This window comes from Clostridium sp. OM02-18AC, assembly GCF_003481825.1.
Lineage (GTDB): Bacteria > Bacillota > Clostridia > Lachnospirales > Lachnospiraceae > Brotaphodocola.
Genome location: NZ_QULW01000023.1, coordinates 1 through 57,671, shown reverse-complemented (window position 1 = coordinate 57,671; position 57,671 = coordinate 1). Strand labels below are relative to the sequence as shown.

46 protein-coding genes and 2 pseudogenes (1 of these 48 running past the window's edge) are annotated in these 57,671 nt (G+C 37.1%); 38 read left to right on the top strand and 10 right to left on the bottom strand.

The features are described 5' to 3' along the window. The 3 genes from DXB18_RS14380 to DXB18_RS14370 all read right to left on the bottom strand — a co-directional run. Window positions 1–233, bottom strand: partial view of a hypothetical protein gene (locus DXB18_RS14380; RefSeq protein ID WP_118708575.1) — the 5' end (the start) only. It extends 280 nt beyond the left edge of the window; only the first 233 of its 513 coding nucleotides appear in the window; the start codon lies at window positions 231–233; the stop codon falls past the left edge of the window. A gap of 301 nt (window positions 234–534) precedes the next feature. Then, on the bottom strand, window positions 535–1,728 hold the full coding sequence (locus DXB18_RS14375) for a cell wall-binding protein (RefSeq protein ID WP_118708573.1): 1,194 nt from the start codon (window positions 1,726–1,728) through the stop codon (window positions 535–537). Window positions 1,729–1,838: 110 nt separating this feature from the next. After that, on the bottom strand, window positions 1,839–3,614 hold the full coding sequence (locus DXB18_RS14370) for a sugar phosphate nucleotidyltransferase (RefSeq protein WP_118708571.1): 1,776 nt from the start codon (window positions 3,612–3,614) through the stop codon (window positions 1,839–1,841). Between the two features lie 398 nt (window positions 3,615–4,012). Here DXB18_RS14370 and DXB18_RS14365 point away from each other — a divergent pair, with 398 nt between their 5' ends. Beyond that, entirely contained in the window at window positions 4,013–5,764 is a 1,752-nt protein-coding gene (locus DXB18_RS14365; RefSeq protein ID WP_118708569.1) for a hypothetical protein, read from the top strand. A gap of 167 nt (window positions 5,765–5,931) precedes the next feature. Here DXB18_RS14365 and DXB18_RS14360 read toward each other — a convergent pair whose 3' ends face one another. Further along, window positions 5,932–7,716 (bottom strand): cell wall-binding protein, encoded by a 1,785-nt coding sequence (locus DXB18_RS14360; protein WP_182430601.1) that lies wholly within the window; start codon window positions 7,714–7,716, stop codon window positions 5,932–5,934. Between the two features lie 189 nt (window positions 7,717–7,905). After that, window positions 7,906–8,709: a tyrosine-type recombinase/integrase gene (locus DXB18_RS14355; RefSeq protein WP_118708567.1), complete on the bottom strand. Its 804-nt coding sequence runs from the start codon at window positions 8,707–8,709 to the stop codon at window positions 7,906–7,908. 181 nt (window positions 8,710–8,890) lie between these two features. On the opposite strand from DXB18_RS14355, the pseudogene DXB18_RS16885 reads away from it, so the two are divergent. After that, window positions 8,891–10,024 (top strand): annotated as a pseudogene (locus tag DXB18_RS16885) (AAA family ATPase). Continuing rightward, window positions 9,970–10,635, top strand: coding sequence for a PD-(D/E)XK nuclease domain-containing protein (locus tag DXB18_RS16880; protein WP_347560901.1), 666 nt, complete (start codon window positions 9,970–9,972; stop codon window positions 10,633–10,635). The pseudogene DXB18_RS16885 and the gene DXB18_RS16880 overlap by 55 nt, the downstream one beginning before the upstream one ends. Before the next feature lie 192 nt (window positions 10,636–10,827). Here DXB18_RS16880 and DXB18_RS14345 read toward each other — a convergent pair whose 3' ends face one another. Then, window positions 10,828–12,618 (bottom strand): hypothetical protein, encoded by a 1,791-nt coding sequence (locus tag DXB18_RS14345; protein WP_182430600.1) that lies wholly within the window; start codon window positions 12,616–12,618, stop codon window positions 10,828–10,830. A gap of 286 nt (window positions 12,619–12,904) precedes the next feature. Between DXB18_RS14345 and DXB18_RS14340 the strand changes: the two genes are divergently transcribed. The 24 genes from DXB18_RS14340 (at window position 12,905) to DXB18_RS14220 (ending at window position 39,051) form a co-directional block, all read left to right on the top strand. Beyond that, window positions 12,905–14,239, top strand: a complete 1,335-nt coding sequence (locus DXB18_RS14340) for an exopolysaccharide biosynthesis polyprenyl glycosylphosphotransferase (protein WP_118708565.1) — start codon at window positions 12,905–12,907, stop codon at window positions 14,237–14,239. A gap of 141 nt (window positions 14,240–14,380) precedes the next feature. Further along, window positions 14,381–15,808, top strand: a complete 1,428-nt coding sequence (locus tag DXB18_RS16375; protein WP_207665798.1) for an ABC transporter permease — start codon at window positions 14,381–14,383, stop codon at window positions 15,806–15,808. Window positions 15,809–15,819: 11 nt separating this feature from the next. After that, window positions 15,820–16,548 (top strand): ABC transporter ATP-binding protein, encoded by a 729-nt coding sequence (locus DXB18_RS14330; RefSeq protein ID WP_118708563.1) that lies wholly within the window; start codon window positions 15,820–15,822, stop codon window positions 16,546–16,548. Beyond that, on the top strand, window positions 16,545–17,531 hold the full coding sequence (locus DXB18_RS14325) for a glycosyltransferase family A protein (RefSeq protein ID WP_118708561.1): 987 nt from the start codon (window positions 16,545–16,547) through the stop codon (window positions 17,529–17,531). The genes DXB18_RS14330 and DXB18_RS14325 overlap by 4 nt, the downstream gene beginning before the upstream one ends. Then, entirely contained in the window at window positions 17,455–18,510 is a 1,056-nt protein-coding gene (locus DXB18_RS14320; protein WP_118708559.1) for a glycosyltransferase, read from the top strand. The genes DXB18_RS14325 and DXB18_RS14320 overlap by 77 nt, the downstream gene beginning before the upstream one ends. A 29-nt stretch (window positions 18,511–18,539) precedes the next feature. Beyond that, window positions 18,540–19,736 carry a glycosyltransferase gene (locus tag DXB18_RS14315; protein WP_207665797.1) on the top strand — a complete coding sequence of 399 codons (1,197 nt, stop codon included), beginning with the start codon at window positions 18,540–18,542 and terminating at the stop codon, window positions 19,734–19,736. Next, window positions 19,724–20,731: a glycosyltransferase gene (locus tag DXB18_RS14310; RefSeq protein WP_118708555.1), complete on the top strand. Its 1,008-nt coding sequence runs from the start codon at window positions 19,724–19,726 to the stop codon at window positions 20,729–20,731. Before DXB18_RS14315 ends, DXB18_RS14310 begins: the two co-directional genes overlap by 13 nt. Then, window positions 20,712–23,375, top strand: coding sequence for an acyltransferase family protein (locus DXB18_RS14305; RefSeq protein WP_118708553.1), 2,664 nt, complete (start codon window positions 20,712–20,714; stop codon window positions 23,373–23,375). The genes DXB18_RS14310 and DXB18_RS14305 overlap by 20 nt, the downstream gene beginning before the upstream one ends. 168 nt (window positions 23,376–23,543) lie before the next feature. Further along, window positions 23,544–24,596, top strand: a complete 1,053-nt coding sequence (locus DXB18_RS14300) for an acyltransferase family protein (protein WP_118708551.1) — start codon at window positions 23,544–23,546, stop codon at window positions 24,594–24,596. A gap of 105 nt (window positions 24,597–24,701) precedes the next feature. Then, entirely contained in the window at window positions 24,702–25,502 is an 801-nt protein-coding gene (locus tag DXB18_RS14295; RefSeq protein WP_118708549.1) for a glycosyltransferase family 2 protein, read from the top strand. Window positions 25,503–25,514: 12 nt separating this feature from the next. After that, a complete protein-coding gene (locus DXB18_RS14290) occupies window positions 25,515–26,399 on the top strand; it encodes a lysylphosphatidylglycerol synthase domain-containing protein (protein WP_118708547.1) in 885 nt (294 codons plus the stop codon). Then, window positions 26,377–27,834 (top strand): hypothetical protein, encoded by a 1,458-nt coding sequence (locus DXB18_RS14285; RefSeq protein ID WP_118708545.1) that lies wholly within the window; start codon window positions 26,377–26,379, stop codon window positions 27,832–27,834. Before DXB18_RS14290 ends, DXB18_RS14285 begins: the two co-directional genes overlap by 23 nt. Continuing rightward, window positions 27,827–28,246 (top strand): capsular biosynthesis protein, encoded by a 420-nt coding sequence (locus DXB18_RS14280; protein WP_118708543.1) that lies wholly within the window; start codon window positions 27,827–27,829, stop codon window positions 28,244–28,246. Before DXB18_RS14285 ends, DXB18_RS14280 begins: the two co-directional genes overlap by 8 nt. After that, window positions 28,247–28,984: a glycosyltransferase family 2 protein gene (locus DXB18_RS14275; protein WP_118708541.1), complete on the top strand. Its 738-nt coding sequence runs from the start codon at window positions 28,247–28,249 to the stop codon at window positions 28,982–28,984. It begins immediately after the preceding gene. A 442-nt stretch (window positions 28,985–29,426) separates the two neighbouring features. Further along, window positions 29,427–30,725: a cytidyltransferase gene (locus DXB18_RS14265; protein ID WP_118708537.1), complete on the top strand. Its 1,299-nt coding sequence runs from the start codon at window positions 29,427–29,429 to the stop codon at window positions 30,723–30,725. Window positions 30,726–30,735: 10 nt separating this feature from the next. Beyond that, the gene (kdsA, locus tag DXB18_RS14260; RefSeq protein ID WP_243103513.1) at window positions 30,736–31,512 is read left to right on the top strand and encodes a 3-deoxy-8-phosphooctulonate synthase; all 777 of its coding nucleotides are present in this window, start codon (window positions 30,736–30,738) and stop codon (window positions 31,510–31,512) included. Between the two features lie 24 nt (window positions 31,513–31,536). Then, window positions 31,537–32,499 carry a KpsF/GutQ family sugar-phosphate isomerase gene (locus DXB18_RS14255; protein WP_182430598.1) on the top strand — a complete coding sequence of 321 codons (963 nt, stop codon included), beginning with the start codon at window positions 31,537–31,539 and terminating at the stop codon, window positions 32,497–32,499. 42 nt (window positions 32,500–32,541) lie between these two features. Then, window positions 32,542–33,006, top strand: a complete 465-nt coding sequence (locus tag DXB18_RS14250) for a 3-deoxy-D-manno-octulosonate 8-phosphate phosphatase (RefSeq protein WP_182430597.1) — start codon at window positions 32,542–32,544, stop codon at window positions 33,004–33,006. A gap of 26 nt (window positions 33,007–33,032) precedes the next feature. Beyond that, window positions 33,033–34,139: a 6-hydroxymethylpterin diphosphokinase MptE-like protein gene (locus tag DXB18_RS14245; RefSeq protein WP_118708529.1), complete on the top strand. Its 1,107-nt coding sequence runs from the start codon at window positions 33,033–33,035 to the stop codon at window positions 34,137–34,139. A 326-nt stretch (window positions 34,140–34,465) separates the two neighbouring features. After that, window positions 34,466–34,735, top strand: coding sequence for a hypothetical protein (locus DXB18_RS14240; protein ID WP_118708527.1), 270 nt, complete (start codon window positions 34,466–34,468; stop codon window positions 34,733–34,735). Window positions 34,736–34,892: 157 nt separating this feature from the next. Continuing rightward, window positions 34,893–35,696, top strand: a complete 804-nt coding sequence (locus DXB18_RS14235; protein WP_207665794.1) for a glycosyltransferase — start codon at window positions 34,893–34,895, stop codon at window positions 35,694–35,696. Continuing rightward, complete coding sequence (locus tag DXB18_RS14230) at window positions 35,672–36,637, top strand: glycosyltransferase family 2 protein (RefSeq protein ID WP_243103510.1); 966 nt, start codon at window positions 35,672–35,674, stop codon at window positions 36,635–36,637. The genes DXB18_RS14235 and DXB18_RS14230 overlap by 25 nt, the downstream gene beginning before the upstream one ends. A 42-nt stretch (window positions 36,638–36,679) precedes the next feature. Then, window positions 36,680–37,906, top strand: coding sequence for a hypothetical protein (locus DXB18_RS14225; RefSeq protein ID WP_118708523.1), 1,227 nt, complete (start codon window positions 36,680–36,682; stop codon window positions 37,904–37,906). Then, window positions 37,903–39,051: a glycosyltransferase family 4 protein gene (locus DXB18_RS14220; RefSeq protein WP_182430596.1), complete on the top strand. Its 1,149-nt coding sequence runs from the start codon at window positions 37,903–37,905 to the stop codon at window positions 39,049–39,051. Before DXB18_RS14225 ends, DXB18_RS14220 begins: the two co-directional genes overlap by 4 nt. Before the next feature lie 81 nt (window positions 39,052–39,132). Here DXB18_RS14220 and DXB18_RS14215 read toward each other — a convergent pair whose 3' ends face one another. Continuing rightward, the gene (locus DXB18_RS14215; protein ID WP_118708519.1) at window positions 39,133–40,791 is read right to left on the bottom strand and encodes an O-antigen ligase family protein; all 1,659 of its coding nucleotides are present in this window, start codon (window positions 40,789–40,791) and stop codon (window positions 39,133–39,135) included. Window positions 40,792–41,142: 351 nt separating this feature from the next. Between DXB18_RS14215 and DXB18_RS14210 the strand changes: the two genes are divergently transcribed. The 9 genes from DXB18_RS14210 (at window position 41,143) to DXB18_RS14175 (ending at window position 53,376) form a co-directional block, all read left to right on the top strand. Further along, window positions 41,143–42,114 (top strand): hypothetical protein, encoded by a 972-nt coding sequence (locus DXB18_RS14210; RefSeq protein WP_118708517.1) that lies wholly within the window; start codon window positions 41,143–41,145, stop codon window positions 42,112–42,114. Window positions 42,115–42,296: 182 nt separating this feature from the next. Next, window positions 42,297–43,718 (top strand): metallophosphoesterase, encoded by a 1,422-nt coding sequence (locus DXB18_RS14205; protein ID WP_118708515.1) that lies wholly within the window; start codon window positions 42,297–42,299, stop codon window positions 43,716–43,718. A gap of 12 nt (window positions 43,719–43,730) precedes the next feature. After that, window positions 43,731–45,275: an NACHT domain-containing protein gene (locus DXB18_RS14200; RefSeq protein WP_118708513.1), complete on the top strand. Its 1,545-nt coding sequence runs from the start codon at window positions 43,731–43,733 to the stop codon at window positions 45,273–45,275. Window positions 45,276–45,439: 164 nt separating this feature from the next. Then, on the top strand, window positions 45,440–45,712 hold the full coding sequence (locus DXB18_RS14195; RefSeq protein WP_118708511.1) for a hypothetical protein: 273 nt from the start codon (window positions 45,440–45,442) through the stop codon (window positions 45,710–45,712). A gap of 125 nt (window positions 45,713–45,837) precedes the next feature. Beyond that, window positions 45,838–47,676 carry a glutamine--fructose-6-phosphate transaminase (isomerizing) gene (gene glmS / locus DXB18_RS14190; protein ID WP_118708509.1) on the top strand — a complete coding sequence of 613 codons (1,839 nt, stop codon included), beginning with the start codon at window positions 45,838–45,840 and terminating at the stop codon, window positions 47,674–47,676. Between the two features lie 9 nt (window positions 47,677–47,685). Beyond that, window positions 47,686–47,835, top strand: a complete 150-nt coding sequence (locus DXB18_RS16255; RefSeq protein WP_182430594.1) for a hypothetical protein — start codon at window positions 47,686–47,688, stop codon at window positions 47,833–47,835. Between the two features lie 356 nt (window positions 47,836–48,191). Then, complete coding sequence (locus DXB18_RS14185) at window positions 48,192–49,667, top strand: restriction endonuclease (RefSeq protein WP_118708507.1); 1,476 nt, start codon at window positions 48,192–48,194, stop codon at window positions 49,665–49,667. 324 nt (window positions 49,668–49,991) lie between these two features. Further along, window positions 49,992–52,091: an AAA family ATPase gene (locus tag DXB18_RS14180; RefSeq protein ID WP_118708505.1), complete on the top strand. Its 2,100-nt coding sequence runs from the start codon at window positions 49,992–49,994 to the stop codon at window positions 52,089–52,091. 61 nt (window positions 52,092–52,152) lie between these two features. Further along, window positions 52,153–53,376: a hypothetical protein gene (locus DXB18_RS14175; RefSeq protein ID WP_118708503.1), complete on the top strand. Its 1,224-nt coding sequence runs from the start codon at window positions 52,153–52,155 to the stop codon at window positions 53,374–53,376. A gap of 311 nt (window positions 53,377–53,687) precedes the next feature. On the opposite strand, the gene DXB18_RS14170 is transcribed toward DXB18_RS14175, so the two are convergent. Continuing rightward, window positions 53,688–54,527, bottom strand: coding sequence for an IS30 family transposase (locus tag DXB18_RS14170; RefSeq protein ID WP_118708501.1), 840 nt, complete (start codon window positions 54,525–54,527; stop codon window positions 53,688–53,690). A 90-nt stretch (window positions 54,528–54,617) separates the two neighbouring features. On the opposite strand from DXB18_RS14170, the gene DXB18_RS16625 reads away from it, so the two are divergent. Then, a complete protein-coding gene (locus tag DXB18_RS16625) occupies window positions 54,618–54,893 on the top strand; it encodes a hypothetical protein (protein WP_243103518.1) in 276 nt (91 codons plus the stop codon). A 19-nt stretch (window positions 54,894–54,912) separates the two neighbouring features. Here DXB18_RS16625 and DXB18_RS16620 read toward each other — a convergent pair. Next, window positions 54,913–55,001: pseudogene (locus DXB18_RS16620) on the bottom strand (hypothetical protein); the annotation flags it as partial. Window positions 55,002–55,416: 415 nt separating this feature from the next. Beyond that, on the bottom strand, window positions 55,417–55,695 hold the full coding sequence (locus DXB18_RS14160; protein WP_207665792.1) for an MjaI family restriction endonuclease: 279 nt from the start codon (window positions 55,693–55,695) through the stop codon (window positions 55,417–55,419). A gap of 472 nt (window positions 55,696–56,167) precedes the next feature. Between DXB18_RS14160 and DXB18_RS14150 the strand changes: the two genes are divergently transcribed. Continuing rightward, window positions 56,168–57,583: a hypothetical protein gene (locus tag DXB18_RS14150; RefSeq protein WP_118708497.1), complete on the top strand. Its 1,416-nt coding sequence runs from the start codon at window positions 56,168–56,170 to the stop codon at window positions 57,581–57,583. Window positions 57,584–57,671: the final 88 nt, after the last annotated feature.

Sequence of the window (57,671 nt, the reverse complement as noted above, 5' to 3'; positions counted from 1 at the left end):
TCATCAATCGTGAAGTCGATCGTGTCAGCCATTGGGTAATCATTTTCGTCTAGGTAAGTTTCGTTCACCTCATCGTGAAACTGATCCATATCCAACTGAATGTTGTTATAGATATTAAAGTCCGGTCCTTCTGTCTGTTCTTCCGGCTGTACAATGTTGCTCTTAGTGCATCCGCATAAAAGAATGGTGCAGCCTGCAGCTGCAAGAAATGCCTTTTTCCAAAATTTCATCATGGTTCTTTCCTCCTGTATTCTGCTTGTCAGTCGGCAACACAGAGGCTGATCGCAATCTGCTCCCCTATTGCTTTCTGACGGACGATTCTTTCTGATCCGCGCTCCGGCATTTGTGCCGAAAACAGATAACATTATATACGAAAGCCTTACGTTTGAACAGTGATTTTCGAAAAATGTAAAAATTTTTCACAGATTTCCCACAATCCGTGAAGCTTTCCTAGATGTCTATGCAAACAGTGATAAGTAAAGGGCGGGAAGAATGGAAATGATACTGTTTCCATTTTCCCCGCCCGCAAAAAAATTACGGTCTTGGTCCGGTTGTCAGTCCGACCTGCAGAACATAGTTGCCAGAGCTGGAATTGCTGTTGCTGCTACCCGGAGAGGTGTTATTGCTGGATGAATTTACCGTGCTTCCGTTAAAACTCGGATCATTCTTGCCGGTAGCCGGACCCGAGGCAACGTACTCATTGTTGCTGTTGTTATTGGAAGAAGAACTTCCCGGTGTGGAAGCAGCGTTGCTGACAGTAGGATTGGTGCTGCCTGGTGTAACACCGCCTGTTGCTGTGTTTGTAACAGAGCCCGGAGCAGAGCTGCCGGAAGAACTGTTGCCCGGGGTTGTATTGTTGGAAGGATTGCTTCCATTCAGTGCATTCCCATTACTCGTCATACATGCGCCGTTCGCAGCAAAACTATAGGAAACTCCGTCGATCTTTAACGTTGTGTTTGCTGCCATGCGACCTTTATCTGACGGATTTAAGTAATAGTAAGTTCCGTTAATCTGGATCCATCCGGTGAGCTTGTGACCGGAGTTATTAAAATAGTAATAAGAATTCTCAATCTGTTTCCATCCGGTTGACATGCGTCCATTTGCCGGATCCATGTAGTAGTCGTTGGTGCCGTCACTGAGCCATCCGATCAGCATTTTGCCGTCGGTGTGGAAATAGTAGTAAGCGCCGTCCACCTGCTGCCAGCCAGTAAGCATCTTTCCGTCATTGCCAAACATGTACCAGCTGTCCTTGATCGCCCGGGCACTGTTCACAGTGCATGTGCCGTTATCCGGGTCAAAGTAATACCAGCCATTGTCCATGTTCACCCATCCGGTCGCCATGGCGCCACTGTCGGATAGATAATAGTAGTTATTGTCGATGCTGACCCAGCCTGTGTGCATGGTGCCGTCGGTCAGCATGTAATAGTACTTGCCGTTATCCTTCACCCATCCGGTCGCCATAACACCATTGCCCTGGAAGTAGTACCATTTGTTATTGATCTTCAGCCAGCCAACGGTCATCTTGCCGGTAGATAAGTTCAGATAGTAGTAGCCATTGTCCGTGTTCAGCCAACCCTTGTGCAATTCCCCATTTGCATCATAATAGTAATAGGTACTGCCGCTCTGCTGCCAGCCAGTCGCGGCGTACGCAGTTACGCTGGAAAACAGGCTCATGGCACCGAGCATTCCGGCGAGTGCGGCTGCGGTTAATTTCTTTGTATGTTTCATACCGTTCCTCCTGTTTCGTACAATACAGGATTGCGCAGCGCAACACGCGGCGGCAATCCTCCGATAAATCGATTATAGCATAGGCATGATGGAAACTGGTAACATTTTTCTTACAATAAACAAACCTTTTTATAATACTGCTTTGCGTACCGGTACATGATCAGCGTATACTCGCCAAATTCCTCCCCAAGCGATGCTTTGTATACCGCCCACAGCGCCCACAAAAAGCCGCCGAGCGCAATGTAAGAGTAGATGATTTTCCGTTCCACAGCCTCCGGTTCCCGGTCAAAGTAGATCTCCATCAGCTTTTCTACAGCGTCCTCATCGTAATAAGAGTAGATGGCGCACATGCTGATGTCGATGAGCGGGTCGCACATACCGGAATATTCCCAGTCAATCAGCCGCACGGAACTGTCCGGCAAAAACAGAAAGTTATCTGCCACGCTGTCGATATGGGAAAGCACTTTCGGGCGGTTCAGTGCATCTAGTTGGTCCATCAATTCATTCATATGGCTGCGGACCACCGCGTAATCCTCAAACAAGGTGCCGCCATGAGCCGCGCAAAGCCCCTCATAAAAAGCAATCCGCTCCCTGATATTGAATTCATGGTCCACGGTCAGCTTCGATTCATGCAGTTTATGCAAGACCTTCATGCACGCAGCCACATCCTCCCAGCTGTCGGCACGGGAATTGCGGGCACCTTCATAGTATTCCGCAATTTTATATCCGGTTTCACCATTCATGTAGATGATGTGCTCCGAAATCTTCAGCGGCTGAATGGCGCGGTACACATCCGCCTCTTCCTTACGGTTGATGAGCAGTTCCGTACCAGGTCCCGGAATGCGGCAGATATAATGCCGTCCCTGCAGCTGAAAGAGGAAAGATTTATTCGTCATGCCGGATTTCAGGCAGCGGATATCGTGGATCTCCGATTCCGGCACCTCAAATACGCGGGAGACAAGCTCCAGTGCCGTGTTATCTGAATGATTCTGGTAACGTGGATCAAACTGACGCAGTTCCTCCAGGTTTTCAAACTCATAAATCTGATTTTCTGGCTGGCGGTTGATGTCCATCTCCAGTTCATCCAGATGCTCGATCAGCACATTCTCCCAGTAAAACTCTTCCGTGCCCGGAGTCTGGTAGTACTGTTCCAGCAGAGGCAAAAACTGTTCCGAAAACGTTTTGGAAAAGAACACCGGTCCGTACATGACCCAGGAATCGTGTCCGCCGACTTCCACGTGGGTGATGCGTCCTTTCTTATTATAAGAAAGACACCACTCCGAAGTGTTCCCTTCCATATAAGAAGAAGCATACCAGGCACCACACTCATACGCGTGGAACATATTGTCGCGCAGCCAGTTGTCGGAAGAGAGAATGTACATATTTTTTCCGGCAAGAACCTGGCGCGCCCGGTAGATCGTGGTCAGCGTATTCTTGGCAGCGTATTCCGGATTGTAGAGCAGCTTCACCTGGTATTTATCGATCAGGTATTCAAACTTCTCCTTTAAATATCCAACTGCAATGGTAATGTTCGTAATCCCCACTTCGTGCAGCTGTTTGATCTGCCGCTCAATCATTCGTTCCCCAAATACCTCCAGAAGTCCTTTTGGGGTCTCAAACGTCAGCGGTACAAAACGGGAACCAAATCCTGCGGCAATAATCAGCGCACCGTCTACCCTGAACTGTTTCAGAAATGCATCCCCTGCGCCGGTCAGCTCATAGGTACCGGCAACGCTCTTGCCCTGGGCAATCAGCCTTTGCTGCATCGCCTCTTTAATTAACGTGTTTACCGTACCAACAGAAAATCCTGTTTTTTGTGCCAGATCCCGCTGCGTAGAGCGCGGATCTTCCTTTATATAACGGCAGATTAAACCGATCCGATCCATGAAAAAATCCTCCATAATCCATAAAAACTGTTCAAAAATAATTTAAAATAGAAATATATGAACAATATAGCACAAAGCCAGACAGCCGTATACCCCACAAATAAAATTGTACTAATATTAATACATATTTCGCAAAAACTATAACTTCCGTAAGATTTTCGTAAGAAAACGCTTAGGGTTTCGTTATAGCATTTCAAAAAAAACTATATTATACTGTCATTGTGATGGAGAGATGGAAACTTCCAGAAGCAGTTACATAGAATTGCATTTATTCTTAAACGTGGAAAAAATGTAAAAAACTATTGATAATTTGCCTTATAGGAAGTATAATCGTCTCGTAATGCAATTTAGGAATTTCGTAGCAAATTCAAAAAAGTAAAAAGGAGAGTGCATTCATTATGAGAAAGCAGACTAAATTAGTTGCAGTTGCATCTGCAGCAGCTCTGTTAGCTATCGGTGGTGCTATGACTTCTTTCGCAGCTCAGGGTTGGGTTGAGGAAGATGGTACCTGGTACTACTACGACAAAGATGGCAATAGAGTAGAGGACGAGTGGAAGAAATCTGGAGACAACTGGTTCTGGCTGGATTCCGAAGAAGGTGGCGCAATGGCTACCGACAAACTGGTTGAGGATGATGACAACACCTACTACGTAGATGGCAACGGTGTTATGGTTACCAATACCTGGGTTAAGGTTGTTAACGAGGATCAGGATGATGATGATGATCCGGCTGAGTATCACTACTACTACATGCAGTCCAATGGTAAAGCATACAAAGGCGATGGCAGCAGCGTAAGCAAGAAAGTTATCGACGGTAAGAGATATGCTTTCGATGAGGATGGTAAGATGCTGTATGGTTGGGTAACCGAGACCGGTACCATGGCTAACGGCGAGGACGAGTGGTCTGGTTCTGATGTAACCTACTACTTTGGTTCCTGGGAAGATGGTTCCATGAAGACTGGCTGGCAGAAAATCAACGTTCATGATAACGAGGATGGCAAGGACGATGATTACGACTACTGGTTCAACTTCAAATCCAATGGTAAAAAACGTGCTCATGGAGATACCAGTGATACCTGGAAGAGCAACGGTAAATACTATCACTTCGATACTCGTGGTGTAATGGTTTACCAGTGGTATGAGACTGAAACCGCAACTGGTTCCAACTCTGCATCCGCTTCTAACTGGGCATACTTCAGCAGCCCAGAGGATGGTGCTCGTGTAACCAAGGGTTGGTTCAAGGTTGTAGCTCCTACCGAGGACAACAGCTTCTATGAGAGTGATACCACTTTCGCATCCAAGGATTCTGATGATGAGTCTGAGAGATGGTACTATTCCGATAGCAAGGATGAAGGCCTTGTAGTCGGCGAGATCAAGAAGATCAAAGGTAAATACTATGGCTTCTGGCCGGATGACGGCAAAAAGGGTGGTCGTATGTTAGTTGGTCTGTGCGCACTGGAGATGGATGGTTCTAAGATCGTTAGCGTTATCAATGATGATATGGATTCTGATGATCTGGATGACTTCATGGACACCTATGGCGTTCAGGCTCAGAAAGATACCAATGTATATCTGTACTACTTCGGCAATGCTGGTGATCAGGACAGCGATGGTGCTATGAAGACCGGTAATGTTTCCATCAACCTGGATGGTGATTCTTATCAGTTCTACTTCAAGAAGACCGGTAGCGCAGACAGCCGTGGTCGTGGCGTAAACGGTGTTGATGATGGCAAGTACATCTACAAGTATGGTCAGAAGGTTAAAGCTGATTCTGATGAGAAGTACATCTTAGTACATGCTTCTGGTAACATCAATGATAATGCTGTAACTGTTGTAGATTATGACAATGCTGACATCAAGACTATCAGTGGTGTTAAGGACTTCAGCTTAGCTGCTAAGAAAGATAGCGATGAGGATAACCTGAAGGGTTATGCTGGATTCGGTACTGCAGCAGAAGGTTGGTACCTTGTAAATACCAGTGGTAGAATCCAGACTGGCACCAAGTCCGGTACCAAGGATGGTTACGATATGTACTGGTTCATGTACAAAGATAACATCAAGTTCTACGCTGATGACAAGAATGTTGCTGATTACGATGAGTTAAAGAGCAACGGATGGCACACCTACTTTGATGCAAAGACTACTAAATAAATTTTAGTTTTCTGGTAATCAGACAAATAAAGGAAGTCAATGCAAGACTTTGAGCCTTGTGTTGGCTTCCTTTTTATGTTTAAAAGCGTGTTTCAAAAGAAAGGCGACCACACTTTTCTATGTGGTCGCCAGTCTTATAGATTGAATTGAAAGAAAACGAACTCTAATTATTTAGAAGCAGTTGTACCTTTCTTTACAAGACCCTTCCAATCGGTAATTACTTCACCCTTCTTGGAATCAGTATTTGCAGATCTCAGAGTCTTGTTGTCGGTGTATACCTTCGGGGTATAACCATCCAGATAGTAGTAGCAGTCGTTACCATCTTTCAGGGCAGTCTTGTTCTTCTGAACATTACCGCTAGTATTAACAAGGTATAAGTTAGCATCATTCAGCTGAGCGTAGTTAACATTCTCGTTATCCTTGTTCTCGTAGCTCTTATCCATAACTAAGATAGCGTCATCTTTGTCAACTTTCTCAACCTTAACACCAGAAGCGTTAACGTTGGTGCTACCAGCATTGTTCGGATTTACACGAACCAGCTGATACTTATCATCGCTGTCAGCTTTTACTCTGCAACCATTCATGTAGATGTACTTCTTATCATCGATACCAGTTACACCCTGACCCTTACCGCTCTTAGCAGTACCAGTCTTCTGGAAGTAGAAGTTGTAAGAATCACCATCAAGTTTAACAGTTACGTTACCAGTCTTCATAGAGCCATCAGTATCTGCATTGTTACCGAAGTAGTACAGGCAGATATTGGAGCCCCAGTTGCTCTGGTTGTAAGAAGCATTGCTATTGGTGTAGTTACCATCAAGGATATCATCCATAGCGTCAGAATCGATATCATCATCAACTACTGCTGCGATGGTTCCATCAGAGTTCATATCAAGGATGCAAAGACCAGTTAACATAGAACCAGCTTTACCCTGACCATCCTCCGGCCAGAAGCCGTAGTACTTGCCCTTAATGCTCTTAATCTCGCCTACATACAGAACGCCCTTATCACCAGCGTAGAACCATCTCTCGCTCTCGTCATCTGCCAGTTTCTTAGCAAACAGTTCGCTATCACTAAGGTTCTCTCTGAAAGTGTTGTCAGTGTCAGTACCAGCAGCAACTACTTTGAACCAACCCTTAGTCTGGCGAGCGCCATCCTCTGGGCTGTTGTAATAACGCCAGTTAGTAGCAGAAGCAGTGGTACCAGTAGAAATACTTGCAACCTCTGCCCACTGATAAATCATAACACCACGGCTATCGAAGCTGTAGTATTTACCATTGGACTTCCAGTTTTCTTTGCTTGCTCTCTTCTCACCGTTAGACTTGAAGTTGAACCAGTAATCATAGTCATCATCCTTACCGTCTTTGTCATCGTAAACGGTAACTTTCTGCCAGCCAGTCTTCATTGCGCCATCTTCCCAGCTGCCGCAATAGTACTTAGCGTTTTCCCAGCCATCATCACCAGTAGACAATTCGCCATCGTTGGTTACCCAACCATACAGCATAACACCGTCGTTATCGAAAGCATATTTTTTGCCATCGATTACACGGAATTTGGTATTGCTAGAATTGTCAGAAGCCTTGTAAGCTTTACCACTCTTCTGCATGTAGTAGTAATGATACTCAGCCGGATCATCATCGTCCTGATCCTCGTTAACAACTTTAACCCAGGTGTTGGTTACCATAGCACCGTTACCATCTACATAGTAGGTATCGTCGTCATCCTCAACGAGTTTGTCGGTAGCCATTGCACCGCCGTCCTCGCCGTCAAGCCAGAACCAGTTGTCTCCAGATTTTTTCCACTCGTTCTCTACTCTGCTGCCATCTTTGTCATAGTAGTACCAGGTACCATCTTCCTCAACCCAACCCTGAGCTGCGAAAGAAGTCATTGCACCACCCATAGCTAACAGAGCTGCTGCAGATGCAACTGCAACTAATTTAGTCTGCTTTCTCATAATGAATGCACTCTCCTTTTTACTTTTTTGAATTTGCTACGAAATTCCTAAATTGCATTACGAGACGATTATACTTCCTATAAGGCAAATTATTGGGAAGGGGAAAAGTGCGAAACAGTACTCTTGTAACGAATGAATAGGCACCGTATAATGAAGAGTAGGAACAGGAAAAACCGATTGGCAAAAAACTTACCAGTCAATAATCTGATTGATGATATTCTGCTGCTCTGTACTGGTCTTTCTCAAATAAATTCGGGTTGTCTCAATACTGGCATGCCCCATCAGGTCTGCTAGCATAGCTATGTCATTGTAGCGTTCCAGAAAGCTTTTCGCGAAACGGTGACGAAAAGAGTGAGGATAAATAACGGACGGATCCAGACCATAGCGTGCGCCAAAATGCTTCAGCTGCATGGCAATCCCCCTGGCGGTGATCAGCTCCCCATATTTATTCAAAAAGAGAAAACCACTTTCTTTTTTACTTTCTTCCATCCATTTCAACGTTTCTTTCTGCAATGCCGATGGAATATAAATACGGCGCAGCTTACCGCCTTTAGAATACAAATCCAAATATCCAATCCGAACATGTTCACATTTTATCTGTACCAGTTCACTGACCCGGGCACCGGTGGCAGCGAGAAATCTTACCACAAAATACCAATACATTTCATTATCTTTTTTCAAGCAATTCTTAAAATACAAATAATCCGCTTCACTAATCACATTTTCGAGGAATGGTTTTTGCTGTACTTTTACGGATGTCAATTTCCATTGCTTTTTCTCAATACTTTCCAGATAACAGTTGATAGCCCGGATCCGAAGATTGACTGTCTGCGGTTTGTAATGTTCAATTAGATAAACTTTGTAATCCCGCAGGTTCTGTTTGCTGAGCTTGTCATACTTTTCCTCGAACTGTTGAATCGCGTAGAGATACGAGGTAATCGTGTTTTTGGACAGATTCTGGTCAATCAGGTACGTTTTGAATTCTTCTTTCATGAAGTTCCTCCTTTGTGAAATAGTCGACAGGTTATTGCCTTTGAATGGAAAATCCAATCGATACAGGCAATATATCGTTCTATCATTATATCGGAACAACAGCGCGAAAAAGCCATCCAAATTCATATAAGACTGAAAGTGAAATTGGAAGATTCTTTTCCCGGGCAAGGCTTTATGCCTTATGAGAGAATTTGTTTCGTGTTATCATAATTCTATACGTAGTACGTATAGAAGGGAGTGTTGCATTTTCATGAAAAACCTCAATATCCCAGTCGGCATTTCTGATTTTGAAAAAATCCAGAAAAACGGTTATTACTATATTGATAAAAGCACTCTGATTTCCACATTACTGCAAACCGAAAGTACAGAAGTGACGTTAATCACACGTCCCAGAAGATTTGGAAAAACTTTAGCGATGAGTATGCTGGCAAGCTTCTTTGATATCCGAAAAGATAGCCGCCCATTTTTTGAAAAACTAGATATTGGACAATATACAGGAATTTGTGAAAAATGGTTAAATCAGTGGCCAACCATCTTTTTTACATTTAAAGATACTGATGGTTTGAATTTTCAGGATGCATACGGAATGCTGGAAACAATGTTTTCTTTTTTATTTCAACAGTATGATTTTTTATTAGACAGTGAACGGGTAACGGAATACGATAAGATTACCTTTCAAAAAATCGTAAGCCGCTCCGCTTCTCTTGCTGAGATTAAAACCAGCCTGCTGCTTCTCACCAAGGTACTCTGTACCCACTAAGGAAAACCAGTCATTTTATTGATGGATGAATACGATGTGCCGGTCGCAAAAGCCAGCACAAATGGCTATTATCAGGAAATGTTAAACGTGATCAAAGCCATTATGGGCACTGCTTTAAAAGACAATCCGTCCCTGAAGTTTGCAGTGATTACCGGTTGTTTAAAGATTACAAAAGAAAGCATTTTTACAGGAACAAACAACTTTGTTTCAGATAGTATTTCCTCAAATCGATTGAATGAATATTTTGGTTTTACAGAAGAAGATGTTCAGAAGCTGCTCCGTGATGCCGGATTAGAAAACCATTCATCTGAAATCAAACAATGGTATGACGGTTATCATTTTGGAGATTTGGATGTCTATTGTCCATGGGATGTTACGAATTATGTTCACGATCTCCTGATAAATCCGAGTGCAGTTCCAGAAAGCTATTGGAAAAATACAAGCGATAATGCGATTATCCGCTCGTTTATTGATTATGCTGGAAGCAATATTACAAAAAATTGGAAACCCTGCTTTCTGACCAGCCGATTACTCAAAAAATGGAAGAAAACTTGACTTATGATTATCTTCATGCATCTGAGGATAACTTATGGAGCGTTTTGTACCTGACTGGATATCTGACAAAAGCGCTGTTTGATCAGGCAGAAGTTGTGCTGCCAGAAAAGACGGAATCGCTGCTCATCATCCCCAATGCCGAAATTCGTGAGATTTTTGAAACAACCATCAAAAAGTGGTTTGATGAAATCGCTCGTTCCTGGGATCGGAAGACCTTATTCCATGCTATTTGGAGCGGAGATAGCGAAACCGCGACTTCGGAAATGAATAAATTACTGCGAAAGACCATCAGTTATCACGATTACAAAGAAGACTTTTACCATGCTTTCTTTGCCGGTATTTTTGCTGATGCCGCTTATTCTGTGGAATCAAACAAAGAACACGGCGAAGGTCGCAGCGATGTGATTGTATGCGCTCCAGAAAATGGACAAGTAGCAGTGTTTGAAGTAAAATATACAGATAACCCACAAAAACTTTCCGACGAGTGTGATGTGGCACTCAGACAAATCGATGAGCGTATGTACGCGAAAGAATTCGAGGATGCCTATGACCAGGTCTTGTGTTATGGAATTGCGTTTTTCAAAAAACGTTGCATGATCAAGAAAAAATAGTTAACAGGCAACACATGGCGTACCTACTTTGGCGCTAAGGAAAGCTAATTAATTTAGTTTTTAAAAATCAGATAAACCAAGAAAGCTACTACATAGATTATTCTGTGCAGTAGCTTTCTTGATTTATATCGCCCCACTAAAAATGGCGGGAAGCTAAGTTCCCGCCATAAAATAGTATTTTGCTATTTTTGATTAGTCAAGGTATGCAGCAATACCAGCAGAAGTGATGTCTTTGTTATTCCAGTTACTCTTCAGGTTACCGTAACCAGTGTTACCATTAACTTTACCATCATTCAGGTCTTTGCTGTCGGTGTACATAATGATGTTGTCTTTGTACATGTACCAGTACCAGTCATCACCATCTTTAACACCAGTCTTGGTGCCAGTCTGAATCTTACCACTGGTATTAACAAGATACCAGCCCTGGGATGCAGTGCCAAAGCCATACAGAACATTGGTCATACCCTTGTCGTCTGCGTTAGACTGACCCCTGCTCAGACCAAGAAGTGCTCTTACCTCAGAACCATCGTAATCATCTACAGTTACAGCACTGGTAGAATTGATATCGCCAGTAGCATGAACAAGGATGTACTTATCCTCAGTATCAGCTTTAATCTTCTTACCATACTTATAGATGTAGTCGCCCTTCTCAACACCAGTTACACCACGACCTCTGCTCTCAGAACCACCATTGTTGCGGAACTTGAACTGGAAAGTATCGCCAGACAGGTTAACAGTTACATTACCAGTCTTCATATTGCCATCAGCATCAGCAGCGTCAGCATCACCGAAGTAATACAGATAGGTATCTGCGCTGTAGTTACCAGCATCTACACCATCCATGAAGTTGTCAAGATCGTCAGAATCCATATCTTCTTCGATAACTTTAACGATCTTCTCGCCATCCATCTCAAGTACGCACAAACCTTTCAGCATTGCGCCACCCTTTTCTCCATCGTCCGGACGGAAGCCATAATATTTGCCTTTGATCTTCTTGATCTTACCAGCTACCAGACCCTCTTCACGACCATCGTTGTAGTACCAACGAGCGTCTTCATTTCTAACACCATCAACAGATGCGAAAGACTCGGTATCCAGCTCTTTGAAGGAAGTATCCTCGTTCGGACCTACTACCTTGAACCAACCTTTAACAACCTTAGCACCATCTTCTGGGCTATTGAAGTAAGACCAGTTAGATGCAGAATGCAGGTTGCTGGTGGTGTTCTCGGTCGGATACCACTGGTAAACCATTACACCACGCTCATCGAAGTGGTAGTACTTACCATTGTTCTTCCAGGTAGCGTCTTTATCTTCGACACCGTTGTTCAGCTGTACACGTTTCTTACCATTGGACTTGAAGTTGAACCAGTAATCATACTCGTCATCTTTGTCTTCGCTGGTATCGGTAACAGTAATCTTCTGCCAACCAGTCTTCATAGAACCATCTTCCCAGCTACCGAAGTAGTAGGTTGCGTCTGCCCAACCATCTTCATCGTTAACCATGGTGCCGTCTGCGTCTACCCAGCCGTACAGCATGATACCATCCTCATCGAATGCGTACTGCTTACCATCGATGGTCTTCTTGTTTACTTTATCGCCGCTTCCTTTGTAAGCTTTACCATTAGCCTGCATGTAGTAGTAATGGTACTCAGCCGGATCATCCTCTTCGTCCTGATCCTCGTTAACAACTTTAACCCAGGTGTTGGTTACCATAACGCCATTAGCGTCTACATAGTAGGTCTTGTCATCATCCTCGATTAATTTGTCGGTAGCCATTGCGCCACCTTCTTCGGAATCAAGCCAGAACCAGTTGTCTCCAGATTTTTTCCACTGATCTTCTACTCTATTGCCATCTTTGTCATAGAAGTACCAGGTACCATCTTCCTCAACCCAACCCTGAGCTGCGAAAGAAGTCATAGCACCACCGATAGCTAACAGAGCTGCTGCAGATGCAACTGCAACTAATTTAGTCTGCTTTCTCATAATGAATGCACTCTCCTTTTTACTTTTTTGAATTTGCTACGAAATTCCTAAATTGCATTACGAGACGATTATACTTCCTATAGGGCAAATTATTGACAGGATGGATTTGCGTATTGAGAGAGAAGAGTTATAATAAAATTTGGATTATAATGGAGAAATGGGCATGTAGAGTTTGCGTTTTCATGATTGGAATGTGTTGTAATATGCATGGTGACATTGCGTTTTTGTTGGTTGAATGATATACTATATTGGATTATACGAAATAAATAAATGAATAGAGGAACACATGAAAATAGATGAAAAATATAAAAGATTGATAAAATTGTTTTTTTCAATGATTATGGTTTTACTGATAACTGTATTGTATCATCAGTTTTGGGTACGATATTTTAATAAGGTTATTTTATATCCTTTTTATCGTCGAGGAATGTGGATGATGGCAGGAATTTATGCGGGATTGTTAGTATTTTTCATGAATACTTATGGTGGCTTCAAAATTGGGTATTTGAGAAAATGGAATTTAATTTATTCGCAAATTTTGTCGTTGGCATGTACGGATTTATTCACATATTTTCAATTATCTGTTTTGGATAAACGGATGTTTGATGTGAAAGTAGTGTTTGTGCTGTTTGGTGTTGAGATAATAGTCGTTGTTTGTTGGACGATGGTATTTCAGCTTTTTTATGCTAATGCATTTCCGCCGAGGCGTATGATTTTAATTTCAGGAGACAGATCGGATTATCATCTATTAGAAAAGATTAATGCAAGAGATGACAAGTACATTATATGTGAAACTATTAATTATCAAGAAAATAAGAATCAAATTATCAAAAAGATAAATGAATATGATTCAATTATAGTCGGAGATATTCCATCACATGAACGAAATAAAATAATTAAATATTGCTTTGATAAAGGAATACGCACGTATAGCGTACCTAAGATATCTGATATTTTATTAAAAAGTTCGGATGAATTAAACCTTTTTGATACGCCACTGTTGCTTTCTCGAAATATGGGATTAACAATAGAGCAGCAATTTATGAAACGTATAATCGATATTGTTGGTGCGATATTAGGAATGTTTATAACAATTCCAGTATTTGTTATTGTTTGGATATGTATAAAATTAACAGATGGTGGACCTGTATTATATACGCAGATTCGTCTCACTAAAGATGGCAGACCGTTTAGAATATATAAATTTCGAACAATGGTGCAAGATGCAGAAAAAATTGGCGGAGCACAATTGGCCACAGATGGAGATCCACGTATTTTGCCAATTGGACGGCTGTTAAGAGCTACTCGTTTAGATGAATTGCCGCAAGTATTCAATGTTATAAAAGGGGATATGTCTTTAGTTGGTCCTAGACCAGAACGTCCAGAATTAGTAAAAGAAATCATAAAAGAAATTCCAGAGTTTCCAAACCGAATGAAAGTAAAAGCTGGATTAACAGGTTACGCGCAAGTGTATGGAAAATACAATACAACAGCATATGATAAATTGAAATTTGATTTAATGTATATTAGAAAATATTCTATTTTATTAGATTTAAAGTTGATTATTATGACACCTAAAATTTTGTTAATGAAAGAAAGTACAGAAGGCGTGAAAAAATAAAGTTTATTGTGTCTGGAAAATGGATGTCTTTAAATAAAGTGAATATTTTGCAGTATGTTTACGAGAATGCATTAGAGAATGAAGAATGATCTATTAAGGATCCTTGTTTTAGTGGAGTTTAGTAGTTAATAGGAGATGACAATGGTTAGTCTTAGACAAAATTTTAAAAAAATATTATTAGTATATGGAGCATATTTTTTGATTGCTGCAATATTTTATTTAGTTGCAGGAGAACAGATTCAAATAAAACATTATGTTTCTCAAGAAGTTGTACCGGATAGTAATGTGGGTGAACTGACATCTGGATCATTAATAGAGCAGGAATTAGAATGTCCGTACCAGAACTTGGAACAGATATCTCTTGAATTTATGAATTATATGCGAGAAAATTCAGGAGAGATATTCTTACAATTGAAGGAAAAATCGAGTGGTAAAGTTATAAGTGAAACCGCAATTGATGTTCGAAATATAGAACAAGATATGAACTTTTTATGGACATTTAATCCTGCTATAAGCGTGAAAACGGATGATAAGTTGCTTCTGTCTATTACATCAAATTCAGAGCCAGGAAAAGCTGTTTCTGTGTATTATGACTCCAGAGAATCTTATAATGAGAATAATTTATATATCAATGGGAATGTTGCGCAAGGAACGTTGGCAGTTCAGACAAGTTTTTCATCTAGATATTTTTTCGGAAAATATTTCTGGCAGATTGTTGGCGCTATAGCAGTGTTGTCTTTGGGATATTATATATCATCGCTGGCATTAGCAACAAAAGGGCATTACACACTTGGAATGCAATTTTATACTGTATGGAATAAGTATGGTTTTTTGATAAGACAATTAGTTTCACGAGACTTTAAAACAAAATATAAACGTTCTGTATTAGGTTATTTATGGAGTTTTTTAAATCCACTTATGACTATGACAGTACAGTATGTTGTCTTCTCTCAATTATTCCGTTCAGATATTGCAAACTTCCCAGTTTACTTATTATCTGGAATTGTTTTATTTGGCTTTTTTACAGAAGGAGTTGGGCAAGGATTAAGTGCAATTCTTGCGAATGCATCTTTGATTACAAAAGTGTATGTTCCTAAGTATATCTATCCTGTGACTAAAGTTGTATCGAGTTCAATCAATTTATTTATATCATTAATACCGCTGTTGATTGTAGTACTTTTAACGGGGCAGAGAATTACAAAAGCAATAATATTACTTCCATTCCCACTATTGTGCCTATTGATCTTTTGCATTGGCATGAGCTTTATGCTTAGTACATCAGAAGTCTTTTTTCGTGATACACAGTACCTGTGGGGAGTGGCAACATTAGCGTGGACATATGCTACACCATTATTTTATCCGGAAAATATTATTCCTGAAAGAGTCCGTTTTATTCAAACGTACAATCCTATGTATCATTTTATTAAGTTTGTCCGAATTATTTTAATGGATGGTGTTTCTCCAACACCAGAAGAGTACTTATATTGTTTGGCGTTTGCTTTTGGCACATTATTGATTGGCGCATTGATATTTAAAAAATTTCAAAATAAATTTGTTCTTTATATATAAAGGAGTTTAACATGGTAAATGTGGAACATGTAACAATGCAGTTTAATATGGCTAACGATAAAATTATTAGCTTAAAGGAAACTGTTGTTGCACTTTTGCGAGGCAAGTTAAAGTATAAAAAATTTACTGCTTTAGATGATGTTAGTTTTCAAGTAAAAAAGGGAGAAGTAGTTGGGATTATCGGAAAAAATGGAGCCGGAAAAAGTACGCTGCTGAAAATTATTGCGGGAGTTTTACAACCAACTAAGGGAAAAGTGACAGTCGATGGCAGAATAGTTCCAATGCTTGAATTAGGTTCTGGGTTTGATATGGAATTAAATGGGGTCGAAAATATATATTTAAATGGTGCTATATTAGGTTATTCAAAAGAATTTTTGGATAGTAAATTCGATGAAATTGTTGAGTTTTCTGAATTGGGAGAATTTATTTATATGCCAATTCGTAATTATTCATCAGGTATGATGGCGCGTTTGGCTTTTTCAATAGCTACAGTTGTGAAACCAGAGATATTAATTGTGGATGAGATTTTATCAGTTGGCGATGCCGGATTTCAGGCGAAAAGCTTAAATCGTATGATGGAATTAATGAGTGGAGGAACAACAGTTTTATTTGTCACTCATACGCTAAAACAGGTAGAAGAATTGTGTAATCGTGCAGTATGGTTGGAAAATCATAAGGTAAAGATGGTTGGAGATGCAAAAGAAATATGTGAAGAATATAGAAAGATGTGGAATGCATGATGTGTTTTATTTCTAGATGTTATCGTGGATTAAAAAGAAGATATAAAAGATTAATTGCTCCTAAGTTAAGTATTTATGAAGAGAAAAAAAACGTAGAGGGAATAAGCTTTGCGAATCATAAAAAAGTATCAGCAATTATTCCAAACTTTAACTATGAAAAATATTTGGATGAGCGAATTGATTCTATTTTATTTCAAACATATCCAGTAAGCGAATTGATCATATTGGACGACTGTTCCACAGATCATAGTGTGCAATTGATTGAAGAACGCATAAGAGCAAATAGAACTGGAATACCAATGAAATTAATTAAAAACGATAAAAATTCAGGGAGTGTATTTGCACAGTGGCAGAAGGCATTTGCATCTGCTACGGGTGATTATGTTTGGATTGCTGAGGCGGATGATAGTTGTAGTGTACATTTCCTTGAACATATTATGGAGGGATTTAAAAATCCAGATGTGGTTATTTCTTATTGCGAGTCATTGACAATGGATGAAAGCAATCGGTTGCTTATGTCTGATTTGAGAGAGTGGATTGACATATATCACACAGGTAAATGGAATAAAAGCTATATCAATGATGGGACGAATGAAGTTTCAGATGTGATGTGTATTAATAATACATTGGCGAATGTTTCAAGTGCTGTATTTAAAAAGGGTGACTACCATAATATCTTGGAAGAAGCGAAAAAATATCGTCTTGCAGGAGACTGGTATACATATATGAATATTTTAAGATTGGGCAAGATTGCATATTGTAAGGAATCGTTAAATTACCATAGGATGCAAAATAAGGGTGTAACTCTAACAACAAATGCGAAGAAGGAGTTTGATGAGATTGTTTCATTACAATCATATGCTATGAAACATTTTGATATAACAGAAGAAGTAAAGGAAAAAATTTATGAGAGACGTGCAACAAAACGTAGACAGCTTGGCTTGCAAGGATATCATGCTGTCGATTATTATTCCAGTATATAACACTGAAAAGTATTTGAGTAAATGTTTAGATTCAGTTTTAAATGCTGTAAGCAAATTGAATTTCGGAGTGGAAATCCTGCTGATTAATGATGGATCGACGGATCAATCGGAAATTGTAATTGAAGAGTATCAAAATAGATATCCTGATTGTATTTACAGTTATAGTAAACCGAATGGTGGTTTATCCAGTGTAAAAAATTATGGCTTGGATCGGGCTAAGGGAAGATATGTTTCGTTTATTGATTCAGATGATTATATTGAATCAGAAATGTTTAGTGACATGATGAACCAGGCTTTAGCAGCATCGGCAGACGCGATTGTATGTGATATTAAATTAGTATATGATAATGGGGCGGAACGTATATGGTCTTGCACAAACGCAACAAAGGCTGAAGTATATGAAGCTGTAATTGATATGCCGATGATGGCAAGCTCATGTAATAAGATCATAAAAAGAAAATTGTTTTCAGAAATTAGATTTCCTGTTGGAATTAATAATGAAGATATAGCGGTGACGCCTATTGTTCTTGGTCGTGCAAAAAAAATTATTGCAATCAATAAGCCATATTATAATTATTATCAAAGAAGTGGTTCTATACAGAACAATACATTTAGTGAAAAACGTTTCGCACTTTTGAGAACGGCAAAAATTTGTATTGATATGGCAAAAGAACTTGGAAGCGAGAAGCAAAATATAATTAAAAATTCATTGTATGCGCATCAAATTTTAGCATTAGCACTTTACCCAATACGTGAACAATCTTTTTTTAAACGTAGGCATTTACTTGGTGTTTACATGAAAGAAATCAACAGTATGTTTCCTGATTTTTGGAAGAATTCTGCTGTGCGCACCTATGGAGTATACGATGGTGAAAAAGAAAAGGTATTTAAGCAATTATCTATAAAACTGTTACGGCGGAAGTGTTATTTTATGGTTTGTTGTTTCTGGACTGTTGTTAATATAGTTTTAAATAGATGATTGATAATAATACAAGGGAGAAAATGGGTATGGATTCTTTAGTAAGTATTGTGGTTCCTGTATATAATGCAGAACGATATATTTTTTCTTGTGTCCATGCATTGCAGGGACAAGATTACTCAAATATAGAAATTATTCTTGTAGATGATGGTTCAACAGATAACTCACCATCTATTTGCGATGCGTTAGCTGGGATAGACACGAGAATAAAAGTTGTACATAAAAAAAATGGTGGTGTAAGTTCCGCCCGTAATAGTGGAATCGATATCGCAACAGGTCACTATCTGATGTTCGCAGATAGTGATGATTTGTATGAAAAAGATATGGTTTCCAGAATGGTGTTTTTAGCGGAGCGTTGGAACACAGATTTCGTGATTTGTGGTTTTTGCGTGGCAGATTCTTTTGAGAAAGCACAGTTACCAAGGTTAAAAGAGGATACTTCGGAATATGTGCATGCGCTGTCTAAAAGAGAATTTTTAAAAAATTTGGGATATATGGTAGCGCGCAGACCAACGATGTTTGCACCATGGAATAAATTATTTGTGTTAGATATTGTTAAGAAATATGAGATTAGATTTAAACCAGAGGTGAACTATGGTGAGGATTTTTTATTTAATTTACAGTATGTTCAATATTGCAACGGTGTTATAGAAACGGATGAACCATTATATAATTATTTAATGCAAAATCCGGATTCCCTGGAGGCAAGATATAAATCAGACTTATTTGAAAATCAAACGATGTTATATATGGCTGCGAAGCAATTAATGATAGAAAATCAAATTTATGAAGGGGCAAATGTGTATAATTTGGATTGTTATTATACACATAGGATTCTGTACTGTATAAAAATGCAGAATCATAAAGAAAATATAAGGTCGATTCCTGAAAGGCGGCAGTATGTTGCTCATTTTTTTGATAAAGAAGATGCGGCAGCTGCTGTGTGCGGAGCGAATTTAACAGGAGATAGGGAACTAAAGTTATTAACAGAGTTAGTAAAAGCAAAGCAGTATGATAGAATTTATGATGCTATTGTAAATGAAGAAGATTATCAAGACGATGAACTAAGCCATATACGTTATAAAGTTATAGAATGTGGACCTGGAGGAATCAGATGGATTCCATATACATTTAAATCAGTAAAGAAATATGGTTTAATTATTACTGTAAAAAGAGTTGTAGGAAAAGTTGTACGGAAGTTTGGAGGTAGGAAATGCCTGCTATAAGTGTAATTGTACCGGTATATAAAGTAGAAAAATTTATTGATCGATGTGTGGAGTCAATTGTGAATCAGACATTGAAGGATATAGAAATTATATTAGTCGATGATGGGTCGCCAGATCAATCAGGGATGATGTGCGATGGATGGGCTGAAAAAGATGAACGTGTTGTTGTTATTCATAAAAAAAATGGAGGATTGTCTGATGCTCGTAACTATGGATTAGATGTGGCTACAGGTGATTATGTGACATTTATTGATAGTGACGATTGGATTGATTTAGACATGTTGGAAGTATTGCTTGATGCAGCTAGAAAATATCAGGCAGATATAGCAGAATGCAGCTGGAGATGTATTTATAGCAATCGTATTGAGGAAGAAACAGACAATACAGGAGAATATGTTGTAGGTGATAATATATTTGCATTACGAGGAGAAATCGAATGGAAATATTTTAAACCAATTGCATGTAATAAAATTTATGATAAGCATATATTTGAGGACATAAGATTTCCGGTTGGAAAGTTGCACGAGGATGAATTTACAACACATCTGGCATTTTATAAAGCAAGAAGGCTGGTATATATAGATACTTCAAAATATAATTATGATCGAACAAGAGAAGAGAGTATTACGGCGGTATTTCGTGAGAAGAATCTTGATGTTATAGAAGCTCTGCAGAGTCGGTTGGATTTTTTCTATGAAAAGGGTTTAGTAGAGTTACAGCCACAAATGGAAAACTTATATTTTCATATATTGCTAGATCGTTTGTATAAATGCTACGTCTATGGAATAAGAACAGAACGAGTAAAGAAAATAATTCATGATACAAATGAAAAATATTTTTTGAATATGGGTTTACCATTAAGTCCTCAATGGAAGTATGAATTATCGATCCTGAAGGTGTCATATGGTTTGTTTGCACTTTGTAGAAAATACAAAACAATAGACAAAATTGTTCGAAAATTCAAGTTTGTTTTATATGGTACAAGTTGTTGTTAATGTGTTAGAAAATAAGGAGTATGAAATGAATGCGAAGCGAAAAAATAATATTGAGTTAGATCGCTTTATGCTTGCATTGCCGGTATGTCTTATGCATATTGGATCTTCAACCATGTTAGGGGTTAGAGGCTTTAGTTATGGTGGATATGCGGTTGAATGTTTTTTGGTATTATCAGGTTTTTTTTTGGCGCGTATGTTAGAAAAGGAAACAAATGGATCAATCTTTAATACAGCTTTAAATATTACAAAATCACGATTTAAAACGTTGGCTCCATATTATTATCTTTGCTTTGCCACTACATTTTTATATAAGTGTATTTATTATTATAGAGCCGGTATATTTACGCAAGTTGAATGGTCACAATTTTTGAATAATGCATTGATAGAACTCTTATGTTTAAATGGATTGTTTTATAGGACTATGCATGTAAATGGTCCAGGATGGTACATTTCAGCTTTATTATTCGGCGGTTTTATTGTAATATCTATTTATTTAATAATCAAGCGTATGTTAAGAGATAAATCACAAAAATGCTATATTTATAGTTCGCTTATTTTATTTTTTATATATATGTATGTGTTGAAAGTTGCAAATGTGAATATTGAAAGAATTATACGCACACTTGTTTCTCTTTGGATGGGTATGGCTGCATGGAATATTTATAAGAAGTTTAGTGAACATATAGCAAGTGTTCATTCGTGCGTGTTAGATATACTTGAAATTATTTTAATAATTATGTTGGTTAGTTGCTTTTTTTCAACTAATCTTTTGTGGGATAGAAAATATATAACATTAATATTTGCGTTATTTTTGGTATTACAGTATTGCGGTAATTCAAATTTGGATAAAATATTTAGTTTAGAAATATTTGGTTATATGGGTAAGCTAAGCTTGCCGATTTATTTAGGGCAGATGTTGGTCATTTGTAAATATGCTTTTAATCCGGGCTATGATATAACAGCAGAGGGATACTTAAGCTATATTCTAATACTATTTTCTGTTATATTATGGTCAATACTAATAGAGTGTTTTTTGAATATTTTAAAAAATAAGAAAAATATTGTTGAGGTAATGAAAAAGCTAGATAATAGGTATCTTCTTTTTTTCAGTATTGTATTGTTCATAACATCATTTTCAAACGATCGTGTTTTTTTTGTGTTTCAAGACATGAGTAAACTAAATTGGATGGTGTATATTTCTTCTAAAATCATTTTATTAATATTAGAAGTTACGATACCACAATATTTTTTTATAAAAATAAGAAAAAAAATCGATTATTCGTGGTTAAAAAGTTGGGTAATTTTATTTGGTGTATATACAGCCTGTTTATTATTAGTTTGGCCAGGAATTTGGAACAATGACGAATTCTTGATTTTAGGAACGATACAACATTGGGATATTCAGTTTCATCAAAGTTTGTTGACCAATTTGTTTTATATTTTGTCTATTATGATTTATCCAAGTTGCGGGACAATTATCTGGATACAAGTTTTGATTTGTTCTTTCATTGGAGCTTATTCCTTTAATATTTTGAAAAAGAAAAATAAATATATAGCATATGCTTTATATATAGCATTATTAATGCCACCAACGATTTATTATATTTTATATCCATTACGAGTTACTTTATATTCATTTTTGATGTTATATTTATTTGCATTTAGCGTTGAACTAATAAGTGAAACACGAGAAATAACTTTGGCTCAAATTGTGAAATTGGGTATAATGATTGCTCTTATTTCTTTCTGGAGAATTGAAAGTCGGTTTTTCATTATTGTTCTTACTTTATTGTGGGGAATATGGCTACTTGTAAAACATAAGAAAACCTTGTTTATATGGTTATTGGCTAGTGTTTTTTTACCGTTCGGTTTATTGTCTCATGTTAATAATGCATTCGTAGATAAAAAAACATCGCAGATTGCCACATTGAATTCTTTTGTTACAGGAATTAGCATACTTTTGACTAACGATGAATTACGCTCTTTCAGAGATATGAAGGAGGTTATTAGTTCGATTGATAAAATAATGAGTATTCGTATGTTGATTGAACATTCATCGGCAACAGATTTGTATGCCGTTTATGGATATATTGCGCCATATGATTTTACAGATGATGAATATCGAGAATGTTTAAAGAGCGTGGCTGAATTGATTATTTGTAATCCAATAGAATATTCTGAAGCTAAATATGAATTATTTGCGCATTCAGTTGCTGCTCCAAAATATGATTTTTGGATTAGTCCGGCAAAAAGTATTACTGATTCGGAAAAGATAGCTGTTTCATATGGAGTATCACCTTCTATATTAAAAATTTATAGACCATTTAATGAAAAATTACGGTCGGTGGTTTCATATTTTCTGACGGGAATGTATGTATTGCCGGATTCTGGGGTAATGGCATATAGCTATATGTGGAACTTATGGGTGCCAATACTGTTTCTTATATTTGGTTGTATAATACTAAGTATGTTAAAAAATTGGTATATGTTAATGTTGAATATATCGATTATTACAGACTTTTTGATTGTATATATGACAGCACCAAGTGTAAATAGCATGTATTTTTATCCGTTTTATCTTGTTGGGGTGTTTTGGTTTTCATATATATTGATACTTATTCTAAAAAAGAAAAACAGAAAATAAGAGATGAGGAATCTCTTTTATCCTAAAAAAGAGTGTTAGGTAGATGAGATGGCTTCGGTCTAGTTTTAATATGTACTATATTGTGTTTTTTTGGTTGGAATTATAATAAATGGCGCAAAATATTTAAAAAAATTTTGCACCTGGGTGAAAGGAATAATAAACATAAAAATGAGAGAAAACAAGGAGAATACTCGAGTTATTTATACGGATTTACTTCGGATATTGTCTATTTGCGCCATCATTTTATTGCATGTTGCATCCAAGAATATGTGGGCCTATTCGGTAGAGGATAGAAATTTTAAAATATATACGATCTATTCGTGTATGACACGTTGGGGTGTACCTATTTTTTTTATGATAAGTGGCTCTTTTTTGTTGCAACCAGAAAAGAATATTACTAGGAACAAAATTAGTGCATATTGTAAACGACTTTTAGTTGCTTATATTATTTGGTCATGTATATATGCTATTTGGAACACCGTTATGGAAAAAGGTTTTTCGTTAAATGCATTAGATATAGGAATGCTAAAGCTAGTAATTGATGGTCCATATCACTTCTGGTTTATGTTTGTTATGTTGGGTTTGTATATAGTAACACCTTATTTACGAAAGTTAGTTGCTACGTCTAGCAAAGACGAATTAAGAAACTTGTTATGTATTTGGGCGTTTTTTTCAATTGTAGTACCAGTACTTAAAACTTATAATTTTGATGGAAACTTGGTAAATTTAATTGAGCGCACAAAGATGATTTATTGTACAGGTTATTTTGGATACTATTTTTTAGGATATTATATGAGCAAATATGAAGTATGGAAAAGGCAGAGTGTGGGTGTTTATCTGCTTTTTCTGATGTCAATGGTATTGACAGTTTCCTTTACATTTCAAATAGAATCATTGAATGGAATGAGAAATGATTTTTGGCAAGACAATTTTTCACCAACAGTTGTTTTAACAGCGATGACTTTATTTTCAATATTTAAAAATTTAGAAGATTATTTAAACAGAATATTTAACGAAAAGATGAAACACAGAATAGTTATTTTGGCAAATGCAAGTTTTGGTGTTTATTTGATTCATGACTTGTTTATAACATTATTGTGGAAATTGCAAATTGATACTATGAGATTTAATCCTGTCTTAAGTGTTCCTATGATTTCTATCATAATAATTGCTTTGAGTTTTCCAATATGTGTGGGATGGCAACTGTTAAGAATAAAATAAATTGTTTATATAGTGAGCAATACTTAAATATGAATTATAATAAAATTCAATGTGGGTGGCATTTGTACAAAATTTTATACATAAGCGAAAGGAATGGATATAATAATGAACAAAATATTACTCTTTATACCTATGTATAATTGTGAGAAACAAATTATACGAGTATTGGAACAATTAAATGATGAAGTATGCAAATATTTGACTGAGGCTGTTATTATTAACAATAGAAGTACGGATCATGGGGAAGAAGTTGTAGAAAATTATTTAATTAAACATACACTTCCATTGAAAGTTAGTTTGCTTAGAAATGATGAAAATTATGGTCTTGGTGGATCACACAAAGTTGCATTTCAGTACGCTATTGATAATAATTTTGATTATATAATAGTTTTGCATGGTGATGATCAGGGAGATATTTCAAATGTCCTTCCTTATCTCCAACGTGGTGAGTTTGAAAAATATGAGTGTTTTCTTGGAGCAAGATTTATGAAAGGTTCTAAGCTTCAGGGCTATTCTCGATTTAGAACATTTGGAAATATAATATATAATTTTTTGTTCAGTATTGGTTGTCGCTATAAAGTGTATGATTTAGGTTCTGGTTTAAATATGTATAAAGTTGATATTCTGAAGGATAAGTTTTATATAAAATATAAGGATAATTTAATGTTTAATTATTGTATGATATTAGGATCTGCATATTATAAACACAAAGTGAAATTTTTTCCAATTGTTTGGAGAGAAGATGATCAGGTCTCAAATGTTAAAATGGTAAATCAAGCAATTACGGTTCTGAAGCTGCTTGGCGCTTATATCTTAAATAAAGACAAGTTTATACGTGCAGAGCACAGAGAAGTTTTAATAAAAAACTATTCAGCTCAAACTATTTATACAAATATACAAAGGTAAGGCATCTATATTATGAAGAAAGCTCAGCTTAAATATAATCTGATAAATATCTCTATTATTTTTCTTGCAACATTATTATTTATTTATGAATTTCTTGATGTAAATATATTGTTTGTAGAAAATAATGTTATATATATAATTATAATTGTAGCTACAGCATGTTTGGTGCATTTTATAAAGGCTTGTAGGCTTTATTTGGCGTTATATGGATCTAACTTGAAAACATTGGATTATATAAAAACATACTGTAAGGTGACGCCAGTAGGATTAGTGTTCCCATATAAATTGGGAGAATTTTTTAGAATATACTGTTACGGTAAAGTCCTTAATAATTTGCTGCAGGGAATTGTAACGGTAATGCTAGATCGTTTTATGGATACTATGGCACTTGTAACAATTATTTTGTTATTATGGATATTTAATGGAGGGCATATTTCAGCGGTAACATATGTGCTGCTTTTGTTTTTACTCTTTGCACTTTTGATTTACTTTTTGTATCCTGGAATATATTTGTTTTGGAAAAAATACTTTTTGAAAGCCAACGCAACAGAACGAAAACTAATGTTTTTAAAAGTACTGGATGCGCTGAATAATGTTTACCGAGAAATTTGCAATGTTTTGAAAGGACGAGGTATTGTTTTGTACTTTTTGTCGTTGGTAGCGTGGGCAATGGAGATTGGGAGTCTTACCTTGTTATGTGGAATAGAAAACAAAAATCAGTTAAATGATATTATCTCTCAATACTTGTTATCAGCAATTGGAGTTGGATCATCGATAGAATTGAAGCGTTTTGTCTTCATTAGTATTATGTTGTTGATGGTCGTATATTGTATAATAAAAATATATGAAGTACTTTGGAGAAAAGGAGCACGTAATGAAGGTTCTGGTAATATATGATGATACTGGACGAAAAAGTGAAGTTATTACAGATATCATTGGCGAAAAAGGTTTTGCAGATGTTGTAGTAAAAAAAAGAAAATTGGAAGAATACTATAGCAGTGAGATAAAGAAGCTTTATCCGGAGTTGATATGGAAGAAAATACATTCAACATTTGAATATGTAGAATTTATGAAAAAATTGGAACTAAATGCTGCTGAAGATATCAGAGTATTACATTGTTTTTCAAATTATCTTATATCTGATAGCACAAAGGCGATGCTTTCTTTTAAAAAATTAGAATACATAGATACATCATATGTAGCTCTTTGTGGGACGAAAGCTGCATTGGCAATGTTCCCTTCATTAGATGAGTATATTGCATTTGGCAAGAGTATTATATCTGGGGTGAAAGCTTGGGATCTCGCAAGAGACATAGAGGACTCATTTCAAATAGAAGGACTTGTAGATATTGGGGTAATAGGTAATTTTATCCAGTGCATTACAGGTAATTTTGATTCAAGATATTTTAACTCTCTTTCGGGAAATGAATACACATTAGTAAAAAGTTCCTCAAATAAGAAAAAAATTAAAGCCGAGTATATGTATTACCATTTGCTTCCGGAAGATATGCAATTCTGGTTTGTTATGCCATTTAATTATCAGGAAACAGAAACTATGGCAAGTTATACAATGGAACGACTTCATATGACTGATTTAGCAATTAAATGGGTTCATGGATCAATGGATGAAAATGAGTTCGAAGAGTTGCTGGATAGATATTTTTATTTTTTCAAAAGCCGACATCCTAAAAAATGTTCGAAAGAAGAATATAAAAAAATTGCTGATGCATTATATGTGGATAAAGTAAATGAGCGTATCAAAAATTTAAAACACCTTACGGAATATGATACGTATATTAAGCCATTACTAAGTTGTACGAAAGATTGTACGATTGATGCATTAGTGGAAAAATATTTTGAGTTAAAAACCAGAATAGAAAAGCAAGTAGAATATATGCCAGAAGTAGTTATAGGTCATGGAGATCCTTGCTTTGCAAATACATTATACAATAAATCGACCAAGACATTAAAATTCATTGATCCCAAGGGAGCAATTACGGAAGATGAACTATGGACTAATCCATATTATGATATAGCAAAATTGAGCCATTCTATTTGTGGACGATATGATTTCTTTAATAATGCTTTATTTGATATTAAGATAGATGCATCGTTTGATTATAATTTGGAGATACCTTTTGATAATTCAAGATATATAGAGTTATTCAAAAATAAGGTAGAGGAAGAGGGATATAATTATTTCTCTGTGAGAATATATGAGGCATCTCTGTTTTTATCTATGTTGCCGCTTCATATCGATAATCCACATAAAGTATTAGGATTTATTTTGAATGTGAGGAATATACTCAAGGAGATTGAAAAAAATGTTTAAAGATTATTCTTTGGTATTTGATATTGATGGAACACTTTGTCCTCTCAAGAAGAGCAGTGAACGATACGAGGATTTAATCCCATTTCCCGAGATGGTAAAAAAGTTGAAGTATTATAAGGAAAATGGTGCAAAAATTATCCTTTATACATCGCGCAATATGAATTCATACAATGGAAATATTGGACTTATAAATAAGCACACAGCAGCAATATTGACTGCATGGCTTGAAAAATGGGAAATACCATATGATGAGATTGTTTATGGCAAGGTATGGCCTGGACACAAGGGCTTTTATGTAGATGATAGAACAATAAGACCAGATGAATTTCTTAAGTATTCTCTAGAAGAATTAAATGAAATTTGTAAAAAATCAAGATGCCATTCTTTTGATAACGAACAGGAGAAAAATTAAATGGATAGCAAGATGATAGATATTGTAATTACTATGGGAGGATTAGGATCTCGTTTTAGAAAAATGGGATATACAGTTCCTAAATATATGATAGAGGCGAAAGGAAAAACTCTTTTCGAATGGTCAATGATTAGTCTTGAAGGTTATAGAGCACAGACAAATCAGTATATTTTCATTGCAATGAAGGATGAACAATGTGATGTTGAAAAATTTATAAATGAAAAATGTCAAAAATTAGGATTTCGCAATTATCATGTGATAGTTTTGGATTATTTGACGGATGGTCAGGCAACGACTGCAATGATGGCGCAAAAATATTGGAATTTAAATAATGCGCTTTTAATTTATAACATCGATACATATGTCGAAGAAGGCGCAATGAATAGTACTGAGTTAAGAGGTGATGGTTTTATTCCATGTTTTTGCGCGGAAGGAGATCACTGGAGTTTTGTTAAACTTGATGATAAAGGAAAAGTTGTAGAGATTAAAGAAAAGAAGAGAATATCAAATCATTGTACGCTTGGGGCATATTATTTTAAGTCTTGTAGACTTTATAAGGAACTTTATGAAGAATACTATAGTAAAACACAAGAATTAGTAAATGGTGAAAAGTATGTAGCACCATTGTATGATTATTTATTATCGAAGGGGGGAGAAATTTATATTTCAGATGTTACTCCAGAAAAAGTACATGTATTAGGAACACCAGAGGAATTGCAGACATTTTTGGAGGAATAGAATAAAATGAAAAGATTATTGCTCCAAGCAATTAAATTTGTTGGGCTGAGTGGTATTGGCTGGATCTTGGATTTTTGCATTTATATGGGATTAGGTTTTGTTTCATCGAAGCTATTTATTAATAATATTATCAGTTCATGGGCGGGGGTAACTTTTGTGTTTGTGTTTTCAACGCGCAAGATATTTCAAAATAATAGCGAAGTTCCACTTAAATGTAAATATATGATATATATATTATACCAATGCGTACTGATACTATTAATATCAAAGTTACTCAATGTAATTAATATTATGATTTTAAATTATATAACGATCGACATTGTAGTTCGTTTCTCTTTTGCTATAGCAAAAATCTTTGTTACACCGATTACTATGGTGTTAAATTTTCTTGTAATGAAGAGTATAATGGAACGGATATAGTGCTTATGTGGAGGAACTGATTATGAAAGTAGTAGCTTTTTTACCTGCTAAGGGGAATAGTGAAAGAATTGAAAGCAAAAACATGAAATTGTTGGATGGTAAACCATTATTTTTGCATACACTGGAGAAACTTGTTAATTGTGATTTTATTGATACAGTTTATTTAGATTCAGAATCAGACGAGGTGTTAAATTATGCATCGTACTTGAATTACATACCATTAAAAAGAGATCCCAAATTGGCAAATAATAATACAGATGGGCATAAATTATTTTACAATGAAGTTTCTCAAGTGGATGCAGATATTTACATACAAATTTTAGGAACAAGTCCTTTTATTAAGGAAGATACAATAAGAAAAGGAGTAGAAATACTGAAGCAATATGAGGAATATGATTCAGTTGTTTTAGTAAAGAGAGAAAAACAATATACTTGGAATGAAAAAAGTCCTAATTATGATTTGAATAATATTCCTAATAGTAAAGATTTACCAGATACAGTAATTGAAACTATGGGATTGTATATTGTTAGATCGGAATGTGCACATAATGAAAAAAAACGTATTGGTAAACATCCGTTTTTAATGAATGCAGATGCAATAGAAGCTGTTGATGTAAACTATCCAGATGATTTTTACCATGCTGAGATGATTGCGAAAGGATTGCATATGGACGAGGTGAAAAAATTTTCTGTAATGTCTAATCATCTAAGTTCATGTACATTTTCTGATATTTTATGGGATTTGGGAGTAAAAAATTGTTTTATTTCTGGTTTGCGTTTAAATATCAAAGGTAAGTGCGTGATGGGAAGGGCTAATACTTTAAAGCTTAGAAAATTATTAGAAAATGAAGATTTCAGAGGCATTTATAAAGGACTTGAGACATATAAAACAATGCGTAGCGGAGACATTATAGTAGTGGAGAATGAATGCAATGATAGAGCCTATTTTGGAGACTTGAATTGTAATTTAGCAATTAGAAGTGGTGCTATAGCAACGATAATTGATGGGGTTACTAGAGATATTACAAAAGTGACAGATTTAGCATATCCAGTTTTTTCGGAGGGATATTGTGGAGCTGATGTACGAGGAGTAGCAACGGTAGAAAGTTATAATAAACCAGTGTATATTAAGAATGTGAAAATATGCCCAGGTGAGTTGATTTTTGGAGATATCAATGGTGTTGTAGTAATTCCTCACAGATATGAAAAAATTGTATTAGAAAAAGTAGTACAGGCTATGAGAACAGAAAAGATAGTTATAGATAAAATTATAGACAATGTTGATGCATATACAATTTATGAACAGGAAGGTGCATTTTAAGGAAAAAGGCATGGATAAATTATTGATAATAGCAGGACCTTGCGTTATTGAGTCTGAAGAAAATGCAATGCTAATTGCAGAGAAGATGAAACAAATAGTAGCCAGACTAGGCGTTGATTATTATTATAAGGCATCTTTTGATAAGGCGAATAGAACAAGTTTGGATTCTTATAGAGGTCCTGGCATTGAAGCGGGATTACGAATATTAAAAAAAATAAGGGACACTTATAATTTGAAAATTTGTACAGATATCCATGAGCCATGGCAGGCAGAATTAGCTGCGGAAGTCTGTGATATTATACAAATACCAGCATTTCTTTGTCGACAAACAGATTTATTGGTAGCAGCGGCAAAAACTGGAAAGATAGTGAATGTCAAGAAAGCTCAGTTTTTAGCTCCATGGGATATGAAAAATGTAGTAGAAAAAATTGAAAAAAGTGGAAATAAAAATATTATGCTTTGTGAGCGTGGAACTTCTTTTGGATATAATACATTGATTGTTGATATGACTGGGATCATTGAACTGAAAAAACTTGGATATCCGGTAGTAATGGATGCTACTCATAGTGTTCAAAAGCCAGGAGGACTGGGAACAAAAACTGGGGGAAATCGGGAATATGTCGAACCATTAGCCAAAGCGGCAGTTGCAGTTGGAGCAGATGCATTATTCTTCGAAGTTCATCCAGATCCAGATTATGCACTTTCTGACGGACCTAATATGGTTGAATTGAACCAGTTTGAATCATTATTAAAACGGGTAATTCGAGTATACAACGCGGTACATTAGTGACAGAATATGAAGGTGACAAAGATGAATGTTCTGAAGGAAGCAGTGAGGGTATTTGATATAGAAATAGAGGCTTTACAGAAAACAAAATTAGCATTAGATGACACGTTTGTAAAAATTGTGGATTTGATTACTACATGTGAAGGAAAAGTAGTGGTTACTGGTATGGGCAAATCAGGACATGTAGCATCAAAAATATCAGCGACTTTTTCTAGTTTGGGAACATCTTCATTTTATATGAATCCCGCTGAAGCTATGCATGGAGATCTTGGAATGCTTTCTGCGAAAGATATTGTAATTATTATTAGTTACAGTGGCGAATCGGAAGAAATTGTGCGTATACTTCCTAATATTAAATTAATTGGTGCTATGATTATTGGTATTACTGGGAATGCTAGTTCCACATTATCTAATGCGGCTGATATAGTGCAGATATTGCCCCAATTTGAAGAAGCTTGCTATTTGGGATTGGCTCCGACATCTAGTACGACAAGTGTTTTGTGCTATGGAGATGCACTTGCGGTGGTAGCAAGTGGAATATATGGATTTAAAAATGCAGATTTTGGAAAGTTTCATCCAGCGGGTTCATTGGGGAAAAAATTGGTTTTAAAAGTTGACGATTTGATGGAAAAAAATTCTGAAAATGCAATAGTTCATGTTAGCGCACCATTGAAAAGTGCAATTATTGAATTGAGTAAAAAGGGATTAGGGATAGTTTCTATTGTGGGTGATAATAATAAATTATTGGGTGTGATTACAGATGGTGATTTGCGAAGACAGTTGGAATTAGGCGTAGACGTGTATTCGTTAAAAGTTGAAACAATAATGACACGAACTCCGAAAACGATAAAAACCGGAAAATTAGCAGTAGAGGCATTGACTCTGATGAAAAAAACGGGAATATCGTGTTTGCCAGTTATAGACGGAGAAAAAGTTGTTGGAACGATTCGACTCCAAAGAATAATTGGGGCAGGTATTGTTGGATAATTAAAGTTAATGAATACGAAGAATAATTGGAGGCAGGTATTTGTGAATATAGTCAAATATCTTGTAATGGATGTTGATGGAACTCTTACAGACGGGAAAATATATATGGGTGAACATGGAGAAATCTGTAAGGCTTTTGATGTTAAAGATGGATGTGGAATACATGAATTGGCAATCCCAAATGGAATTAAACCAGTTATTATAACTGGAAGAATATCAGATATAGTTTCTAGGAGATGTCAGGAATTAGAAATAGAACTGGTTTATCAAGGGGTCAAAGATAAGTTAAAAAAATTGAAGAGTACTATTTCTGATTTATCTCAAGTTGCGTATATTGGTGACGATATAAATGATTTGCCGTGTATGATGGAAGTTAAAAAAAACGGAGGAGTTGTTGGCTGTCCGCAGGATTCTGTCAAAGAAATTCTAAATATCTCTGATTTCGTTTCATCTTATAAAGGTGGCAATGGTGCGGTGCGGGAATTTATTGAGTGGATACTTTATTGATGGTTTGATATAGGAAGGAAGAATTTATGTTACGTCAAATTTGGCCATTATGTAAATTATACCAATTATCTGAACGAGTTTATGATTTACAGGCACAAGTATTACAATTAAAAGATGAAAATATAACATTAATAAATGAAAATAAGATGCTAATAAATGCAAATATGAAGAATCAAAAAAAAATTGTAGATTTGAATGATATGCTTTCAAAATATCATAATGGTATAAAAACACTTGACGATCAACTAAAAAAACAATGCGACATATTTGAACGTTATCAACACGAAACGGCAGATTATGATTGGTATTCAAAATATGGATACGATTGGATGATATCTGATTTACAAATGAGTTACGTAGAGTCCGTATTACCAGGTAATAGAAAACGTCTATTAGATTTAAGAGATAGTCATATGGGAGAGAGTTGCTTTATTATTGGAAATGGACCTTCTTTGAGCGCAACCGACTTAGATATTTTGAAAAAAAATTGTATATTTTCATTTGCATCTAAGCGGATAAATCTGATATATGATCAGACAGATTGGCGACCTGATGTATGGGCTGCATCGGACTTGGACTATATTGAAACTAGTTTAGATGAGATTAAGGCAATGTCTGGGTATATAAAGATGCTTTGTGCACAAACAATTACACGTCAAATAGGAATCGATAAAAATGCGATTTATTATCCGTTTATTCAAATGGAACGTAGACCACCATGGTTTAATGCGGACATTATGAGGGGCGTACACTTTTGGGGAACAGTTACTTGCAAATTAATTAATATTGCAGTTTATATGGGATTTAAGTATATATATTTACTGGGAGTGGATAATACATTTCCATTTAAGAAAAATGAAAAGGGGCAGTATGTATGTGATTTAGATAAAAAAAATCATTTTAGTGATAAATATTATGATAAAAGATATGCAGATAAAATGTATGAAAATATTGATAATGTGATACGGGCAAGACAGTATATGGATGAATCATATAAGAGCTTAAAATGGCATTGCGATTTTTTGAAAGTAAAAGTGTTTAATACTACAAGAGGCGGTGAACTTGAAACTTTTCCAAGAATGGATTTAGATTATGCTATAGAGGAAATTAATAATAGGCGTGGATCAGAGTGAAAAATGAATTGCAAGTAATAAAGCGGATAGTGTCGGAATATATAGAAACGCTCACGTTGTTGTTTCAGTCAAGAATCAGAAGTTTAGTTAATAAGGTATTTGTTATGGGTGTATAGACGGTGAGTATGGATAATATTAATAAAAGTATATTGAAACGATTTTGCAAACCAAGTCTATTGGCAGTTTTACAATGGACTATAATGAATAATTTACAAATAGATAAAATTTTTTTATTTATATGATATAAATGTTTCTTTGTATAGTAAACGCTCCAAAGTAAGTACCTGTTCTTTACTTCTGGTTTCTGCGATAATAAAAAAGAACAGATGATTACGAACGTTGATAAAGCAGCTAATTTATTCGATAAAGATTCAACGATAGATTTGGTCAGAACATTTCAGAATAGCGGTTGGATTTTAAATAAACCTATTTCTGAAAATCTAAGAAAAAGTTTTATTTATTTTTTAGGACAAAAAGATTCAGATGGAACATATAAGCTATTGTTTCGTCTTTTCTGGAATCCTTTTATTCCAATTTTAGGATTATTAATGGCTGAAATATGTGCGATAATTAAAAAGCATGGCTATGGATTTTGATTAAAGTTGTGATTGTTATTTTGACAGAACTAGCGGCATGGTTTATGTATTACTTATCTGTGTATTTAATCGGATATGTGCTGATCATATATTGGTTACTATATATTTGCGGAGATGTTTCAAGAAAAAAATAAGTGCACGTTTGAAATGAGATGAGATGTTAATGACAAAAAAGTATAAAGTATCCATTATTATGGGAATATATAATGGAGAAAAAACGATGGACACAGCAATAGAATCAATAAGTTCCCAGTCTTTCAAAGACTGGGAACTTATCGTATGTGATGATGCGTCACAGGATAATACATGGGAAAAGCTACAGGCCTGGAGCCAAAAGGATTCACGCATTAAAGCAATTAGAAATTCCCAAAACCTGCGTTTGGCAGGAACGTTAAATAAGTGTTTATCACATGCATCGGGAAAATATATTGCAAGGATGGACGATGACGATATCAGTTATCCACAGCGTTTGGAAGAGCAGGTTTCTTTTTTGGAGACGCATCTGGAATATGCTTTTGTCGGAAGTCAGGTTGATGGATATGATGGGAAGCGGCTGATTCCTGATTATTGGAGAAGAAAAGAGAAACCTCAGAAAAAAGATTTTCTGGAAGCTTCTCAGTTTATTCACCCATCAGTGGTATTTAGGAAGGAAGCGCTTTTGCAGGTAAACGGGTATCGCGCAGTAAAGGAAACAAGGCGGGCAGAGGATTATGACTTGTTTATGCGCTTATACGCAGCCGGATTGAAAGGATATAACCTTCAAAAACCACTATTGAGATATTATATTGATGATAGAAAAACGTCATATCAATGCCGGATGGAAGAAGTGAAGGTTCGTTATCAGGGATTTAAACAATTAGGATTGATGCCGTGGGCGCTGCCCTATGTAATAAGACCATTGCTGGTAGGTTTGATTCCCAAAAGAATGCTTCGGATATGGAAACAGGATTTACGGAACTAAGGGAAAATAAAGATTATGGTGAAGATATGGTAGGAATTGTTATTCTGAATTATAATAGCTGGGATGATACAGAAGCCTGTATTCATAGTATTCTGGAAGCAGAGCCGGATCTGGATTACCGGATTTATGTGGTGGACAATGCTTCGCCGATGCGACCGACGGAAGCGTTGATCGAATGGCTAAAGAAGCAAGGTGTTGTATTGATCCAAAATGTTCGAAATAGTGGATATTCAGCGGGAAATAATATAGGAATAAAACAAGCGCTGCAGGATAAATGTGATACAATTTTGATTAGCAACTCGGATGTAAGATATGAACCACACAGTATTTCTGTGATGTATGAATATTTAAAAAAGAACCCGGATGTGGGCATTGTAGGGCCTAAGATCATTCGAAAAAATGGAACAGTTCAGAAAGAATGCATGTTGATGAAAACGGGACCAGGGGAAAAATATCTTCTCCGGACTCGTTTGTATGTACTATTCCCGGGATTATATCGGAAGTACTGGGGGAAAGATCATGATTATGATCATGAGATATTCGAAGTTTATGCGGTCCTCGGATGCTGTTTTATGTTTAGCCGGAACTGCGCAAACGAAGTAACCCCTTTGGATGAACATCCGTTTTTATACGAAGAAGAATTGATCTTGGGCATTCGGATGGAAAAATCGGGATGGAAAACGGTGTATAATCCAGAAAGTGTTATTCATCATCTTCATAGCCAAAGTACAGAAAAGGTCAAGGCATTTGCTTATACATGTAATATCTGCAGCGAGATATATTTTTGTAAAAAATATTTGAACATGAAAAACTGGCAGATTCGTCCTTTATATTGGTATCGGTCTGCGTTATATGCGTTAAAGATGCTGAAATGGTCAGACTTTAGGAATTATAGGAAGGAATATAAGAGAAAAACAAAGCTTGAATTTGATGAGATGTAACAATAATAAAGGAAATGCAACTTACTGACAAAAACTGGAAAGATGAGAGAAAAAATGAAAATTCAAAGCAGAGCTGCGTTTGCAGAAGCTTTCTTTCTCCTGTTTGTTCTTTTAAAACAATTTTATATATTTCCATCGGGAGGTGTGGGGATAGCGGATGCTTGTTTGTTTGTATCTTTCTTCCTTCTGCTTTGGGATTGTTTAAAAGAGAAAAAAAATAGTTTTCGATTTCAGGAGGATCGATTGCTATATGTATTTTTATTCTTTGTGATAGCGATTAACATTTGCTATGGAATCCTCCTAAAAAAAACGGAGTTTTTTCGTTATTCAGTATTTTGGATATACAATGTGGGGGCAATTTGGGTCTTCCGAAAATTAGCGTGTTGGAATGGACAACGTTTTTTAGTTGAACTAAATTGGATAGCCAAAGGAAATATATTGTTACAGTTATTGATATATGTTTCTGGGCATGGAAGGATATTCTACGAATATTGGGGAGCCATTCGCTATCAGGGGACATTTAATGATCCGAACCAGCTGGCTGTTTTTCTGTTTTTGATGATATTATTGCAGTATTTGTACAGTTGTCAGTATCGTGATCGAACATTCCTGCTTTTTTATATTTTGGCAATTCCTGTTATAATGGCATCGAAATCAACAGGAGTGCTGCTTGGCATTTTGGTGTTTACGATATTGGTGGTTGTATATTTCTCCTATCGTGTGGCCAGCAGGCATCATAGTGCCAGAAAAATATGGCTGTTGGGAGTATTAGGTGGATTTTTGGTAATTGCATTATTTCTGTGGTGGATTTGGCCTTCAGCAGAATTTGATGTAAAGGCAATGGATTATAATGTATTGACCAGAATTCAGGAAAAACTGTGGAAAATAGCGCATGGCGGTCTTGGCGAATTGTTTTTGGACCGTGGAATGGACAAGCTGCTGATTTATCCCCAGTATCTTTTATATGGAGCAGGGGAAGGCGGTTTTGAGCGTTTCACACTGGCGGGTCAGAGTAATGAAATTCATTGCTGCCTTTTTAGTATTTTATTTTGCTACGGTATTATACCGACTGTGATTTTACTTGTTTGGTTGGTGCAGAATTTGCGTTATGCAACTGCATCAATGAAATGTGCGGCGGCGGCACTTTTGGTGGAAAGCTTTTTCTTAATCAATTACCGCCAACCGTTATTTTGGATGATACTTTTGTATGGAAGCGTGATAAAGAAAAATCAGACATTGGATGAATGCAAAGAAGAGGATTCAAAATGAAAAAAGCACTTTTGGTAACGCATGTAAGTGGATTTGTTCCGCAGTTTGAGATGAATAATGTCCGAATTCTCCAACATATGGGATATGAGGTACATTATGCAAGTAATTTCCATAATCCCTCTTACGGTGATGATAACAGCCGTTTGGAAGGAACTGGAATTGTGTGCCATCAGATCGATTTTGCCAGAAGTCCATTGAAAATCGAGAATATAATTGCATATAAACAGCTGAAACATCTGATGCAAACAATTCATTTTGAACTGGTGCATTGTCATACACCGGTAGGCGGCGTTCTGGCTCGGCTTGCAGCCCATGCAACACACACAGGACCGGTTATTTATACAGTTCATGGATTCCATTTCTATACCGGTGCACCAATTAGGAACTGGTTATTGTATTATCCGATAGAACGTTTCCTTGCCCGTTATACCGATATGCTGATCACGATCAATGAAGAAGATTATCAACGCGCAGAAACATTTTCAGCGAAGCCGGTAAGGCGGATTCATGGAGTGGGCATGTCGTTGGAAAAGAAAGATATTCTTTTAGGTGCTCAATTAACAGAACTGCGAAAAAAACTGGGATTGGAAGACTCAGATTTTATCATAGTTTCTGCCGGGGAATTGAATAAAAATAAAAATCAGATTATGGTATTGAAAGCATTGTCTGAGATGGAAACTCAGAATTATTGCTATCTTGTATGCGGAAAAGGTCCATTAAAAGAGAAATTGGAAACATATGTCAAAGAACATCAGATGCAGGACCGAGTGAGATTTCTGGGCTATCGAAAAGATTTAGAGAATATTCTGCAGTTGGCTGATTTGTTTGTGATGCCTTCAATGCGTGAGGGTATGCCTACAGCAGTGATGGAAGCGATGAAATATCAACTTCCGGTTGTGGGAACGAATATTCGGGGAAACAGAGAATTAATTGTGGAAGGAAAAACAGGTTACCTTGTCCCTCTAAATGATAGTCAGGAAATGGCGAAAAAGATTTTGGATATCATGGATCATCCCTCTTTAAAAAAGGAAATGGGGGAGCGTGCTGCGGTCAAAATAACTGAATACAGCAGTGAACTGGTAGAACAGGAAATGCTGAAAAATTATAAAGAAGTGATTGCTGCATATAAACAAGGATCAACATAACTTTTCTGAGATCAATGCAATGACAGACAATATCGGCATTGGATATGCCGATATTGCTGTTTGCATGAATCGTTGTTGATTTTATGAATTTAAATTCTGAGATTTCTTATATTTTCTTACATATGCAATTCCCATGCTGAGCAGAATCCATAAGAATGGTGTAATAATAGGCAGGTTTAAGTTTACAAAAGCCTGGAAACTATAACAGATAACGGCAAAGAAGCATCCGGCAGTATAAGAAGTAACTTCGTCTCCGTCTACGAGACTCTTTCGGAAAGTTCGGATCATATGTTGACAGCTGTTGATCAGAAAAACCAGGTAGGCGACGAGTGCGATAGGACCGATGGTCAAAAGATACTGCAAATATTCGTTGTGTGCAGTGTCAAAAATCTGGCCGGTTGTTGCAAGCATTTCTTTGAAACTGGTTTTGGTCGTAAGAATTCCAAAAGTATCAGGACCGAATCCGAACAATTTGTGGGAAAGTGGAAACTGACCGAAAAATTCTAGAGATTTCCTCCAGATAAATCCTCGCTGGGTTCCCCACTGGTCATTGAATACCAGGTAGCTGCTAAGACTTCCGTAACGTGTACCATGTCCAAGTAAGTTGGCATCGATCAGGACAAGGCATACAGCCAGGAAACAAAATGCAATAAATCCAGTCCAGACTCTGACAAATCGTTTTTCAGGATGATTGTCAGGGTTTTCTTTTTTTGTTAAGAGATACCAGATAATGCCGCTGCAAACCCATAAGCCAATAACAAGAAGCGGAAGCCCAGGTAAGTTGACCAGAACTTTAAACAGGCTTTCCGGCGGGCTGACTTTGTCTGGGATGGTCTGGCAGATAAAATCAATGCATTGAATGACTGTTGCAAAGGTAGCAATCGTGATGCAGTAACGGACGATTCCCTGCTTTTTACGGAACACAAGGAATGGCAAAAAAGCAAACAATGCGCCAAGTGCCAGATAAGCATTATCACTGCTTCCAAGAATAATTGCAAAAAACGAAATTACCATGCAAAGATAGTACCAGATGCAGAGTCCTCGTTTGGAAGTAGTGGTAAACATGGTGGTTGCCAGTCCCATAAATACTGCGGTATAAGCAGTATAAGTGTTGATATTCCCAAGTGTGGATACAAATATTACATACTGCTCCTGTTTCATATGGGTGCGGAAATGAAGCAGATCCATATAAAAAGCGTCAGAAATGCCAATCAGACATACGATCATGCTTGCTGCCAGGAAGCAATGGAACATCCAGGCTTTTGCATGCCAGAAATGACTGACCGTAAAATAAAGCGCAACGTACAGTGTCATCAGGAAAAGCCCGCTGTAGCGGCCTTCATTACCCCAGAAAGATTCATAGAAGTATTCTGACTGCAGAGTGGAGATAACAGAAGCCAGCCAGAAAATAAAAACGGCAAAGTCAGCAATGGAAAAGGTTGACTTCCAGTTGCAGGGTTTTAATTTACCAAAAAGCGCTTTTGTGTGAATGCCCTGAAATTCTTTCTGATCAATAAAAAGCATAATGAGTCCGGCGATAAGAAGGAAACCAAGCATAATGAGTACAGTAAGATAGAAACACATATACTTGGTTTCGAGAATATCAAAATAGGAATTATGCACGATAAGTGGGAATACGGTTACCAGGATCAAAAGGAAAAAACTAATGATACCATTTGTGATTGACGAGCAGGTTGCAGAAAAGCTGTCCTGCGCGAATGGAGAAATATCTTTTGTCATGTTGCCTCCTTAAAAATCATATTGAAAACAGATATTCTATTATTATAAAGGCTTTTTTGAACGAAAACAATGAGAAAATCCGATCTGGGAAAAGATTTCAGAGGAACACGTTTACTGTAACTTGCCAGATCCCAGGAAATCCTGACAGGATTACGTTTTTCTGACATTTGTATTAGCAAAGCGTTAGATAATCTTCATATTTTAGGTAGTTGTGAAGAAGCTTCTTTTATGATATGCTTTTCTATGTTAGAGAAAGCAATGATTGTTAAAATTGCTTATGCATGTAATGAATAGTTTTGCTTTGTGAGAAAACAGAACTTGATTAAGAGAATAATTTTGGAGGTAAATACTATGAAAAAGAAAGCTGTTGGAATCGCTGCAGCTGCAGCACTTATGAGTTTATCTACCGGTATGACTGCATTTGCAGCAGGTTGGGTAACCGATAGCACTCCGTATGGAGACAAACAGAAATATGTATATGATGATGGAACCTGGTCATCTGGAAACTGGTTCACAGATCCGGATACCCAGTTAGTATATTATCTGGATCCAGATGGTTATAAGATGACAGAAACTACGGTAGAAGGCTTCTGGCTGGATGCAAATGGTGTTCGTCAGGAAAAAACTGAGGAGCAGATTGAGAGAGAAAACCGAGCAAAAGCAGCAAAAGCAGCAAAACCAAACCCAGGTAAGAAAGTAGCAGCAGATAAAGTAGCAGCGATTGAAGCAAAAGAGAAGAATGCAGCAAGCAGCACAACCCGTTCCGGATATATCGCAGAGTTAAAGACAATCATTAACAATATTTCCAGAGATTTGAATAGCGCTCGTACAGACAAAACTTCCGTTCAGCTGCTGACGACAGAGAATAACCTGGAGGTAGCTCGTTACTTCCGTACCACATCTGGCGTAGACTTCTATCATTTCAGCATGTGGACCAGCAAAAAGGATAAAGATCAGACGGTAGACTTTATGTATCTGTATGACGCCGCACCGGAAACTGACCGCGAGTTATACAATACCGCTTATGAGAAAACCGTTGTAGCAGCGCTTGGTGAGACCGAGGGTAAGAAACTGACCGATTATGTTCAGAGCCAGCGTGAGCAGGGTGTGACCAGTCTTGACAGCACCGGAACCACCGATACTGGCAACAGCTACACCATGAAGTACAGAAACAACCGCATCGATATCAGCGTTGTCTGCAGTGAGGTTGTTCCGCAGGCTGAAGATGCAGCAGCTGCAGAAACGAATACCGAGAATGCTGAGGAAACTGCTCAGACTGAGACCGTTACCTCCAGCACTGTAGTAGCAGGAGCAGCAAACTAAAATAGTAGCAGCTTGGTTTAAATAATATGGAATGAAGTTGGAGAGATCTGTTTAGGTCAGGAGGAGATTCTGGGCTGGACAGGTCTCTTTTGGCTTCTAGTGTGTTTGTCGAAAATTGTAGATTTTCTACCTTATTACAATTATAATTGTCTTAAGATTATAATTTGGTAAGGGGAAAAAATATGGTTAGGATTCTTCATATTTCGGATTTGCATATTATTAAAGGAGCAGAGTGGAATAATATGCGCGCGGCACTTCTAAATGAGGTGCAGAAAAGAACTTCGGCTCTTTGTGATGGAGAAAAGTTGATAATTATCACCGGAGATTTCCATAATTTTTCTGAGAGTACTTATAAAAATGCAGAAAACTTCTTAAAAGAGTTGTTTCAAATAATGAAAATTGATCCGGCTCAGGATGTGTTTATTGTTCCGGGAAATCATGATGTCGCAAATGAAGAAGAAATGCGTATGCTTTATGGTTCAGATTCTGACTGGAAGTTGGAACAGACGGCAGCATTGTCAGGATTGAAAAGCGGAAACAGAGATTTTTTAACATGGAGGTTAAAGGCATTTACGTCGTATTGTAATTTTGCCAGAGAATTAGGAATATATCCTTCAGATTCTAAAAATGTGCCTGCTGAAGTTCATATCAGAAACTGGAGAGAAAAACTGAATATTCTACATTTGAACACTGCATTAGTGGCAGATGGAACCCAAAAAGATAATCAACAAGTGGATGCTGATACGGCAACAGATGAGAAAATTTGGAAAAAATATTTTGAAGTTTCTCTTCCAACGCTTGCAATCGGACATAATAGTTTTTTTGATTTAGCGGAAAATCAACAAACAGAACTTGAAGCGTTATTTGACAGGAAAAATGTTAGTGCATATTTATGCGGGGATCAGCATAGCACAGAAAAAAATCGAAATATGCAAATGATACGGCTGAAATCGGGACATAGGGATGTTCCGGAAATCCCCAATGTAGTTTGTATGAAAGGGGCCGCTGATAAATCAGACTCATATTCTGAATTTGGATTTTACTGGCATGTGTGGGATAATAAAACGGATAAAGTGGAACTGATTGCTCGGGAGTGGAAACGAGACGAGGAGCAGTCGGAGTTTGTCGATTTTGGACAGAAGGGTGTCTATAGCATGCGGAAGGAAGATGAACAGACAAAAAGTACATTTGAGAAAAATGCAAAGGTCTTTGATTCTGAAACCGCAAGCAGAATATCAGAAAATCACAAAAAACTTTCCGATAAACAGCACATAAAAAAAGAATACTTTGAATACTTGGCAAAAGAACTTGGAATTATACAGTTTGAGGGAATCCCAACTGATAAAGATTCGGGAAGTGTAAAGGCAGAGTTGGAAAACATTTTTGTACCACTTAGATTTACCTATGTCCTACAAGAAGATGAAGATTTGGAATTGCTAAATGAAAATTACACGATTGGTCAAATTCTTGCTCAAAATAACCGGGTAGCAATTTTGGCGAAACCAGGAGGTGGAAAAAGTACTCTGATTCGTAGAATTGCACTTGCATATGCGTATAGTGAACGGAAAATAAAAGTAGACGATGATTTGCCTGATCAAGATTAGTTCCCTGTTTATATCCGTTGTCGTGATCTTGGTGAAAATGTTCAAAACAGTATTAAAGATAATATATTTGCTATTATAAATCGCGCTGAACTTTCTCAATACAAACAGTCGTTTGTAGAATTAATTGAGGAGTCTATACAGAAAAATCAAGTTTTGCTATTGATCGATGGATTGGATGAAATATCTGATGAACAACGTAGAATACGATTTGTAGATCAGTTGCAGACTTTTGTGGAAAGATACCCACAAGTACATCTGCTTATAACATCCAGGGAAGCGGGGTTTCGTGCGGTTGCATTGAAGCTGTCTAATTATTGCAAACAATATACAATTGCAGATTTGAATAAAAAGCAAATTTATATGTTGAGTCAAAATTGGCATGAAGTACTTTTGGGTAACACAAGACAAGCGAAAGAAGATTCTGATAGTGTGTGTAAAATTATTTTGCAAGATTCCAGAATTACTGCTCTAGCGCATAATCCGCTATTATTGACTACGTTGCTTTTTGTAAAGCGTTGGATTGGCTATTTGCCAACAAAAAAATGTCAGTTATATCAGGAAATGATAAAATTATTGTTAGTATCCTGGAATGCAGCAGCTCATTCAAAAATGGAAATGGATGAAACGGAACCGCAACTTGCGTTCGTTGCTTACGAAATGACAAAAAAGGGAAAACAGACGATTCAGAAACAAGAGTTATTGCAATGCATTAATAAGGCGCGCGAGGCATTACCTGAATTGCTTCATTATACAACAGTTTCACCATCAAATTTTGTTAATCAGGTAGAAGCGAGAAGTTGCATATTGATTCAACAGGGAATGGAAAAAAATGGAAAGGGAAATCTTGTGCCATATTATGAATTCTCTCATTTAAGTTTTCAAGAATATTTGGCGGCTAAAGCAATAGCAGAAAAGTGGCTTCCAAAAGAAGAACAGGATAAATCAATGGATTTATTGATTTTGAAAGAACATATGGAGGAGACACAATGGAGAGAAGTAATACCATTGACAGCTTTTCTATTGAATCGGCAGTCCCTGCCTGCGATTCAATATTTGTTTGGTGAGTGTTCGGAAAAACCAGAATATGCATTCTCATCGGAAGAACCAGATTCAAGAAAGTCGATAGCTGCATTTCATTTAGCAAATTGTATAGCGGCAGAAATTCCATTGGTACCTGAGTTACTTGAAAAAGTGTTGTTAGCAATTATAAATTGGAGTTATGAAATTCAGTACATAGGTATGCACAAGGTTGAGGAGAATACTGACGTATTAAAAATGATTTATCATAGTGAAAAGTATGGAAAAATTTTGAAGAACCTTGTAGAAAAACAATTGTTTGAAGGTAAAGTAATTTGTAGATGTTCAAGTTTGGCGAATGTATGGCTTAAGATTTATGAGGAGCAAAATAAAAGTGTAGGACTTCAAAAAATTGCGTTACTATTACAAAAAGATACACGCAGAGAAAATGTATCTGGTATGATTTTTATGATGGATTTGGCATATAAAATATGTTATAGAAAAAAAGAAAAACGAAACATTTTAAACAAGAATGGCTAGAAACAATATTTGCACGAATTTCTGACTTACTTAATAGCGATAATGAAGAGTACATTTTCTTTGCCTCCTGGTGTGTTGCTTGGGCTGGATATAACAAAGCGGATATTATTCCTGATAGCTGTATACCAGAGATTGCAGAACGATTGATTTATTTATGGTGTAGCATGCCAAAAGATTATGATATAAGACGGCAAGTTTCCTGGGCAATCTGCACCATTAGTCAACCGAGATTGAAAGTGAAATGGAGCACAGAATTAGAAAAAGCAATTGATGCATATACAGAGTCGGAGGAAAATAAGTTTGATAAAGTGGCAGCTTTATATTTAAATCTTTTATTGGGGAGAAGTACTATGGATGAAGTAGAACAAAAAATTAAGGGAAGTGAATTGAGAAAAAATCGTTTTTGGAATGAAATGAAGGCTGAAAATAAGCATTAAATTGTTGGCTGACAAAGAAATCAAGCAGGAGAAAGATTATTTAAGATTCAAACGGTTGCCGTGGAGTTATTCTACAAAGGAATACTTCAGCAAATTAGACAATATAGACAAGAGGAGAAAGATTTATGTGCGGAATCGTAGGATACACAGGACCGGAGCAGGCGGCTCCGATTTTATTAGATGGACTTGCAAAATTGGAGTACCGTGGGTATGACTCAGCTGGTCTCGCCGTTCGGGACGGCGAATTGCCGGTTCAGGTGGTAAAGGCGAAAGGACGGCTGAAAGTGCTGGCAGAGAAGACCGATGGCGGCGCAGCCCTGCGCGGGACCTGCGGCATCGGTCATACCCGTTGGGCAACACACGGTGAGCCATCGGAAAACAATGCCCATCCCCACATTTCCGACGATGGCAATGTGACCGGTGTACATAACGGTATCATTGAAAATTATCAGGAGCTGAAAGATAAGCTGGTGCGCAAGGGTTACACATTCTATTCCTCCACCGACACCGAGGTAGCCATCAAGCTGATCGATTACTATTACAAGAAATACGAGGGCACCCCGGTCGATGCCATCAACCATGCCATGGTGCGCATCCGCGGTTCCTATGCCCTCGCGGTCATGTTCCAAGCATATCCGGGCGAGATCTACGTAGCCCGCAAAGACAGCCCGATGATCCTGGGCGTGGAAGATGGCGCTTCCTTTATCGCTTCCGATGTCCCAGCCATCTTAAAATACACAAGAAATGTCTACTACATCGGCAACATGGAAATGGCGCGCGTTCGCAAAGGCGAAATCACCTTCTACAACCTGGACGGCGAAGAAGTCCAGAAAGAGAAAAAACACATTGACTGGGATGCAGAGGCAGCCGAGAAAGGCGGCTACGAGCATTTCATGATGAAAGAGATCCACGAGCAGCCAAAAGCTGTGGCAGACACCTTAAACTCCGTCTTAAAAGACGGTTTCATCGACTTAAGCGAGGTGGGACTCACCGATGCAGACATCGAGAAGATCAGCCAGATCTACATCGTAGCCTGCGGCTCCGCGTATCACGTCGGCATGGCAGCCCAGTATGTGCTCGAAGACCTCGCACGCATCCCTGTGCGCGTGGAACTGGCATCCGAATTTCGCTACCGCCGCCCCATCCTCGACAAGAACGCCCTCGCTATCATCGTCAGCCAGTCAGGCGAAACCGCGGACAGCCTGGCGGCTCTCCGCGAGGCAAAAGAGCACGGCGTGCGGACATTGGGACTTGTCAACGTAGTGGGCTCCTCCATCGCCAGAGAGGCGGATAACGTCTTTTACACCCTGGCAGGTCCGGAAATCTCCGTAGCCACCACGAAAGCCTATAGTACGCAGCTCATCGCAGCCTACACGCTCGCAATCCAGTTTGCGAAAGTCCGCGGCGAGATCACCGAAGAGCAGTACACCGGTTACATCAAAGAACTACAGACCATTCCAGATAAGATCCGGAAGATCCTCGAAGACAAAGAACGGATCCAGTGGTTCGCAGCCAAGCAGGCCAATGCAAAAGACATCTTCTTCATCGGCCGCGGCATCGACTACGCCATCTGCCTGGAAGGCAGCCTCAAGATGAAAGAAATCAGCTACATCCACTCCGAGGCCTACGCCGCAGGCGAACTCAAACACGGCACCATCTCGCTGATCGAAGACGGTACATTAGTCATCGGCGTCCTGACCCAGCCAGACCTCTACGAAAAGACCGTCAGCAACATGGTTGAATGCAAGAGCCGCGGCGCCTATCTGATGGGCCTCACGACCTACGGCAACTACAACATGGAAGACACGGCAGACTTCGTAACCTATATCCCGAAGACCGACCCGCACTTTGCAACTTCATTGGCAGTGATTCCGCTGCAGCTGATGGGATATTATGTGTCTGTGGCGAAGGGACTGGATGTGGATAAGCCGAGGAATTTGGCGAAGTCGGTGACGGTGGAGTAAAGGAAGCAAATGCGCACTACTGCAAAACGTTTTCTTCAGCAGCCAACCACGTATAAAAAGCGGAAGCAGGATCTGGAATATTCGGCAGAGGTTTATCATTGCAGCATTCATGAACTGGAGGATCCGGGGGTGGTGTATCCGGATGTGATAGAGTGGTAGAGGGAGGATATTTTCGTTAAAAGATTTGAATGGGTTTATGTTTGGATATTAATGAATGTGGGAGAGTGGGTTATCGTTAATTGGACGATAGCCCATTTTTATTGCCATGCATTTGACGGGAGCTTTCCGTGGCAGGTTCTGTAGGGGCGTTTGATGATCGATGGTCAGATAAAATCTGTAATGCCGCTATTTAAAATACCAGGTTTTGTGGACACAATGTAGCAATATAGAAGAAAAATGGTAGTGTGACATATTGCTCTTGCAAAACTGTGAAAATAAGCCATTTTGACAAAATGAAATAGCTGATATATATTATATATTATAAATAGTGCCGTGTGACAGAAGGAGAAAGGTGTATGGGACGAGTAGAAGAAATATTAGAAGTAAAAGGACCAATGCTTTCAGGAAAATTGGCTTCCATATTGGAGCAGGAATATTCAATGAGCAATGAAGCAGCCAGGCAGGCGATTTCCAGGGCAGGGACACCGGTGCTGAAATTGAAAGTTTTTCCATTCAGCAAAAATCAGGTGTTTTGTTATTTGGAGAAACAATATGGTTCACAAAAGTATAGGAAAAATTTGTATGAATCATTAAAAAAAGAGGCATTGGCTGTTTCTGTAATTTTACATGCATTGGAAAATAGCAATTTTATAATGAAGAAGAATCTGCTCCCTGTGTATTCGAAATCTCCGGTAGAAAATACAAAGGGACATCGAAAATTTGAAAATATCATATCTGATTTAATTCAACAAGGAATCATCGGTGAAATGGAAGAATATTATGTTGTTTCTCCGATGTATAGTGGTAAAGATTATAATCTCACATATTCAAGAAGTGAAGAACAAATTACAAACATCATTGTAACAGACTTTATTTCATGGGCTACAAAATTAAACATGATAGCCTATAATTCATCTAGATTATTTCCAGAAGAGGCAATATTTGCTCATTTTCAATGGTTTGCTACAATACCAACTTATGTAACACCACTATTTGATTATAAAAAGAATAGACCGGGATTTATGGTTGTTGATGTATTGATCAAGTCAGATGCTACAGTTCAGGATATTGAATTTTTTGTTGAAAAAATCAGGATAATTCGTAATTTTAAACGTCTTCCGGCTTTTGTGCCAGTGCTGCTTCTAAATAGTGTATCGAGTGAAGCCTTACAATATTTAAAAGAAAATAAAATTATTGTGGGAATACTTTCCAATTTATTTGATAAACGATACACACAAACAATCATGAATATTTATAATGTACTCCGAAATGCCACTGCCGTAATTATGAAAGAACCAGAAAAACTGGAAGAACTGATTAGAGAAATTGCAAAAAGTGAAGGCCGCTTTAATAATGCCATGGGTGATCTGTTTGAATGTATGGTGGGACTTTTCTTTTCCAGGCTTGGTTCAAGATATATTGAGATGAACAAATTGGTTCCGAATGGAAAAGGCGGGAAATACGAAATAGACGTTTTAGTTGAACGAGATGGGAAGATGATTGCCATTGAGTGTAAAGCTTACAGAGGAGCAATTGATAAAGAATACGTCGAAAAGTGGTTATCTTCCAGAATTCCGGCTTTTAGAAGTTTTCTGGGAAGAATCTATCCTGGCAGAGAATTAGAATTTTCATTGTGGGCATTAGGTGGATTTGATAAGCAGGCAGAAGATTTATTGAAAGAACATAAGGCAAATGTAAAGAAATATCAGTTATCGTATTACGACAAGGAGGGAATATATCAGTACGCAAAAGAGCGAAATGACAACACATTGTGTGAACAGGTAAAAAAGCATTTTAAGGGATATGGAGTGGATTTGGGAAAGGAAGAGTGAGTAATTAAGGAAAAAAGGCGGCTCCGTTAGTCTGGGCATGGTGGATTTTACTGCGCTGAGACTAACGGAGCTGTTGTATTATAGAATCAATCTCAAGTGCTGTGACAAAGATATATTTAAAAAGAAAACGAAAATCTGACAATTAACGAGAATGATATGAAATAAAAAGAAAAAACAAGAACATTTTTGTTACAATAATTGTGACGATGAAAGTTTGTGGTTCATAATTTCCTTATAGTATTAGATGCGTGGAAATAAGAGAAGAACTAGTGGTATTTATTTAGAGATTGATTCTGAAGAGTAAAATTAAGAGGAGCGGCGATAATGCGATTAACGATTAAAAAATGTAATAATATTGAAACTGGAGAATTCGATATTGTTGAGGGTAGACTTAATATCAAATATGCCATTAATGGAACTGGAAAATCTACAATATCAAAAGCAATAGAAGCATTTGTGTTGGATAATCAAGAAAAAAAACGTTCATTGTTGCCGTTCAAATATTATGGCGATGAAGAAGAAAATTTACCAGAATTGATAGGCTATGATCAGTTAAAAAAAGTTTCTATTTTCAATGAAAAGTATATTGAAGATTATGTGTATCAGAAAGATGAACTAATTAAGGACAGTTTTGAAATATTTGTGAAATCTTCTGATTATGATAAACATATTAAAGAAATAGAAAAATTGTTAGGTAATATCAATGTCACATTTCAAAACCATCCAGAATTGGAAGAACTAATAAGGATCTTTCAACAGTTTATTGACGGATTTGGAAAAGCAAAAAGTGGCTATTCTGCATCAGGAGCAATTGGAAAAGGACTTGGAAAAGGTAATAAAATTGATAATATTCCTAAGGGCTTGGAGGTATATGAGCCATATTTAAAGAACAATGATAATGTCAAATGGATTAGATGGCAATTAGAGGGAAAGCATTACTTAGACATGGCAGAACAATGTCCATATTGTTCTGGCTCGATAAAAGAAACGAAAGAAACAATTTTGAAAGTAAGTGAGGAGTATGATGCAAAAGCTGTAGAACAGTTAACAAAAATGCTAGATGTTTTTAAAGAACTGCTACCGTATTTTTCGAAAGAAACAGCAGTAAGAATTAATGAAATTACAAACAATATTTCTGGAATTACGAGTGTTCAAAAAAATTATTTACTGGAAATAAAAACACAGATAGATAGCTTTATGCAGCAGTTGTATGGCTTGAAGAAGATGGGATTTCATTCTTTGAAAAATGCAGAAAAAATAGCCGATGAGTTAAAAAAATATAAAATAGATTTGTCATATTATTCGCATTTAAATTCGAAATTATCTAATGAAAAAGTGGAATTGATTAACAAAACGTTGGATGAAGTTTTGGAAAAAGCTGGTAAATTGCAAGGGGAAGTTGCCCAGCAGAAGAAACTCATTAAAACAACTATTGAAATGTATAGTACAGAAATAAACGAATTTTTACATTATGCAGGGTACAAATATCAGGTCGCAATAGAGGAAGAGGAAAATACGGCCGATTATCATTTAGTATTAAGACACATAGACGGTAATGATGCAGTTCAAACGGTAAATGAACACTTAAGTTATGGAGAGAAAAATGCATTTGCCTTAGTATTATTTATGTATAGTACTTTAAAAGATAATCCGGATTTAATTGTTTTAGATGATCCGATTTCTTCATTTGATGGGAATAAAAAGTTTGCTATCATAAATATGCTTTTTATGGGGAAGCATAGTTTGAAAAATCGGACAGTATTATTGTTAACACATGAATTTAATACTGTAATTGATGCAATTTACAATATGCCGTATAATTTTAATCCAACCCCTAAAGCTACGTTTTTGACAACAAAACGAGGTATATTGAAAGAAAAGGAAATTACAAAAGCAGATATAAAATCATTTGGAGAGATTGCGTACACGAATATAACTTCAGATATGGATTCGCTTAATAAATTAGTGTATTTACGAAGATTATTGGAAATCAAAAATAGCACTGATTTGACATGGCAGTTACTGTCCAACATTTTTCATAAACGAGAAAAACCAGAGTATCATTTTTCAGATGGAACCTCACCTCGATTGATGACGAATGAAGAAATACAAGAGGCAACTAACGAAATACGAAGAGTCTATATTTCAGATTTTGATTATGACACGGAGTATCGAAAGACGCAAAATGTTACGGTACTGAGAGAACTGTATCAAAATAGCAAAAGCAATTATGAAAAATTACAAATATACCGGATTATGTTTAATGAAAATAATTCAAACAGCGTAATCAAAAAATTTGTAAATGAAACATTTCATATTGAAAATGATTATTTATTCCAGTTAAATCCGTGTGAATATGATACGGTACCACAATATATCATTGATGAGTGTGATAAAGATATTCAGAAAATGACACAGAGTTAAAAAACAAATTCTGTTGTAACTGGACGAAAAACTTAACTTTACGGATAAAAGGAAGTATGATATGACATATAAAGTTTTTTTGGCATGGCAGAGTGAATTGTATGATACACAAAAGTATATTAAAGGTCAATTAAGAAAAGTGAAGAATATGTTTGCTGAGAAAGGCGATAATTTAGATATTATTTTTTATCCAGCGCAGAATGAAGCAGGTTCACCAAGTATTCCTGATCTTATTATAGAACAAATTAAAGAAAGTGATGTTTTTATAGCTGATTTATCTACAGTTGCAAATTTAGAAAGTGGGAAAGAACTTTCTAATGCAAATGTAATGTTTGAATTAGGGGTTGCAAGAGCTTATCTTGGAGAAAATCGTATAATAATATTAGTGGATAAAGACGTTACTAATATAGAAAAATTGGCTTTCGATATCAACCACAGTAGAATAACATCATTTGATAAAGCTGATCAAAGTTTTTATAAAAATTTGTGTGAATATATTATAAAAGCTATAAATTATGCAAAAAACCAAAGAAATATATTAAATTATTCTATGAATACAATATTATCCCATTTATTGATTATTTATAATAATTGTTTCCGATTATTGAGCGGTTATGATGAAACTATTGAAATTAGGCAGGTATCAGACTCGCTTATAAATAGTATGAAAAATAAAATTTTTTGGGCTATTCAAATATATAATAATTTTGAACCAATGTTATTTAGTATGAATGAAAATATGAGGCAAGTTGTTAATTCTGATATTTTTGATCAGAATTACAAAATGAAGTTAATTGATTTGATGAAAGCAATAGAACATTATTGTTTTGTTTTTCAAAAGAATAGTGCTAGTTTTTTTTCTCAAGTTGAGAATGAGAGTATCTTAAATTACTTAATGGACTCGTGTGGAACATTTTTAAAAGTAGCTGTGTCAGACGATGAAATTGATAAATCAGTGTTTTTTAGGGATAACACATATTTGTTCTCATCTCCCAATATGCCTATATGCGACTGTTTTGATAAAAGAAGTATTAAAGAATACTTATCAGTGATGAAGGAAAGTAATGTAAAAATGCCTAATGGGCTTGTTACTAAAATTAAAGATCATAAATATATTTTATGTGATCGATTTTATAAGTTAAATGCTGATTCGGCGGAGATATTTACGGAACTTTTAGTGAAGATTATATTACTCATAGAGAGCATACTACAGGAATTAGGGCTGGTAATAAGAATGGAAGAAGATGGAAAAAAACAAAATTATTTTTCGTTTCACAGGAAATGACTCTAGTGCTCAGCAGACGATGAAATTTACTTTTGAAATTTTCATACTTTTAATGTTGCTGACTTGAAATTTTAAATTCCAGTGCACGGGTAAATTCCACCAGACATTAAAATCCTTTGATTTTATCGAATTATAATGAGCAAAATCTATGGATAACTGCTATAATTAAGCTGACTTCCCATAAAAAATCTGAGTTTATGACATGGAAAAGAGACCTCTGGATATTTGGTGTGCAAGGCTAAATTCCACAGGCCACATCTAAAAAATGTGAATTGCTAAGTTCCAGTCTGACAGCAGATTTTTATGCTAAGTTAGTGGTTAAAGCGAATCAGCTTAGGTGTCAGATTGACCTCGTCGGGTGGAATCGGCTTAAGCTGAAGTGCTTTTAAAATGTCAATGCCGTAGTTTTCGAGCGCAGCATCATAAGGAGTGCGGCCACCCAGGATTTCTCTGGGAGTGGAGTTGATATGATCCACAATGGTTCTCAGATCCCATTGAGTGAGAAATTCAAAGCTGGTTTTTTTGGGCAGAACCATGCGGAGCATAGTGTGTGCCTGCTCAATACCGCCTTTTTGTCCGCTTCTCATAGGATCGCAGAAATAGATACTTGAACGGATAATGGCATCAATCCCTGTTTCTAAAGAATCAGGATCGCCGAACTCTGATCCGCGGTCCGTTAGAATCGTGTTAAATAAAGTGAGAAAATCATAGGTACCCAGTTGATGTTCCAACTTGTCAAAAATAAGCCGCACAGCGCCCTTAGTACAGCGGTTCATAATGAAAGCCAGGAATAACTTCTCACGAGTCAAAAAGAAGGTGAGAATGACACGTTTGGATTCCTGCGAAGAATGGACGGTATCCATTTCGGCGAAATGATCAAGTTCCAGTTTTTGAAAATCTGAAAACATACGGCCTTGAAAAACAGTACGGTCTTTGATCTGAGTTTTATGAACTTTGCGAGGTTTGAACTTTACCTTGCGCTTCAAATCAACATTTCTTGCCGTAAGGACACCATCATTGAGGTAGGAGTAAAGTGTTCTTACTGACATATCCAACTCAGGATGGTTTGTAATGATCTGATAGGGCGATTGTCCCTGATAAATAAGAGGTGTAATGAGCATGTCCTTTTGACGCAGTTCATGCTTTGTCATGTTTATACCAGACCTGGACGAAGACAGACCTTCCTTGTATTTGCGGTCTACAAAGACAGCATTGTAACGCTACTTGTGAGCAATAGAACAATGATTGATGGCTTTTGGACATCCATTGCAGACGTAAGGAGCCTTATCAAGACGGTTACACTGTTCTTTAACGAAATCGGGGCAGGTTTGGTTACAGGTTGGACAGGAAGTACACTTAATGTTGCAGAGTATGATTTTTCTGCATACATTTGTTTTTCTGCAGTGGTATCTGTGAATGCAGAAGTTGCGAGCGTTAAGGAAGGATCCTTTATGATACCAATCGGTTACACGGTGGAGCTTCACTTCCTTCGAAATGGTAGTAGGATCCTTGCATAAGAACCGGGCGATATCTTTAAAGGAGCAGCCATTGTTCAGGGAACGCTCAATGTATTTACGGTCTTCAAGGGAAAGATGTTTCTGGTTACCAGGAATATATTTTCTCATGGAGATCTCCTTCTACTGCTGTCAGAAGGTCTCCATGAGCATAGCACGAATATATGAAAGATTAAACTCTACTCATGCAGGAGTGAATTCCACCGCATAAGCGGGCGGTGGAATTTACTTTTGAAAGTTTCAGGCGTGATATAAGTTGCAGAAAAATTGCATCCTGCTGTCAATATTAATATAATTTTCATAGTGACCGCGCGAGAAAGATACTGGTTTAAGCTGTATTCCGATTAATTGACCGCTTGGAGTATAGAAATAAAAATCAATAAAATAAAAAATATCCTAGTTTTCTGAAGCTTCTTGTATATTGGGGTTTACTATATTCCGTAGGATATGTAAAGCGATTTTTTCTTTGTTGTAGCCAGAAAAAGTACGTTTGAACATTACATCGCAGATGTAAGCGTATGCTTCTTCAGGTGTAATTTGATATTTTTTTCGGAATGCTGTTTGTGAAGTCGCTAGCAAGTTGTTCAAGAGCGTGCGGGGAAAGGATATTTGCAAGATACCAGTCTTTCCAGTCTCTCATTGTAGCTGGTTTAACTTCTTTGATCATGCGCATCATGGGTCCTATACGATCTACATGATTAAAACCTCCCTTATTATAATACTGATTTAATATAGCTTCATGTGTGACAAGTGTGTTTTGAATGTTCATATAAGTGCCTCCATTTTTGTTTTTTGTTTCATTCATAATATGGAGGATGAATCGGAGCATAAAATTCTAGCATGAATATGTGATTGGAAAAAGATTGTTGATTTTAGGCTGATGCTATAGGTGTGGGGGATGTATTAAAAGATGTAATGGAAGTTATTGCGCTTTCATTTGTAAATATCCAATAAGTCAAAGTTTTAAAGTAAAGGTCAATGCAGTTCTGCTTTATCGTCTGGAGCAGGAATTCATCCGATATGGTCTTCTCATAACCAGACAGAACATGGCAAACTGGATGATCTGGTTAGGAGAAGAATACCTTTCTGTACTGTATGATCATCTTTAAGTGCTGCTTTATGATTACCATGTCATTCAGGCAGATGAAACACCTGTTCTTGCAAATCGGGATGGACGCAGACGTTTTGATGAAGCACTCGCCGTAGTACCAACAGTCTTTGGTTAGAGTGAAGTTCGCTCGGCAGCTCTGCTGCTTTTTTATACTCAGGAGGTTCATATGCAAGAAACATCCCCTATCATGGGCTATATTATGTATCTGGAAAAGGAATACCCGTTCTTGTTTGAGGAGGGAGTTCTGCACTTATTTCCGCCCACCAGGCAGGAGTGGAGAGAGCGGCGTGGGAGTCTTTTTAAAGATTTGGAGAAATTTAAGACGCTGCATCAGAAGCAGGAGTGGATTGGCCATTCTCTGCTGAAGGGGCGGACACATGATGGCTCCTGCATTGTGTTTTGTGTTTCTAACAGCTCGTCAAATGATAATGGATTTGAGAGCTTTTCGGTTGATTATTACTTTAAATATAATGGAGCTTTTCTGGACGAGGAAACGATTTATGGGTTTTCGGTGACGGGGCGTGAGGTTGATTATTTTTATAACCCAAGGCGTGCGTTTGCTATGGACTCGGTGTGTGATGAGTCGGGTAATTCAAGGACGGGAGTGTATGCGGGACAAACAAAGTCGGATACTGCGGGGAGTTATTGGTATAAGAATACAGAAATTACAGTTTCGTTTCATGCAATTCCGACGATTCATTTTCGCTCGGAGACGCCTTTATCTGCGCGCAGCAGGATGATCTTTTCTTTTTCCAGACCGCAGAATCTGGGGTTTCTGATTGATGTGTATGAGCATTGTCTCAGATTTTTCTATTATGTTTGTTATCGGGTGAATGTGAAACTGGCTGCCCTGAATGTGTATGGTATGCGGGAGGGCCAAATTTCATGCGAGGGAGTGGTGGCTTTTTATGGGAAAGAGCATACGGAGGAGCCTGATCTGGAAAAGGCCCGGGAAATCATTACTTACGATGATCTGGAGGGGAAAATGGTGGAGTTATTTCCTCCGCTTGCGCAGAATCAGATCTATCTGGAGCATTTATGTTCTTCGGTTGCGGCCAGGTCTTCGTGGGGGATTAACCGGATCATATTGATGTTTGTGGCATTTGAGCGGGAGTTTCGAAATCTGTATGATGATACGGTCACACGTTCAGAGGCATATGTTGAAGTGCGGGAAGAAGTGCTGAAGTATCTGAAAAACCGGAAGGAACAATACACAGGGAAGAAGAAAAAATACGTTGGTGAAATAGAGCGGACTTTAAGCAAAACAGAGAATAAATATGCGGACCGGATGGAGAAAGCTATGCGTGATTGTGAGGAAATTCTCCGGCCTTTTCTGAAATATTACTACCGGGATTATCAGTCAGATATGATCGAGGATATTTGTGACAGAATGAATCAGCTGCGGAATGATTCTGCGCATGGAAATATTGACCTGAGAATTGACCCGGTTCATATATCGGATTTTGCGATTTTGGAGAGTCTGGTTTATGCCATGCGCTTGAAGGCGATTGGTGTGGAAACAAGAAAGATACAGGTGTGTCTTAAGACGTTAAAGGGCAATCGGCGGATATGTACGGAATGAAAGTTTGGTGACATTTAAAAGGTGATATGGAGACCGTTTCAAGTTTTGTGTAAATTCAAAAAACTGATATAAGATATGTCATTAGTTA

Coding starts and splice junctions, on each gene's coding strand:
- DXB18_RS14375 (WP_118708573.1), bottom strand. CDS start 1,728: ATGAAACATACAAAGAAATTAACCGCAGCCGCACTCGCCGGAATGCTC.
- DXB18_RS14370 (WP_118708571.1), bottom strand. CDS start 3,614: ATGGATCGGATCGGTTTAATCTGCCGTTATATAAAGGAAGATCCGCGC.
- DXB18_RS14365 (WP_118708569.1), top strand. CDS start 4,013: ATGAGAAAGCAGACTAAATTAGTTGCAGTTGCATCTGCAGCAGCTCTG.
- DXB18_RS14360 (WP_182430601.1), bottom strand. CDS start 7,716: ATGAGAAAGCAGACTAAATTAGTTGCAGTTGCATCTGCAGCAGCTCTG.
- DXB18_RS14355 (WP_118708567.1), bottom strand. CDS start 8,709: ATGAAAGAAGAATTCAAAACGTACCTGATTGACCAGAATCTGTCCAAA.
- DXB18_RS14345 (WP_182430600.1), bottom strand. CDS start 12,618: ATGAGAAAGCAGACTAAATTAGTTGCAGTTGCATCTGCAGCAGCTCTG.
- DXB18_RS14340 (WP_118708565.1), top strand. CDS start 12,905: ATGAAAATAGATGAAAAATATAAAAGATTGATAAAATTGTTTTTTTCA.
- DXB18_RS16375 (WP_207665798.1), top strand. CDS start 14,381: ATGGTTAGTCTTAGACAAAATTTTAAAAAAATATTATTAGTATATGGA.
- DXB18_RS14330 (WP_118708563.1), top strand. CDS start 15,820: ATGGTAAATGTGGAACATGTAACAATGCAGTTTAATATGGCTAACGAT.
- DXB18_RS14325 (WP_118708561.1), top strand. CDS start 16,545: ATGATGTGTTTTATTTCTAGATGTTATCGTGGATTAAAAAGAAGATAT.
- DXB18_RS14320 (WP_118708559.1), top strand. CDS start 17,455: ATGAGAGACGTGCAACAAAACGTAGACAGCTTGGCTTGCAAGGATATC.
- DXB18_RS14315 (WP_207665797.1), top strand. CDS start 18,540: ATGGATTCTTTAGTAAGTATTGTGGTTCCTGTATATAATGCAGAACGA.
- DXB18_RS14310 (WP_118708555.1), top strand. CDS start 19,724: ATGCCTGCTATAAGTGTAATTGTACCGGTATATAAAGTAGAAAAATTT.
- DXB18_RS14305 (WP_118708553.1), top strand. CDS start 20,712: ATGGTACAAGTTGTTGTTAATGTGTTAGAAAATAAGGAGTATGAAATG.
- DXB18_RS14300 (WP_118708551.1), top strand. CDS start 23,544: ATGAGAGAAAACAAGGAGAATACTCGAGTTATTTATACGGATTTACTT.
- DXB18_RS14295 (WP_118708549.1), top strand. CDS start 24,702: ATGAACAAAATATTACTCTTTATACCTATGTATAATTGTGAGAAACAA.
- DXB18_RS14290 (WP_118708547.1), top strand. CDS start 25,515: ATGAAGAAAGCTCAGCTTAAATATAATCTGATAAATATCTCTATTATT.
- DXB18_RS14285 (WP_118708545.1), top strand. CDS start 26,377: ATGAAGGTTCTGGTAATATATGATGATACTGGACGAAAAAGTGAAGTT.
- DXB18_RS14280 (WP_118708543.1), top strand. CDS start 27,827: ATGTTTAAAGATTATTCTTTGGTATTTGATATTGATGGAACACTTTGT.
- DXB18_RS14275 (WP_118708541.1), top strand. CDS start 28,247: ATGGATAGCAAGATGATAGATATTGTAATTACTATGGGAGGATTAGGA.
- DXB18_RS14265 (WP_118708537.1), top strand. CDS start 29,427: ATGAAAGTAGTAGCTTTTTTACCTGCTAAGGGGAATAGTGAAAGAATT.
- kdsA (WP_243103513.1), top strand. CDS start 30,736: ATGGATAAATTATTGATAATAGCAGGACCTTGCGTTATTGAGTCTGAA.
- DXB18_RS14255 (WP_182430598.1), top strand. CDS start 31,537: ATGAATGTTCTGAAGGAAGCAGTGAGGGTATTTGATATAGAAATAGAG.
- DXB18_RS14245 (WP_118708529.1), top strand. CDS start 33,033: ATGTTACGTCAAATTTGGCCATTATGTAAATTATACCAATTATCTGAA.
- DXB18_RS14240 (WP_118708527.1), top strand. CDS start 34,466: ATGATTACGAACGTTGATAAAGCAGCTAATTTATTCGATAAAGATTCA.
- DXB18_RS14235 (WP_207665794.1), top strand. CDS start 34,893: ATGTTAATGACAAAAAAGTATAAAGTATCCATTATTATGGGAATATAT.
- DXB18_RS14230 (WP_243103510.1), top strand. CDS start 35,672: ATGGAAACAGGATTTACGGAACTAAGGGAAAATAAAGATTATGGTGAA.
- DXB18_RS14225 (WP_118708523.1), top strand. CDS start 36,680: ATGAGAGAAAAAATGAAAATTCAAAGCAGAGCTGCGTTTGCAGAAGCT.
- DXB18_RS14220 (WP_182430596.1), top strand. CDS start 37,903: ATGAAAAAAGCACTTTTGGTAACGCATGTAAGTGGATTTGTTCCGCAG.
- DXB18_RS14215 (WP_118708519.1), bottom strand. CDS start 40,791: ATGACAAAAGATATTTCTCCATTCGCGCAGGACAGCTTTTCTGCAACC.
- DXB18_RS14210 (WP_118708517.1), top strand. CDS start 41,143: ATGAAAAAGAAAGCTGTTGGAATCGCTGCAGCTGCAGCACTTATGAGT.
- DXB18_RS14205 (WP_118708515.1), top strand. CDS start 42,297: ATGGTTAGGATTCTTCATATTTCGGATTTGCATATTATTAAAGGAGCA.
- DXB18_RS14195 (WP_118708511.1), top strand. CDS start 45,440: ATGCCAAAAGATTATGATATAAGACGGCAAGTTTCCTGGGCAATCTGC.
- glmS (WP_118708509.1), top strand. CDS start 45,838: ATGTGCGGAATCGTAGGATACACAGGACCGGAGCAGGCGGCTCCGATT.
- DXB18_RS16255 (WP_182430594.1), top strand. CDS start 47,686: ATGCGCACTACTGCAAAACGTTTTCTTCAGCAGCCAACCACGTATAAA.
- DXB18_RS14185 (WP_118708507.1), top strand. CDS start 48,192: ATGGGACGAGTAGAAGAAATATTAGAAGTAAAAGGACCAATGCTTTCA.
- DXB18_RS14180 (WP_118708505.1), top strand. CDS start 49,992: ATGCGATTAACGATTAAAAAATGTAATAATATTGAAACTGGAGAATTC.
- DXB18_RS14175 (WP_118708503.1), top strand. CDS start 52,153: ATGACATATAAAGTTTTTTTGGCATGGCAGAGTGAATTGTATGATACA.
- DXB18_RS14170 (WP_118708501.1), bottom strand. CDS start 54,527: ATGACAAAGCATGAACTGCGTCAAAAGGACATGCTCATTACACCTCTT.
- DXB18_RS16625 (WP_243103518.1), top strand. CDS start 54,618: ATGATTGATGGCTTTTGGACATCCATTGCAGACGTAAGGAGCCTTATC.
- DXB18_RS14160 (WP_207665792.1), bottom strand. CDS start 55,695: ATGAATGAAACAAAAAACAAAAATGGAGGCACTTATATGAACATTCAA.
- DXB18_RS14150 (WP_118708497.1), top strand. CDS start 56,168: ATGCAAGAAACATCCCCTATCATGGGCTATATTATGTATCTGGAAAAG.